This window comes from Pseudomonas sp. 28 E 9, assembly GCF_900004785.1.
GTDB lineage: Bacteria > Pseudomonadota > Gammaproteobacteria > Pseudomonadales > Pseudomonadaceae > Aquipseudomonas > Aquipseudomonas orientalis_A.
The window spans coordinates 184,038-227,376 of the sequence record NZ_CVTK01000043.1; the positions used below are offsets into that span (position 1 = coordinate 184,038).

The following is a 43,339-nucleotide window of genomic DNA, read 5'->3' on the forward strand; positions in this document are numbered from 1 at the left end:
GTCGGCACCGCCGAGGAAATGCGCCGTATGCAAATGCCCCAAATGATCTAGCCCCTCTGTACCGCTCACCAACGTCGCACCCAACGCGCCCTCTCGCTTGGCGAATTCGACCAACCACTCTCCCAGTGGAAGGTGCTGGTAGTTGGTACTCTGTTCAGTGAAAAACGTCAGTTGAAAGCCTTTCATAGAAAATCCTCTTAGGTTGCAAGAGCGACCGATGCTTCGGTCGACCATGCATCTTCATTTACGAGCTGTTTCTTCAAGCTGAATTACGACGCGTCACTAAGTGGTAACTCGCATAACAGGAGGACTGCTCGCACCTTGCGTAATTCGTCAGCGTGATCGCGCAGGAAGGCGCGCAGCTTGTCCTCTGTATCCAGCAGTTCCAGGCACTGGGGGTGACGCATATCACCCAGCTCCGGGTGATGATGCGAGATGCGATGCCCCGGCAAATAACCTGCCGAAATCGTCTTGAGCATGACCTGCTCGATTTTTGCTTTCTGAGCAACTTTAAGGAGGTGCTGGGCTAGCGCAGGTGCGCTCAGGTGGTGCCAGAAGCTGGTAACCCGAGCGCGACTAGCGCCAGGGAAATAGAGTTGCAAAGCTGTCAGGCGATCTTGACGATCCTCGGTCATTTCTCTTCCCCCTCCAGAGCCACTTTCCGCTCGTTTTCAGATTTAGTTTGTGCGTGGAACTGCTTGATATCGGAGAGCCGGATTTCCTCCGGCAGCGGACGGTGATGCTTGCTGTGACCAACGCGCTGTGCGTGATAGATCCCGGTGTGCCCGGATACGAGGTAACTGGCGATACAAGCAATGGCCGCGAGGGGGGCGATTTCAGGCCCGAACAGTTCCATTGCCATGACAATGGTTGCCAGCGGCGTATTAGCTGCACCAGCGAAGACGGCGACAAAACCGATACCAGCCAGCATGCCGAAGGGAAGATGTAACAGGGGCGCTAGCGCGTTCCCCAAGGTGGCGCCAATGTAAAACAGCGGTGTAACTTCGCCGCCTTTGAAACCAGTGCCCAGTGATACGACGGTGAACACCATCTTTCCAAACCAATCCCAAGGAGCCATTGGCATTTGAAAGGATTGGACGATGCTTGGAATGCCTAAACCGATGTACTTATCGACCTCGATGTAATGATTGCCAGTGAGTGTCCACACAGCGATTGCGATCAGCAGGCCGCCGACGAAGGGCCTTAATGGTGAATAGGTGATAAGCCGCTTAACGAAGGCCCCGAGCTTGTGGGTCGCTGTAGCGAATAGCAGACCGGTGAGGCCAAAGACAATCCCTGCTGCCACCACAGCCATGACGCTCCAAAGCTGCACGGGAACTACTTCGCCGATGACGTAATGCGTGTGAACCACTCCCCAGGCTTGCCCCACTTGGTCAGCAACTATGGCCGCAACCACACAAGGGAAGAGCGCGTCGTAACGCATGCGTCCAATAGCCAAAACCTCAAGCCCGAACAAAGCACCGGCAAGAGGGGTGCCGAAAACGGAGGCAAAGCCTGCACTGATACCGGCCATGAGAATCACCCGACGATCTTCTCGGCGTAGCCTGAAGACATGCGTCAGTTGATCGGCAAGAGCGCCGCCCATCTGCACTGCCGTACCCTCACGTCCAACAGATGCACCGAAGAGGTGGGAAACCACGGTTCCGATCAGCACCATCGGCACCATGCGCAAAGGAATAATTTTTTTAGGATCGTGGATCTCATCAATGATCAGGTTGTTTCCGGCATCAACCGGTTTACCCATCAGATGGTAGGCGAGCCCCACGACGAAGCCAGCAACAGGAAGTAGCCAGATCGCCCAGCGATGAGTTTCCCGCCATTGCGTGGCGTGATCCAAAGAGAAGAGGAATAGCGCAGAGGCAGAACCCGCCAACAGAGCCACGAGACCTGCAAGCGCAAGCCATTTTGCTATGTAGGGCAGTAAGTCGAGTTGTTCAGGTCGTCGAAGTTTAGACATTTGGCCAGCCACAAAAAGTAAGTGGGCCTGACCAAAAGTGGGATTCTGAGCGCGAACGCCTACAGACCTGTTTTGATCAGGTTTCTGTAGGCATCATCAGCTGCTACGGGCGCAGCGGTTGGTTAATGGAGGAATGCCATCTCCAATGGATCGATCTTAGCGAGCTGCGATGAAAATGTAAAATCTTGTTACGGATGCCGCAGGCTTGGTCAGGGAAGATGCTCTGTCGGCGGGCATTTCCGTGAATAGCATCAAGCTAGCTCACCCCAAATCTTTAGCGGGTTTTGGTTGGTGTGACTCAATCTCGCCCTGACCGACAAAGCCCATCTCAATGGGAGACTTTATGTAGAACAGGCTAATCTGCTCTGCCTCTAATCTCTGAAAAAGACTGTCGCACTCGTCCTCCGTGATGGCGAGCTGAATTTCCACCGGCTCATCAGCCATCTCAAAAAAATACGCGGAATGTAATTTACCTGTTTGGCCGAAGCCTTCAATGCCTGTTGAAAGAGTGGCCCCCCGAAGCCCCAGATCTTTCGCCAGGTCTACAACCCAATCCCCCAACATTTTTCCTTTATAACGGCGATTTTGTTGAGTAAAGAAAACGACCAGGAAGCCTTTCATGATTAGCACCTCAGCTTGAGCTCAAATATTGATATGTCAGCAGTCCGAGTGCAGTCATAACCAGCGATCCCGTGACATGGATGCCGATGGCTCCCAACGCCCAGACAATTCGACCTTCTTGAATTAGCGTCAGCGTTTCTGCGGAAAACGTAGAGAAGGTTGTAAGACCGCCGCAAAAGCCAGTCATGATCAGGAGGCGCCACTCTTGGCTGACCGAAGGAGTCGAAGCAAAGAATGCTAGCGCGAGACCGATGATGTACCCCCCAACAAGATTGGCTATGACTGTTCCCGGAGGAATTGTCGGGAACAGAGCATTCAGTCGCATACCTAATCCCCAGCGTATCCAGGCGCCGAGGGAAGCTCCTACGGCTATCGCAAACAGTGATTTCAACATCGCTTCAATCCCTACCAATAAATTGCGATAGAACTGAGAAACCGCGAAGGCTTGGTATGCAGAAAGATATGAGATGGGGAATCATGTCCTATCCTCGATTGGGACAGGGAGCGCACCTACGCACCCTGTCTAGGGTTCACGTAGGCATCATCAGCACGAAGGCGGTTACAGGAGGAATGCCATCTCCTGATCTGATCCTATAGCATCCTGACCGAAGACATCAACAAACTCATTCACACGTCACGACAACCTCTGCAGCCGCTTAAGTCCAAAGTACATGGCTTAGAAACCATTCAAGTTATATACAACCCAAGGCGACAAGCCACGGGGAGCGCTTGGCCGACCGCGACAACGAGCGGGCTCAAATCTCCACCCAGATCCAGAGGCGAATAGATCAGCAAGCTGTAGTCAGGGAACAGCTAGGGGCCAAGATGACTGCGGTTTAATTACAGAATCTAGGGTGCTCAGCAGCCTACCGCCGTGGTTTGCTCTATCGCTTCTTCAACGTGCTGGAGATTCATACTGATGGCCAAGCCGCGACGCTGGAGGCCGGTCATCTCTATCACCGCGAAATGAGGCATTCGGAGCTATCGATCAACCATCGCAAGCTGATTGGAGCAACGTTGCGGGCCTAAGACCTTGAGTACAACCACGCCGTTACCCGGCGAGAAGTGGGTTGTGGTCGTAGTCATGCAGGATCGTGACTGGAATCCCTCGGCTGTAGAAAAAGGAACAGTATTCACTGGTGGTTACGGTGGCCGACCGCGACAACGAGCGGGCTCAACTCTACACTCAAATCCAGACGCGAATAGATCAGCAGGCTGTGGTCAGGGAGCAGCAAAGGGCTAATATGACTGCTGTTCGATTACAAAACTGAGGGTGATCGACATTCGCTGTGATTCCTCTCCAGTAAGTATCCCCAAGCCTGCGGGATAATGCGATCTTCGACGGATTCGTGCGGCGAGTTCCCCGGCTCGCTGGATGTCATCTATGATGGGTAAGGCGAATGGCCACTCCCGCAGCTCTCCTTTAGAGCCAGGTGAGGCGCTACTAATGGATTTCGCCTCACTCATAGATGACGATCAGAGGATACCGGTCGGTGAAAATCAGAAAGATCGTGATCAAGAACTTTCGAGGGGTGAAAGCGCTTGATTGGAACGTGCCAACAGCCGACATTTTTTGCCTTATAGGCAAGGGCGACTCCTCAAAGTCCACCATCCTAGAAGCCATCCGTTACACGTTCCATCCCCAGTGGAATCTTGCTCTCAGCGACTCAGATTTTTACCAATGCAAGATCGCTGATCCCATTGTAATTGAGATCACAATTGGGCATTTGGCAGATGACTTCTGTGCACTCAATAAGTACGGACTTCACCTGAGGGGCTGGGATGCTGCAGCTCAGAAGCTTCATGACGAGCCAGATGATCATTTTGAAAGCGTAGTGACCGCCCGGCTTACCGTCGAAAAGGACCTGGAGCCGAAGTGGACAGTCGTGTGTGATCGCAATCCTGACGGAGTGCAGTTCAAGCAGGCAGACAGAAACAAGGTCGGCGTGGGCCTCATCGGAGTATTTAGTGAACGAGAGCTTTCCTGGGCAAACGGAACTGCTCTTGCCAAGCTGACCGCGGCGCAGAGCTTGAGCGAGCTATTGGCCAATGCATCGAGGACCGCGAGAGGTTCACTCGACGTCGACCGCGCTGTCACCCTGACAAACTTCGACAATGCAGCAACCAAATCACAAGAGATTGCGAAGCTCTTGGGTATCCCTGTACTTGATGCCTATAAGGCCCATCTCGACTTGGCGTCCATCAACCTGAAAGTTGGCGGTCTTTCCCTGCATGACGGCGAAATCCCGTTACGCCAGTTAGGTCTGGGATCTCGCCGAATGCTTCAGTGTGGAATCCAGAAAGCAGGTCTGGAGGAAGGCCATATCACCTTGTTCGATGAGTTGGAGTTCGGCCTCGAGCCCCATCGCATTACGCGTCTCGTCAAGCACATTAGGGAGGACAAACGTGGGCAGTATTTCCTAACCACTCATTCGCCCATGGTGCTTCGCGAACTCACGGTGCAGGACCTTCATATCGTCCACAGCAAGGGCGGGGTCGTGACGATCGTCTCTGCTGCCGAGAAGGGCCTCGAAGAGCATGAGGTTCAGGGGAAGATTCGTTCTAGCGCTGAAGCATTCTTGGCCAAAAAGGTCGTCGTATGTGAAGGCGCTACCGAGGTAGGTTTCATAAGGGGCTTTGACGATCACCAACTCGAGAATGGGCAAGATCCATTGTCGTATCACGGTGTGGCGTTGCTGGACGCCAAGGGAGCCAGCAAAGTGAAGGGCATGGCCATTGCTTTCAAAAAACTTGGCTATGACGTGTCGGTGCTAGCTGATGGCGATGCCGAGAAGCAGTTCTCAGCCGCTGATGCTGCTGGGCTTGTGGCGTTAGGAATTCCCACCTACGTCTGGAGCGACAAACTTTCGCTTGAGGAACGGGCTTTTGCAGATCTACCCTGGGCTTCCGTACTTGCCAGTTTGACGCTTGCCGGAGTCGAACTTTTCTACTCGGTATACGATCAAGTGCGATCGCAGTATCAGGACGTGCTCGACCCTGACATCAGCGAGTGGCGGGATAGCCCCAAGCTGCGGACTGCAATTGGTGCTGCAGCAAAGAGTGCGGGGTGGTTCAAGGACACTACTAGAGGCGATCAGTGGTTCAAGTCGGTGAGTGCTGCTTTCAACGATCCCATGTTCGGCAAAACAAATCTCGCCGTAGAGTTGGGAAGGCTTTGGGAGTGGGCCAAGCGTGTCTGAAGACCTCGCAATCAAGCTCAACGACTGTACCTCCAAGGGCTATGTAATCGCGCCAGCGGGGTTTGGAAAGACTCATCTCATCGCAATGGCGGTGCGAGCGTCCAGCGGCCGGCAGCTTATCCTGACGCACACCTTTGCCGGCGTGAACTCGATAAAAATGAAGATGGCAAACTTGGGCGTTCGCGGTTCCCAGTACCAAGTCGATACGATCGCGAGTTGGGCACTTCGCCTCTGTTTGGCATATCCGAAGGCATCAGGGTGGAAAATTGAAAACCCGACCAGTAAACAGTGGTGTAAGTTGTACGAGTGCTGCACCCGTTTGCTGGGCAAAAGGTTCATCCGTGAGGCGGTGTCGTCAAGCTACATAGGTCTCTACGTCGACGAGTATCAAGACTGCTCAGACCTGCAACACGATCTGGTGTGTAGCCTGGCGGAGTTCCTCCCGAGCCGGATTTTGGGTGACCCCCTGCAAGCCATATTCGATTTTGACGACGGCAAGCCCGTTGATTGGGAAGCCAGCATCTATCCCGAATTTTATTGCTTGGGACAGTTGGAGGTCCCTTGGCGGTGGATCAACGCGAAGAGTCCAGCCCTTGGCGAGTGGCTAAAAGAGACAAGGCGAAAGATTGAGCTCGGCCAAAAGATTGACCTTCTTGCCAAACTGCCACCAAGCGTAATCAGTGCCCACACCCAGCCCGAGTATCTAGTCGCTGAACAGTACTCAGCGCTGTGTGGGCTGTTGAACCATAATGAGAGCGTCATCGCCCTGCACGGTGGCGATCAGCAGTCCAAGAACAAAACGCATCTCTTGGCAAAATCCATGGCCGGACGCTTTTCGTCAATCGAGGAAATCGAAGGGAAAGATCTGCACTTATTCTTTAAAAAGCTAGGGGCTGTAAAGAGCGCTCAGGATGGCTTTCTGCTCGCTGTGACGTTTGCGATGAAATGCTTTACAGGCGTACCTGGCACGTTAACGGCAGGCACTAGACGAGGCGAGGTGACCAAGCTTCGCCAAACTACCAAATATCCGCTGGTACTCCAGGCGGCAAATGACTATCTGACTGTTCCGTCCAGCAGCAATCTCAAGGCTTTTTTTCATGCATTAAAGAGTAACCCTGAAACTTCAGCCTATCGCCGTGATTTGCTCTATCGTTTCTTCAGCGTCATCAAGATCCATATTGATGGCCAAGTTGCGACGCTAGTGGAGGCTGGTGTCCTGTATCAGCGTGAAATGAGGCACTCCGGTCGGCCGATCAACCACCGCAAGTTGATTGGAACGACGTTGTTAGTCAAGGGACTTGAGTATGACCACGCCGTCATTCTCCATGCCGACTCGCTTGATGCGAAGGATTTATATGTAGCGATGACCCGTGGGGCGAAATCTCTGACGATCATTGGGACATGCAGACATCTACCAGTATTTTGAATACGCCTACGCCTACGCCTACGCCATTGCATGCGCAATCTAAGGTTTTAATAACTGCATAATTTATCTGAAAGGGACATCGATGAAAGGTATACCTGTAGGAAGTAACGAAATAGAAAAAGATTTCGCAGAGTTCACGAAAGCTAACTCAATTGAAGGGTTGCATGTTTTTTTTCGAAGGATATGTCTTTACTTAGGCCTTGATGAAAGGCACCCACTAGTTTCAGTTTTTGACACCGCTAACGGCGAAGCTATAAAAAAAATGGTAGCCTCTTGTTTGCTACGAGTTGTTAGTCAACATTCTAAGATTCTTTGGGAAGATACTGCATTACGGCTAAAAGTCTCGACCTTGTGGGATGATGTTTATTCTAAAGATATTTATAAGATATTGAAGCTTACAGGAAAAATCGCTAATCATGATCTTTTTCGGAAAATGGAAGAGGTTGAATCAACTCAATTAAGACAGTTCGAAGATTTAGCTGGATCAATGATTAGCGTGGAAACTGCTTCGGAGGTCCGTCGTAGATACCAAAAGCTTTTGAGTAGTCCTCTAACGAAAATATTTTCCGAGAGTCAAATTTACGATAGATCCTTAGTGTCGCCTGAGCGTGTGGCTGAAGTATTCAATGCTTTAGATGGTTACATTGAATCTGATAGGGTAAATTCATCAAAATCTTTCTCAAGGCTTGAGGACGTAATTACAAAATATGACGAGGATATTCGTAGGCACGGGGCGAATATATACGTTGAAACATTTGTTAGTAAAATAATACATGAAGTGCTTTCTGTGACTGCGCTGCACTTTGAGCTTAGTGGATCACAACAGTCTGCCGAATTGGTAATAGCCGGAACGGACAGGAAATATCCTCTTCACACGACAGGTGAGGTGTTTTCTTATAGAATGAATTTGGTCAATGTTGGGCCAGGCATTGCATACAACGTTCAAATAAATATTTTGGAGGTGGACAGCAGTATTGAAGTTGAATCTCAAGAGCTGTCTTTGGGGGCTTTGGATGTAGGGATACATGAGTTTATTGTAAACATGAGGTCGAATTGTGACGCCTATAGAACACCAAGCATTTTGGGTTTAATGTCTTGGACAGACTATTCTGGTGTAAGAACTGAGATCGATTTTGAACTCCTCATCATCCCTCAGAATGGAACTTTAGATTGGCAGAAAATAAAGTACCTACAGCCGTACAGTTTGGAATCTGTCGACAGCGAAGACGAGCTGATTGGCCGTAAAGATATGCTGGAGAATATCTACTCTAAACTTTCTTTGAGAAAGGGCGAGTCCTCAATAATTTACGGTCAGAAACGGGTAGGTAAGACTTCTTTGGCTAAGACGATACAGAATAGATTTAAGGCTAAAGCCAATCACATCGCGATCTTTATTGAAACTGGAAGTCTCGATAAGATTTCACCGGGTCGATTTATAAAATCATTAGGCGATAAGGTCATTCGCTCGTTAGCTCGGCATGTTTCAATTGATCCAGAAAGCTACAAAGTAGACTCATCTTTATCTCCACTAGTTTCTTGTATAGAAGATATTGTTCACGCACATCCTGATCTTAAAATCGTCTTAATAATAGACGAATTCGATGAAATTCCGTCTCAGCTTTATCCTTATACTATTGAGGGTGATTCTTTTTTTCATAATTTGAGAAGCTTCAGCGGTGAAAGTGGTGAAGGACGAGTCTCCCTAATACTAGTAGGTGGTGAGAATATGGGAGTTATCATGCAGAGTACGGATAAATTGAACAAGTTTGATGCGTCCAATGTCGGTTACTTTAATAAGTCAGAATACTGGGAAGACTTTAAAGAGCTTCTGGTAACGCCGGTGCGTGACGTTATGGAGTATAGCGATGAGGCAATTTTGAAACTTTATGAAGCAACCGAAGGTAACCCATTTTATACAAAGTTTGTCGCGAAAGTTCTATATAAGAAAATGTGTGATAGACGGTGTTCATTTATTTCTGCGGATGAGATTGAAGATGCCGTCAGGGATAGCGTACAAACAATGGAGGCGATTAATTTAAATCATTTTTGGAGTGATGGCATCAGAGTAGAGGATCCTGAGCGACGAGATCTTATAGAGACGGAACGTAGAAGATTTTTGATATCTTTTGCTGACAAACTCCGTGAGCATGGCACTGTAGATAAAAAAATGATGTTTGGGGGGGCAGACTTTGGCGTGCAAAAGGAAATACTTGATAGTTTCGTTAGCCGAAATATTCTCGTCGAAGAAGAAGGTAGTTTGAGAATTAAGCCAAAGCTATTTGAACGATGGTTAGTAGAGAAAGGCGTTCATACATTAAGGGCTGCATTTGCTGATGAAGAAGCGCTGAGTGCCTTTGAGGCGAGAGAGAGCGCTGCATATATACCAGACTCCAGCTTGATTTCATTAGCAGATAGTTGGGAACTCTATAGAGGGCGCAGAGTGGGCTCAAGCGAAATTAGAGCGTGGCTAGCTCAATTCGAGAGTAATGCAGAGCGTTGTCTAGCATTCAAGATTCTAGAAAATATAAATTTTTATGGAGAGGCTAGAGTCAGAGAGAAATTAAAAATAATACATGATGTGGTCAGGCGAGAAGTTGTTTACTCTGTTAAGAGCGGAGAGCGTTCCAGGCGCGATATTATTGTTAGTGCTTTCGGTCCACCTTCTAAAAGCGGTTCATCCTATCTGAGAATGTATGTTTCCGAAAATGGAATTATTTCAAATGGTGTAAAGAGCTCTGCTGATATACCGAAGGCTTTGAGCGGCGACGAGCAAACTAAAGCAGTCGTCTTTATCGATGATATAATTGGTTCTGGCACTACTATGATTGACTGCCTCCGGGAGTTTAGCGAGGCGGCGGGAGAGATGATTTCGCAAAGAGATATCCTAGTAGTGGTCGGGGTTATATGCGGACTTCGAAGTGGTGTAGAAAAAGTCTTACAAGTTATAGACTCTGGTGAGTTTCCATTTCGTGTAGAGCTCAAGGTTTGTGATGTCCTTGACGAAGGGGACAGAGCATTTTCACAGGTGTCACAGCTATTTGATGAGGGGGATAAGCATAAGGCACAAGTAATGGCACGCAAATATGGGTCAAAGCTCCAGTCCCGTCATCCATTGGGTTACGCCGACTCACAGTTACTAGTTGTATTTAAAGATAATTGCCCGAACAATACATTGCCTATTATCTGGTGTACCGGAGAAAATCCTAAATGGGTACCAATCTTTAAACGAATCTAGAAGCTGAGCTCGAGCGACCCCCTGAGATTACTGTTGTGTAATTGGGGCTTTAGTGCTTAGAGGTAGCATATAAAACTCTGTATGCGATACCGACGGTTTATGAGGGCTTGCCCCTGACCAGCCTCACCGCAAGGCTCAGTAGGTTGGCCGATTCCGTTGGCTGCGGTGACGGAGGAGATAAGTTGCATGGTGAGCCACTGAGTTCAGAAGGCTCGCAGTCTTCGAGCTTGATGTAAACTCAGTGTATTTGCGCTCGGCGCGCCTGCTGTTTTATGACCGAAAAAAGCATTTAAAATCAGTAAGTTGCGCGTTTTCGACAGACTTTATTTAGTAGGTTGAACAGCAGAACCTCTAAAACTAGGTGTCGCGACAGACTTTATTTCTGATTAGTACGCCGGCTGGCCCCTGAAATTGCTGGGCTCGATCCGACAGACTTTATTCCGTAGGATCAGGGGCTGTTTCGACAGCCCCTTTTTACGTTCCGATCAAAGGAAGCTGACGGATGCAAAATCCTACTGTCTACGCACGTCTGCACAATCGTCGGTTTGTGGTCGCCAACAACGCTCAAGGGCTGTCCGGCACCGGCACCGTGTTTCACTACCTGGTCGAAGGTGACGCGATTTCGAGCACTTATCAGGGGGGCCGGATTCGCCTGGGCACTCAAGTCGGACGGGTGACCGGTCCAGATACCATCGAGCTGCTGTATCAGTGCCTGACCCTGGAAGGGGAACTGCTTGCTGGCTGGTCACGTGGGACGGTAGGCGTGGATCACGCTGGGCGCACGACGTTGAGTTTTGTTTGGGGCTGGCTATCGGGTGCGACAGGAGGCGGAGAGTCTAGCTATGTCGAAATCACTGCTTAAAGAGCCCGTAGTTCAGGGCTAGGCTGCACCGCATTTACTGTAGGAGCGAGCTTGCTCGCGAAAAACCTGAGAACGCCACCTGGCAACAATCTTTGCGCGTTACGCCCTCGCCAGCAAGCGCGCTCCTACGACGCTATGCGCCCACGTCTGCTGAAGCAATGCAGTTCAACGACCGGTCTACCATCACCTTGGCCATTTCAACCAGATAACCGGCTGCCTGCCGGGAATCGAGTAACTGCTCAGCGCAGTGAAGCAGATCGGAGGCGTAGGCCAAGGCATCCTCGAAGCTGAGTTCAGGATGGGTGATGAAAAAAGGATGCGCTGGATCGGGAAGTAACTATTTGCTCCAACTTTAGAAAAAAGAACTGGTAGCATTGCGGCCTCTATTTACAGCGGCTCGAATTTAATTGCCACGGGCCCAAGCTATCAGCATATGACCAAGGGCGGTTTAGGACCACGGACAAATGCCAGCCGTAAGCTTCTTGTCGCGAAGCTCGGCCGCACTTTGACGGGGATGCATACCCTGGGGCGCTGCAAATCAGAATCATGCCAAACTCGACACCTTAGCGTGGCGATTTATGTGTTGGTTTAACAGCAGACCTATGCCGCTTAAGACGATGAAACTCAGTGCCAGGGTAATTTGCAAGTTGTTGGTGCTGAGGTTGACTAGGGCACTGATCAATCCGCCTGAGATAAAAATTAGAGTATTGCCTGCCGAGGCCGAGGCACCAGCGTTATCCGGGAATAGCTCCATAGCTTTGGACGTGGCTGCAGGCCGCGTTATGGTAGTGCCTGCTGTACAGATAATCATTGGGACCAGCATGGTGAAGACGGACAGGCCAAATTGGCTCCGTAATAGAAGCATCACTAACCCCGCAACGAAAATCAGTAATAGTCCTATAACAATTTGTGTACCCGCCTCCAGATGCTTATTCATTACGCCTGCAAGGACACCGCCAGTCACATAGGCTGCTCCGTACAATAACAGCGTCTGAGAAAACTCATAGCTACTTAGTTGCAACTGCTCCATGAATATTAGGGGCGATATGACGATGAATGAGAAATGGCAAGCAAAAACAATTGCAGCGATTAGCCAGTAGGCCACGAAACTGAAGTTACTGCAGATTCGCCGGTAGGCTCTCAAGATACTGATACGCGGCCCCGTGTTATTGATAGGCAGGTTTTCCAGCGATACCAGAGCCTTCACGAATACCAAAGCGGCAATCACTGCGAAGACATAGAAACTACCTTGCCAATCCATCAGCTCCTGCAACAAGCTTCCGGCCAGGGGGGAGACCGAAATGAAGATTCCACTGGCCGTTACCATGAGAATTCGTAAACGATCCCGCTCTTTGCCGATAAATAGATCCTGAACCAATGCCTGGGACAGTACGAAACAGCCACACCCTACTGCCTGGATCACACGGAATAGCAAAAAATACTCATAGTTCGTGGCCCATACGCAACCCAAGGCGCCAGCCATGGATACTGCCATGCCAGCCAGTAACAACGTTTTACGGCCGAGTATGTCCGACAAAGGGCCAATCAGTAGCTGAGATAACGAGATACCGATGGCAAAGAAGCTGATCGACAAGGCGATCTCGGACGTTGTGGTGCTGAAGTGCTGCGATAACGAAGGAAACGAAGGCAGAAGCACGTCCACCGGAAACACGCCCAGCATGACCATCGCCATCAGTAGTACGGTGGCACCGACTTTCCTGGCCTTGACAACGGAATGATCCTTTATTTCAAGCATCAATGAGTCCTGATTGGCTGAATAATTCCCGATGAGCTTGCAACTCAAAGAAACCGGCGCGCGTCATCGCTTGAAGCGTGCCCATGGCAATAGAGCGTGCTCGCTGTGTGCGTACATCCAGTGCCTGTAGTGCTTGGACTATCCTGGTGGCTTCGAACAAAGGGATGCCGACGCTCGTTAGGCTAGCGCTCAACCAAGGCTCGTCCACTTCAGCAAAGATAAAAATAATTTTAATCAATAGGCTCGCGGAGTGTTCTTGCTGGACAAGGGATAACTTCGGCCATAGGTAATGGAACACTTCGGAAAAATAGCGACTATGTCGGGCTTCATCTTCCAGATGCTCTCGAAACATCTGATATACCGTGGAGATTAGCGTGTCACCGGTTATGCTCAATAACTCCTTGGCGATGATAGTTTCAGAGACAAAGCCGAAAAAAAACCAAGCCAGTGGACGATGTTCGTCCAAAGTCGCGTCCATCAACTCGAGTAGCAGAGTGATACGTTTAGGTGGATCCTCCCAGGTTGGCATGTCATAAAAATGCGCCACCTGTTCCGCGATCTTAAAGGAGAAAAGGGCGTGATAACCCTCGTCAGTGTAAAGCTGCAAGGCTGTAAGTTTCATCGCTTGAGGCAAATTAATTCCCAGCTCTTCATGAATGAGGGTCTCAACCGAGCGGTTAACGATCTTATGCTCCAGGAGCGTCGTATATCGGAGAAAATAGACTAGATGATTCGCAGCCAATCGATGCTGGATATGCTCACCCGACTTCTGGATAGTGTTGTCGTTGAAGTATGGAATAAAGGCTGGAGGAAACCATTTCCTGGTCTGTAATTGCAGAAGAATCTCCGCATCAGCTGGAAGCAAGAAGGTACTATTCTTACTGCGTACGGCCGAACGGTTGTCCCAATCACCCAGTGTATATTGGCGGATCTCGTTAGATGCAAAGACGAATGTATTTGTAACTGACATTATTACCCTCGCTCTCGACTCTCTATCAAGGCCCTGAGTTCCTTGCATTGCACCTGCCCATCGCCATAACCGCCGCCTACGAAGAACAGCGGTTGTTCTGCAGACTCTTCCAAGCCTAATAACAGCTCTACTCGCTCATCACTCAACGCGCCAGTCAACCAGGTAGCCAACCCTAGCGCAGTTGCAACGAGCTGAAAGGTTTGAGAGATATGTCCGGCTTCGACGTAAGCCATGCGGTAGGCACGCGAGTGCTCGTATTTCCACCATAATTTGTCAAAACGTGACGTTATGAACAGTCCCATAGGAAGTTCGTTGATAAAGTGTTGTCCGGCGAGCAGTAATCCCAAAGGCTCGTTGGGAAGCGGGTGAACTTGCCTTAAAGCATGAAGGTCTGGGTGGTAGTAATAGATACCGGGCTCCAGCCCCAATATCCTGGCAGCATAGACGTAGCCTTCGCATGCATTCAGCCCGCCACCGGAAGGGCTGCTGCGTCTCGCCCTGAGTGTTTCAGGAATTGTGTCGTCGGCTCCGGCTTCGCGCTCTTTGAGGTAACCTAAGGACAGGTAGAGCAGTGAGCTTAAGTCGTCCAGAGTAACGGCCTGGTCTGAAAACGAACGCGACGTTTTTCGGTCGAGCAGAGTGGTTGTAAGGGGGCTAGTTTGCTTTTCCGAATTGGGTGCCGGTAGCGAGATCAACCCCTCATGGGAGTGCTTGGCAAAACGGTCTATCGGTGCAGGGGTATCAAGGACTTGTTCACAGTGATCTAAGTATAGAGAAGCCCACTCGTGAATGTCGTTCGGTAGTTGTTCGATGGGCAGATTTTTAGTCCCAATATGAAAAATTTTCGAAAGATCGTCCCACCCCCATTCATTCTGCGGGGATATATCTGTGAGTAACAGTCCGGCGGCGAGAAATGCCGCATCCATTTCGCTTGTACTATCGAATCTAGAAGGATCTTCAACAAGCTGTATAAAACGAGTGGAATAAGCTAAGTCAAGTTCAAACTGAGTGTGATTTTTGTAATCCCAAATGACGATGAACGGTGTGCGAGCCAGCATGAAAACATTCGGATTTATTAGCATTTTTTAACTCTGCGCCAGGTTAATGATGAGACTGGGTAGCCGGCACTCCCCAGCTCATCAACTACTCAGCTCAGCAATCAGCGGGATTTGGCCGCTGCGAGGCAAGCCAAGTTAGCGATTTTTTTCGATTCCAGAGAAATAGATTTCATAGGTATTACTCCTAATTTTGAGTGAGTGTCACTTTTCTAAGTGACGTTGAAAGGCTAGCCCAAAAGAAAATTAAGTAAAATTAAAAAACCAAGATCAAATGTAAGACATCGTTTCTGGCATGTAGGAGATTACCGATTATCTATATTTTGCCGTGGCCGATGAGCACATCAACCTGCTCTGCCATGGCGCAAAAGTGAAGGGTCAGAAACGGAGAATCCCACCATATGCAATCCTCGGTGAGGTAGGCCTCACGTTAACTGCGCTGCTCACGCTGGCCGTAACGCTACAGCTGTGAAAGAAATCCCATGAGCGGTTCATCCATGTTCTTGTCGATGCAACCTAAGGCGTGTGAGTTTTTCGCGAGCAAGAGCTAGGCGCCCCCCTCGCTCCTACAAAAAGCCTTAACTGAACTGGCATTAGGGCAAGCCCCTCCCACAGTTTGATCTTCATTGGTTTTGAGACAGGGGGTGGCTCAGGTCCACCAGTAGCGCACGAGGTGGAAGAAAATCGGCGCTGCAAAGCATACCGAGTCCAGCCTATCCAGCATGCCGCCGTGCCCTTCGATCATGTGTCCCCAGTCTTTAACCCCGCGATCGCGCTTGATCGCCGACATCACAATCCCGCCGGCAAAGCCCAGCAGGTTGATCAGCAGCGCGATCAGGAACGACTGCCAGGGATTGAACGGCGTGGTCCACCACAGCGCTGCACCGATCAGCGATGACAGCAGGATGCCGCCGACAAAACCTTCCACGGTTTTCGACGGCGAGAGGTTGGGCGCGATCTTGTGTTTGCCGAACAGCTTGCCGCACACGTACTGCAGCACGTCGGACAGTTGCACCACGATCACCAGGTAGGCAATCAGCAGCAGGTTGCGGCCTTCATAGCCGGGGATGTCCAGCGTCAGCAGCGCCGGGACGAACGACACGCAGAACACCGCGATCATCAGGCCCCATTGCACCTTCGATGCGCGCTCAAGGAAGTGGGTACTGTCGCCGCCCAGGGAGGCGAGGATCGGCAGCAGCAGGAATACGTAGACCGGGATGAAGATCGAGAACAGTCCGTACCAATCGGCGTAGATCAGCACGTACTGCAGCGGCAGGGCCAGGTAGAACGCCGCTACCAGGGCCGGGTAGTCGCTGCGCCGGGTCGGCGTGAGGGTAAGGAATTCGCGCAGGGCGTAGAACGACACCGCGTAGAACAGCAGGATCACCGCGCCGGTGCCGAGCCAGAAGGCAATACCGATCACGACCACCATCACCCACCAGGCGTTGATGCGCGCGTTGAGGTTGTCGATCACCGCATTGGGATTGCCACGGGTGCGCAGCTTGAGGATCAGGCCGATCAGCGAGGCGGTGACCAGGATCGCGCCGATCCCGCCGAATAACATCAGGGTTTGGCTATCCATCTCAGGAGTGCTCCGGGGCGAGGGCGAGCAGGGCGTCGCGGGTGCGGGCAAGGAACGCGGTTTTGTCTTCGCCTTCTTCCAATTGCAGGGGAGCGCCGAAGCTGGTTGTGCATAACAGCGGTAATGGCAGGACACGCCCCTTGGGCATCACGCGGTTGAGGTTGGCTATCCACACCGGGATCAACTCAGCCTGTGGGTAACTGTTTGCCAAGTGATACAAGCCGCTTTTGAACGGCAGCAGGCCGTCTTCCAGATTGCGCGTACCTTCAGGAAAGATGATCAGCGAGTCGCCGCCTTCCAGCGCAGCGAGCATTGGTTGCAGCGGGTTATCCACAGGGTCCTTGCGCTCGCGATCAATCAGTACGCCGTTGAACACGCGGTTGATGATGTAGCGGCGCAGCGCGCTTTTATTCCAGTAGTCGCTGCCGGCCACAGGGCGGGTGAATTTGCGCAGGTTCTGCGGCAGCGACGCCCATACCAGCACGAAGTCGCCGTGGCTGCTGTGATTGGCGAAATAAATGCGTTGCACCGGCACCGGCGCGCAACCCAGCCACAGGCTGCGAGCGCCCGTGACGGTGCGGGCCATGGAGGTAATCAGTGTGGCGACCACGGGTTCGAACATGGGAACTCCTTATCCGGCGAAAGGTAGCCAAGGGCTGGCAAGTATCACGCCCAGGGTCAGCAGCACTTGCGCGCCAAGCAGCCAGGCCTGTTTGCGCAGCAATTTGAGTGCACCACGACGGCGTTCGGTCCAGGGCCTGCCGGCGCGCTCGGCCGATTGCAGGCCAAGGGTTTGCAGGGCTTGGTCAAGGTCGGCGGTGCGCTGAGTGTCGCGGGCCAGCAGGGCGAACAAATCGGCGTCGAACGCGACGCGCAGCGCCCAGTATTTCTGTAGAAGCCCCAGGATGATCATCCACAAGGCCAGCAGCAGGCAGATCGTCGAAACGCTCGCCATCAGCAACTGGGCCAGACCGAACAGCACACCGACCACTGTCAGGCCTGTGGATAACTGGTCCAGCGAACGGCCACGCCGCAGCAGGCTGGCAACTACGTGCAGTTCCATGTCAGCGGGCATGGGGCAAACCCTCCAAAGCCAAGCGATGTGCAGGATGCAGAACCACACGGGTGCGTGCTGTACGAATAATAGCCAGCGCCTGATCGATCGTCGCCGCGCGCCCGCTGTGCAACAGCCAGGCAGCGATGGCCGTTGCGCTGCGCGAGTAGCCCAGGGCGCAGCACACCAGCAGCGGCCCGTCCGAGCGCAAGCGTTCGATGGCCTGGGCGGCTTGCAGGCATTCGGCGGAGGTTGGCGCAATCAGGTCCAGAACGGGGATGCATTGGTAGCGCCGGCCTTGTGGATCAATCGGCAGTTCGGCGCAGAGATCGACGATGGCCTTGAATGGCTGTTGCTCGCCGGCCGCTGGAATCCGGCCCAGCCAGACGTTATCCACAATCGGTTCAGGCTGTGGATGGCCACGTGTCCACAGCCGCGAATTGATCCAGGCAGCCCCCAGGTAAGGGGCATACAGCCAACGCGCGGCTGGGGTCAGCTGGCCATTGCTGCGTTTCTGAAAGCCCTCGGCACCCAGCAGCCAGTAGTTGGTCGCGACCAAACCCAGCGATACTGCCGGCCACAGCAGCCATAGCCCCCAACCGCCGAAGGCCAGCGCGAGCAGCATCAGCGCCAGCGCGCCAAGGGCGTAGCGCGCACCCAGCCAACCGCGTTTAGGGTCGCGTGTCAGTCGGGCATTGCGCAGAGGGTTGGGATGTTCCAGCGGCCATAGCCACACGCACAACCAGCCGGCGAGGGCGCCTGTGGGTAAGTCGATAAAGTGATGTTGATAAGTGGTCAGTACGGAAATACCGATCAGTGCAAACCAGCCGTGCACCGCCCAGCGCCAGAAACCCTGGGTATGCCGCTGGTACACCACCCACAGGATCACCAGCAGCGCGATATGCAGTGAGGGCGCCTGGTTGAAGGGTTTGTCGAAGCCCGCCAGCACCGCAAACAACCAGCCGAACACGCCATCCAGTTCCGGTCGTTCGAAGGTGAAGCGCAGCGGCCAGATCAGGAAGCAACTGACGGCAATCACCTGGGCCGTCAGCAGGCGCAGGGCATGTTGCCTGAGTTCGTGGCGGGTGCTCGGCAGCAACAGGGAGAAACCGTAGAGCAGGTCGATGGACCAATAAGGCACGATGGTCCAGGCCCAGAACGGCATGTGGGTTTCCCAGCCGAACACCAGCGTGCCCACATCGCTGCGCTGGGTGGTGACCCAGGTGGCGAGGCCGTAGGTGCTGAAAAACAGCGGTGCCAACAGCAGCAGCCAGAGAAGCGCTGGTTTGAACAAGCCGGGTTCGCGCATGCTCAGATCTTCTGCGCCAGGGACACGGTGAAAATGCCCCATTCATCCACACGCTGAGTGATCTTGCGAAAGCCCGCAGCCTCCACCAGTTGGTCCATTTCCGCCTGGCTGCGCCGACGCATCACCCAGGCCTGGCCCTGGCGGTGACTGGTCAAGGCGCGGGCGATCAGTTCCAGCTGCGGGTGCCACGGTTGGCCGGTATAGACCAGATAACCGCCGGGCTCCACCGCTTCGGCGAGGCCCGCCAACGAACCGCCGACCATCGCGTTATCGGCAAACAACTCATATAACCCGGACACCACCGCCAACGTCGGCTTGGGCGCCAGCGCCGCCAGGCTCGCCCGGTCAAACGCATCGCCTTTGATGAACTGGGCAATGTCTCCCAGGCCTTTTTCACGGATCAGCGCACTGCCGTCGCGCACGTTGATGTCGCTGTAGTCGCGCAGCAGGATCGATTCCGGCAGCGGCGCTACACCCTGCAACGCTTCCAGGATGTAACGCCCGTGGCCGGCGGCGATATCGACGATACGCACGTCGCGCTCGTCCGCACGCAACCGGGCCATGGCCAGGCGCAGCAGCTCTTCGACATTCAGCTTGCGTTGACGAATACCGCGCCAGCCGATGGAGTTCAGGTAGTTGGTGTCGATCATCCGCCCCAGCGCGCCTTTGCCGGTGGGCGTGTTGCGGTACACGTAATCCAGGGTGCTGCCGGAATCGAAGCCGGTGTCGAAACCCAGTTTCACCCCGTCCGACAGGTTCTTGCCCAGGCCCATGCTGGCGCGCGTCATGCGCCAGTACAGATCGCGCAGGGAATTGCGCGGCAGCGGTGCGGCGAGGGCTTCGGATTCGGCGCAGGTGGCGCCCAGTTTGTCGGCGTCCAGCAGGCTGGCGCGGTCCAGCGGTTGCGTGAAGTTTTGCAGGATAAAGCGCCTGGCGCTGTTGACGGCCGTGGCGCGGTCACGTTCACCGAGGGTGTCGTGGAAGAAACCGGGCAGCACATGCAGCTCTTTTTTCAGGCTGCCCAGACGCTCGAAAAACTGCTGCTGGGGTTTGCGGTGCACCACGAAGTCGGAGCCGGAGATCAGCAATTGGGTCGGCACCTGAATGGCCTGGGCGTCGGCTACAACCCGGTCGGCCGCTTCGTACAGGCCCAGCAGCACGTTCACCGAAATGGCCTTGGTGATCAGTGGATCGCTGTCGTAGGACGCCACACGCTGCGGGTCATGGCTGAGGAACTTGGCCTTGACGTAGCTGTTGACGAAAAAGTTGCCGCGAAACTTGCGCATCAGTGCCAGGCCCGGGCGGGCGAAAGGCACGTACAGCTTGACCTTGAAGGCAGGGGAGGCGAGTACCAGGGCGCGGATCCTGGGTGCGTAGTCATGCACCCAGGTGGCCGCGATCACCGCGCCGACGCTTTGGGCGACAACGGCAAGGTTTTCCTCGTCGATACCGTAGGTGGCGCCTATGTGGTCGCAGAAGGTTTGTACGTCGCGGGCGCTGGTGGCAAAGCTGGGGCAGTCACCGCGCTCGCCGGGGGATTGGCCGTGGCCACGGGCGTCCCAGGCGAAGAAGTCAAAGTCGGGCAGGCCCAGTTCGTCCACCAGGTGCGCGATTCGACCTGAGTGCTCATGACCGCGATGGAACAACACAATGGCCTTGCGCGGCCCGGCGTCTGCCGCAGCCGGCCAGTGCCGGTAAAAAAGCTCGACGCCGTCATGGGTGCTGAAGATGTGCTGTTGCTGTTCGCGCATCGCAAAAATCCTTATGCAATCGGTGAGGTGGCTGATTGTTCCTTGAGGCCCTGACGCACCCGGTTGACCAGGGTGTAGGCGAGTAGGGCGGCGACCAGCCACATCACCGTGTCGACCCACCCGGCGCCGAGCCAGCCCAGCGCCACGCCGGTGGCCAGCACGCCGAGTACGAACGCCCGGTCACTCTTGCCCATCGGCCCGTCATAGCGGCGCGATGCGCCCACCATCGGCCCCAGCACGCCGGCGTATTCGCTGAATACCGCGAGCAACGTCACCAGCAGCACGGGCGCCAGGCCCACGCCGGGGAGCAGCGCAAACGGCAGGATCAACGCGCTGTCGGCGATCACATCGCACAGTTCATTGAGGTAGGCGCCCAGGCGTGATTGCTGGCCGAATTCCCGCGCGAGCATGCCGTCGATGGCGTTCAGGGCCATGCGCACGATCATCCACAGCGGGATCAGCGCAAACAGCCACAGATGCTGGGCGAAGCTGGCGATCAGCAGGCCCACCAGCACGGAAATGACGCCGGCCAGTACGGTGATCTGGTTGGCGGTGGTGCCGTTGTCATACAGGCGTTGCACGAGGGGGCGCAGCAGGTTTTGAAAGCGCGGTTTGAGCTGATAAATGGAGATCATGGGGGGTGATGCTTCCTTGTCCGTGGACCCGCGAAAAACTGTTCTGGAGTGTGCCGATTAATTCTGGCACGCACCAGCTATGTCTCGTGTTTATGGGGGGTTAGTCACGGTCTGGAGAACGCGCAGGTTCAAATGTGGGAGGGGGCTTGCCCCCGATGGCGGTGTGTCAGCTACCACATGCATTAACAGACCCATGGTCATCGGGGGCAAGCCCCCTCCCACAAGGATTGGCGGCGTGGCTAAAAGCGAACAAAAATTTCACGCCCTGTGTTATATTGTAACGAATTATGTACAAGCGGGCGTTGAGTGGATGCAAGTGGATCTAGAAGCTGACGGCGCTTCGGTTGAAGGCCTGCCGCGCTTTCAGCAAGGGGTGTTCCATGCCCGTCGATTGAGGCAAGCCGGCATCAGCCTGACGGCCGTGGCCGTCACCGGTTGGGTATTGGCGCTGTTTGTCGCGCTGTTTGCACCGGTATCGATCTGGCCGGTGGTGCTGATCAATTGCTCATCGGCGCTGTTGGTGCTGGTCGCCGGGCTGCAGTCGGCGTGGTGGGTCGCCGATTGGCGGGCCCAGGCGCTGGAAGAGCCGGCGGTTGATGCGCCGGTTACAGAAACCGGCCGCTATGCTCGCCTGGTTGAGCGCGTCAGCGATCAGATTGGCGCGCCGGTGTTGTGGTTGTGCGGTTGGTCATTGTTGGCGCTGATCAGCATCATCGAATTCTGGAACCTGACGCTACCCGCCGCAGCCGTCGGTCAGTCCGCCAGCATCGGCGCGGCGCTGGGGTTGGCGCTGGCGTTCGGTTTGCTGGTGTTCGAGCGGCGCCTGGCCCAGCAAACACCTGCGCAGTGGCCTGAAGCCTCAGCCCTGGCGCAACTATGCCGCGTGGCGATCGGGTGCCTGTTGGTCAGCTCGATTTGCTTGCTGTTCGCCGGTGCCGAGTCGGTGTGGCCGTTGCGCCTGGCAGTGCTGATCGGCCTGCTGCCCGCGCTGGTGGCGCTGGAGTTTCTGCTGCGCGGCGTGCTGTCGCTGTTCAGCCCGCGCCAGCCGCGCCTCGAACCGCGCCTGATCGCGCAGAGCTTTGTCGCAGGCCTGCTGCGCTGGCCACCGCAACCCTTGCTGGCGTTGCAGCATGAACTGCATAACCGCTTCGGCATCGACCTGCGCCAGATTTGGGCGTTTACCTACATGCGCCGCGCGTTCCTGCCGGTGCTGCTGGTGGTGCTCGCGGTAGGCTGGGCGCTGACGGGCGTGCATGAAGTGCCTTTGCAGGGCCGTGGAATCTATGAGCGTTTCGGCAAACCGGTAGAGGTGTTCGGCCCGGGCCTGCACGCCGGGTTGCCCTGGCCGCTGGGCCGCGTGTTGAACGTAGAGAACGGCGTGGTGCATGAGCTGGCGACCAGCGTCAGCGAAACGGCCGCACCCGAGTTGGCCAGCGCCGAAGGTCCGGCGCCGCTGATCGCCAACCGCCTGTGGGACGCCAGCCATGTGAATGACAAATCCCAGGTCATCGCCAGCAGCAGCGGCGACAAGCAGAGCTTCCAGATCGTCAATATGGACGTGCGGTTCGTCTATCGCATCGGCCTGACGGACCAGGCGGCGCTGGCCGCCACCTACCACAGCGCCGATGTCCCGACCCTGATTCGCAGCACCGCCAGCCGGATCCTGGTGCATGAGTTCGCCTCGCGCACCCTCGACGAATTGCTCGGCGAACAACGCACCAGCCTGGCCGACGAGATCGGTCGCAGCGTGCAAGCGGACCTGAACGCACTCGACAGTGGTGTGGAAATTCTCGCCACCGTCGTTGAAGCGATCCACCCACCGGCCGGCGCCGCCAACGCCTACCATGGCGTGCAAGCCGCGCAGATCGGCGCGCAGGCATTGATCGCGCGCGAGCGCGGCGCGGCCAGCGAGCAGGCCAACCAGGCGTTGCTGCAGGCCAGCACGGCCCGCGACCGAGCCCAGGCCACCGCCCGCGAAGTGAATGCCGGTGCCCAGGCGGCGAACCTGCGCTTTGTTGCCGAACAAAAGGCCTATGCCACGGCGGGCCGAGCCTTCGTGCTGGAGCAGTACCTGGGCCAGCTCAGCCAGGGCCTGGCCCACGCCAAACTGCTTATTCTGGATCATCGCCTGGGCGCCGACAGCGCGCCGACGATCGATCTGCGTTCTTTTACCTTGCCGGCCGATCCCTCGGTGCCGCGTAAAGCCGTTCAATAAGGAGTCTGTCTGTTGAGCGCTCATTCCCACGATCACGGTCATCATCACGGCCATCACCACCATCACCATCACGGCGATGAACAGGCGGCCGGACCTTTTCCCTGGCGACGCATGGCCTGGGCGGCAGTGCTTGTGCTGTTCGCCATCGCCGCGGCGAGCCTGGTGCAGGTGCGTTCCGGCGAGGCCTCGGTGATTACCCGGTTCGGCAACCCGGTGCGGGTGCTGCTGGAACCGGGCCTGGGCTGGCGCTGGCCGGCGCCGTTTGAAGCGGCGATTCCGGTGGACCTGCGCCTGCGTACCACCTCCAGCGGGTTGCAGGATGTGGGCACTCGCGATGGCTTGCGCATCATCGTGCAAGCCTACGTGGCGTGGCAGGTGCAGGGCGATACCGACAATGTGCAGCGCTTCATGCGTGCGGTGCAGAACCAGCCGGACGAAGCGGCGCGGCAGATCCGTACCTTCGTCGGCTCGGCGCTGGAGACCACGGCAGCCAGTTTTGACCTGTCCAGCCTGATCAACACCGACGCCAGCCAGGTACGCATTGCCGAGTTCGAAGCCCAACTGCGCCGGCAGATCGATCAACAATTGCTCGCCACCTATGGCGTCCGCGTGGCCCAGGTCGGCATCGAGCGGCTGACCTTGCCGTCAGTGACCCTCACCGCCACGGTCGACCGCATGCGCGCCGAACGTGAAACCATCGCCACCGAACGCACTGCCGTGGGCAAGCGCGAGGCGGCGCAGATCCGCTCGGCGGCCGAGCGTGATGCGCGGATCGTGCAAGCCGAGGCCACGGTCAAGGCCGCTGATATCGAAGCGCAATCGCGGGTCGAGGCGGCGCAGATCTACGGACGTGCCTACGCGGGCAACCCGCAGCTGTACAACCTGCTGCGCTCGCTGGATACCCTGGGTACGGTGGTGACGCCAAGTACCAGGATCATTCTGCGTACCGATGCCGCGCCGTTCCGCGCGTTGGTGGATGGACCGAAGGATGTTCAGCCATGAGTGAGCGTGACAGCCCGCACAGCCCCTGGATCCAGGCCGGGCGCCTGACGTTCCTGGCGCTGTACGCAGTCACCGTATTGGCGGCGTTGGCCTGGGCGTTTTCCAATGTGCGCCAGATCGACCCGCAGAACCGCGCCATGGTGCTGCACTTCGGTACCCTCGACCGTATTCAGAACGCCGGGCTGCTGCTGGCATGGCCGCAACCGTTCGAGCAGGTGGTGTTGCTGCCGGCGGCGGACCGGGTGATCGAGCGTCGGGTGGAGAACCTGTTGCGTTCGGATGCGGCGGTGCAGGCGGACCGCGTGGCCAGTTTCGCCACACCCTTGAGCGATACGCTGGCCGGCTCCGGCTATCTGCTGACCGGTGATGCCGGGATCGTGCAACTGGATGTGCGAGCCTTCTACAAGGTCACCGAACCCTATGCCTTTGTATTGCAGGGCGAGCATGTGCTGCCCGCGCTGGACCGCCTGGTGACGCGCAGCGCGGTTGCCCTGGCGGCGGCGCGGGACCTGGACACTATCTTAGTGGCGCGCCCTGAATTGATCGGCACTGACAACGGCGCCGCCGAGCGCCGCGAACGGCTGCGCGGTGATTTGGTGCAAGGCATCAATCAGCGTCTGGCGCAGTTGACCGCCAGCGGCTTGGGGCTGGGTATCGAAGTGACCCGGGTCGATGTGCAATCGAGCCTGCCGGGCCCGGCGGTGAACGCGTTCAACGCGGTACTCACGGCCAGCCAGCAAGCCGACAAAGCGGTGGCCAACGCGCACACCGATGCGCAAAAGCTCACCCAGACCGCCAACCAGGAGGCTGATCGCCAGGTGCAGGTCGCCCATGCCCAGGCCAGTGAACGTCTGGCCAATGCCCAGGCGCAGACCGCCACCGTCGCCGGTTTGGCGCAAGTGAAAGACCCGGGCTTGTTGCTGCGCCTGTACCGTGAACGCTTGCCGAAGATTCTCGGCCAGGCCGGCTCGGTGACCACGGTCGATCCCAAAGACGACGCCCGTTTGATCCTCCAGGGAGCCGAGCAATGAGCGCATCCATGCTGACCACTGCCGAACAGCGCAGCGCCGCCCGGCAATTGACCCTGGCCATGCTGGCCCTGGGTTTATTGCTGCTGGGCCTGGTATGGCGCTGGCTGGCGGCGGACCAGAGCGGGGTCAGCCAGCTGTTGCTCGGTGTTGCCTCGCTGCTGGTGGCCGTGCCGGTCATGCGTTCGGCCTGGTACAGCCTGCGCTACCCGAGCCTGCATGGCATCACCGACCAATTGATCGCGCTGGCGATGATGGGCGCGTGGGCCACGGGCGATCTGCTGACCGCTGCCTTGCTGCCGATCATCATGATTTTCGGGCATGTACTCGAAGAGCGCAGCGTGATCGGTTCCCAGGAAGCGATCCATGCGCTGGGCAAGCTCACCCGCAGCCATGCACGCCGGGTGCAGGCTGACGGCAGCATCGTGGAAGTGGACAACGCCACGCTGAACAGCGGTGATGTGGTTGAAGTGCGCGCCGGCGACCGCGTGCCGGCCGATGGCGTGGTGCTGTCGGGCCAGGCCAGCCTGGACACCGCACCGATCACCGGTGAATCGGTGCCCTTGGAGGCCAGTGTGGGCGTACAGGTGTTCGGCGGGGCGATCAATCTGGACGGCCTGCTGCGCCTTGAAGTGACGCGCACGGGCAATGAGTCGACCCTGGGCAAGGTCATTGCGCTGATGCAGAACGCCGAGCGGGCCAAGCCGCCGATCACGCGGTTGCTGGAGCGCTATGCCGGTAGCTACATGGTGTTGGTACTGTTGCTGGCGGCGGTCACTTGGTTTGTCACCCACGACGCCCAGGCGATGCTGGCCGTGCTGGTGGCGGCGTGTCCGTGTGCATTGGTGTTGTCAGCGCCGGCGACCGCGATTGCCGGGATCGCGGTCGCCGCACGCCATGGCATCCTGATTCGCAGCTCGGCGTTTCTGGAAGAGCTGGCGGACCTCACTTCGCTGGTCGTCGACAAGACCGGCACCCTGACCTTTGGCACTTTACGCCTGCAGTCCATCCAAACCGCTTCGACCGATCGCCAGGCGTTGCTCAACCTGGCGGCCAGCCTCGGTTCGGCCAGCAGCCATCCGGTCAGCCGTGCGCTGGCGGGGTTGGCGACGCAGGAGCAACTGTTGGCGCTGAGCGATATTCGCGAGCGCCAGGGGCTCGGCGTGGTTGCGCACACGGAACAGGGCGAAGCGGCGCTGGGCCGCCCCGAACTGTTCGAGCAACTGAATATCGTCACCACCTCGGTGCCTGAGCACGACGGCCCGATTGCCGGGCTGGCGCTGAACGGGCAATTCCTGGCCTGGCTGCTGCTGGCCGACAGCGTCAAACCGGAGGCGCGTCAGGCCTTGCAGGAACTGCGCGAGCTGGGACTGGGTCGCCAACTGCTGCTCACCGGTGACCGCCAGAGCGTGGCCGACAGCCTCGCCGTGAGTGTGGGCATCAGTGAGGTCCAGGCCCAGGCGTTACCGGAAGACAAACTCAACCGGGTGCTGGGAGAGATCGTCAGCGGTTTCCGGCCGATGGTGGTGGGGGATGGGATCAACGATTCCCTTGCACTGAAAGCCGGTGTGGTCGGCGTGGCGATGGGCGCGGGCGGTGCCGATATTGCGCTGGCCTCGGCCGACGTGGTGCTGATCGGCAGCGACCTGCGCCGCCTCGGTACCTGTGTGCGTTTGAGCCGCCAATGCCGACGCACCTTGCAGGTCAACGTGATCATCGGCCTGGGCTGGACGCTGGCCATCGTGGTGTTCGCCGCCTTCGGCTGGCTGGGCGCCGCCGGGGCCATGATTGCCGCCGTGCTGCATAACCTCAGCACCTTGCTGGTACTCGGTAACGCCGGGCGCTTGCTGCGCTTTCAGGAGCCGTTGCTGAAGCTCGACGAATAATTTTTACAAATCTTTGTACAGGGCTGTAACGCGCAAAGGGCGCCTCACTCTAGTGGTGTGTCGAGACTGGGCAATCCGTCCAGACCGACACCATCACCTGAGGACTACACAATGAATATCAAACACGCCGTTTCCGGTGCTGCCCTGGCGATCGCTGCCGCTTCCCTGTTTGCCGGCGTCGCCACCCAGGTACAGGCCGCCGATGCTCCGGTTCATTGCTACGGCGTCACTTCCTGCAAAGGCATGAACGACTGCAAAACCGCTGAAAACGCCTGCAAAGGCCAGGCGGTCTGCAAGGGCCACGGCTTCAAGGCCATGACCCAGGCCGAATGCGACAAGGCCGGTGGCAAAGTCGGCGAGTAACCGACACGCGAGTGCGACCGCAGCGGACACCGCGCCGCTGCGGACACTTCCAGGAGCGCATGATGGTCAGTTCATTCCCCTCCCTGGGTTACGGCCTGGGTTTACGCAACGAATACTATGAACAGATCCTGGCCCAATCCCCTGCGGTGGATTGGTTCGAAGTGATCTCCGAGAACTACCTGGTGCAGGGCGGCAAAGCCTTGTACTACCTGGACGCGATAGCCGAGCGCTATCCCCTGGTGATGCACGGTGTGTCCCTGTCGATCGGTGGCCCCCATGCCATCGATACCGAATACCTCAAGCACATCCGGCAGCTTGCCGCGCGCATCCAGCCGGCGTGGATTTCCGATCACCTGTGCTGGAGCCGCGGCAGCGCCCACCAGTTGCATGACCTGCTGCCCCTGCCTTACACCGAGGAAAGCCTGTACCACGTGGCCAGTCGCGTGCGTCAGGTGCAAGACGTGCTGCAACGCCCGTTGGTGCTGGAAAACGTCTCCAGCTACGTACGCTCCAAGGCAGATGAATTCACCGAGTGGCAATTTCTCAATGCGTTGACGCACCTGACCGGATGCCAACTGCTGCTCGACGTGAACAATGTGTACGTCAGCTCGCGCAACCACGGGTTCGATGCCTGGGAATTCATTCGCAACCTGCCGCCCGAGAGCATTCGCCAACTGCACCTGGCGGGGCATGTGGATTACGGCGACTACGTGGTCGATACCCATGATCACCCGGTGTGCGACCCGGTGTGGGCGCTCTATCAGCGCACCCTGGAACATCTGGGGCCGGTGTCGACGCTGCTGGAACGCGACGATCATTTTCCGCCCTTCGAGGCGTTGCTGGCTGAATTGAGCAAGGCCCGGGAACTGGGGGCCACCGCTTTGGCCAGGGGTGGGCTATGCGCCTGATCGATTGGCAACTGGCCTTCGAGGCGCATCTGTTGTCTGAAACGTCCACCGCCGCCAGTGGCTTTTCTGCCACCCTGCTCGGCGGCCCGACGCTGGATGTAGACACGGGCCTGGCGATTTATCACAACGCTTACCTGTCGCGCTTACAGGAAGTGTTACGTCATGACTTCGCCGCCATCCGCTACTGGCTGGGTGATGAAGAGTTTGCCGCATTGAGCCAGGCGTATGTTCGGCGCTACCCGTCGGACCATTACAGCCTGCGTTGGCTGGGTGAGCGCTTTGCAGTGTTTATTCTTGAGCATCTGGTGGCCGAACAAAGTAATCCCCTTGCCGAACTGGCGCAGTTGGAATGGGCGTTCACCCTGGCCTTCGATGCGCCTGCGGGCGAGCCGCTGACCCTCGACCATATGGCGCAACTGACGCCCGAGGACTGGCCGCACTTGCGCGTATCGCTGGCACCTTCAGTGCAACACGTGCTGTGCCGTTTCAATACAGTGGCGATCTGGCGGGCCAACAAAAATGAATCGGACTTTCCCGGCAGCCAGGCGCTGGACGTGGCACAGGTGTGCCTGGTGTGGCGTCACCGCAACCTGTGTCAGTACCGCAGCCTGGAGCCGGATGAGGCCCGTGCCCTGGCAGGCATGACGACCACCGGCTGGAACTTTTCAGAACTGTGCACCGAGTTGGCAGTCACTTATGGAGAGGGTGCGCCACTGCAAGCGGCCACGTGGTTGAAACAGTGGATCCAGGACGGGTTGCTCGAACGTCGGGCTTCATAGCAGGCAGTTATTTAATCGATAGCTTCCTACTTTATTTGGGATGGTCTACCCTCACTCCAGACGTCTGAAACAAGGGGGGGACTACTCATGCTCGCGCAACTTCCACCGGCCTTACAGAATCTTCAGCTACCGCTGCGTCTGCGACTCTGGGACGGCCATGAATTCAACCTGGGCCCTGAGCCCAGTGTGACCATTGTGGTGAAGGACCCTACGGTCGTCACACAGTTGACCCATCCCACGCTCGATTCACTGGGCGAAGCCTTCGTCGAGGGCAAGCTGGACCTGGAAGGCTCCATTGCCGAGGTGATCAGGGTATGTGACGAATTGAGTCACGCCTTGATCGACGACGACGACGGACCTCGCCCGGTGCGCTCGATCCACGACAAGGCAACCGACGCGGCGGCCATCTCCTACCACTACGACCTGTCCAACGAGTTCTACCAGCTATGGCTGGACCAGGACATGGCGTATTCCTGCGGTTATTTCGAAACCGGCAGCGAGTCCATTGACCAGGCCCAGCAAGACAAATTTCGCCACCTGTGCCGCAAATTGCGCTTGCAGCCGGGTGAATACCTGCTCGATGTGGGGTGTGGCTGGGGCGGGCTGGCGCGGTTTGCGGCGCGGGAATTCGGCGTCAAGGTGTTCGGGATTACCTTGAGCAAGGAACAACTGGCCCTGGCCAGAGAGCGGGTCAGGGCCGAAGGCCTTGAAGAGCAGGTCGACCTGCAGTTGCTCGACTATCGCGACCTGCCTCAGGATGGCCGTTTCGACAAGGTGGTGAGCGTGGGCATGTTTGAACATGTCGGCCACGCGAACCTGGCGCAATACTGCCGGATTCTGCACGGCGCCGTGCGCGAAGGTGGCCTGGTGATGAACCATGGCATTACCGCCAAGCATACCGACGGTCGTCCCGTAGGCCGTGGCGCCGGGGAGTTCATCGAGCGCTATGTCTTCCCCAATGGCGAGTTGCCGCACCTGGCGATGATGACGGCCGAAATCAGCGAAGTCGGGTTGGAAGTGGTGGATGTCGAAAGTCTGCGCCTGCACTACGCCCGCACGCTGGACCACTGGAGCGAGCGCCTGGAGGACAACCTCGAAGCGGCGGCGAAGAGGGTGCCGGAGCACGCCTTGCGTATCTGGCGCCTGTACCTGGCCGGTTGCGCCTATGCGTTTGCGCGGGGCTGGATCAACCTGCATCAGATCCTGGCGGTGAAACCCCATGCCGATGGCAGCCATGAACTGCCGTGGACGCGGGAAGATATCTACCGCTGAATGTGGGAGGGGGGCTTTTTGTAGGAGCGAGCTTGCTCGCGAAAAACTCACAGGCACCGCGTTCATTCAGGAAGCACGCGTTATCGTTGACGTTTTTCGCGAGCAAGCTCGCTCCTACAGAGGACCGGCCACCTGTGTGTTTAAAGAATCGGTGAGATCAAGCGTGCCACCCGCATGCCCAGCTGTTGCAGGCGCCGGGTTTCGCGGCTTTCTTCCTGGCTGACTTCATGGGCCTGGGCGAAGTCGTCCAGCAGCATCTGTTCCACCTCTTTGGCGAAGGCTTCGTCGACCGTCAGCAACATCACTTCGAAATTCAGCCGGAACGAACGGTTGTCCATGTTCGCACTGCCGATGGCGCTGATTTCGCTGTCCACCAGTACCACTTTTTGATGCAGGAACCCGGGGGTGTAGCGAAACACCCGCACGCCGGCGCGTACCGCTTCGATGGCATAGAGGCTGGAGGCGGCGTACACGATGCGGTGGTCGGGACGCGAGGGCAGCAGCACGCGCACATCCACGCCGCGCAGGACGGCCAGGCGCAGGGCGGCGAACACCGCTTCGTCGGGGATGAAATACGGGCTGGTGATCCACACGCGCTGGGTCGCGGCATGAATGGCCTCGACGAAAAACAGCGAGCAGGTTTCGTACGGGTCCGCCGGCCCGCTGGCGAGCAGTTGGCAGAGCACGCCGTCTTCCGGATAAGCGTCCGGCAGGATCAGCGGCGGCAATGCCCGCGCGGCCCAGAACCAGTCCTCGGCAAACGACTCCTGCAAGCATGCCACCACCGGGCCGGTGACCTGCACGTGGGTATCGCGCCACGGTGACAACGGCGGCTTTTTGCCGAGGTATTCATCGCCCACATTGTGCCCGCCGACAAACCCGGTGACGCCGTCCACCACCACGATTTTGCGATGGTTGCGAAAGTTGACCTGGAAGCGGTTCAGCCAGCCACTGCGGGTGGCGAAGGCCTTGACCTTCACCCCGGCGTCGCGCAGCGATTGTACGTAGCGATGGGGCAGGGCGTGGCTGCCGATACGGTCGTAGAGTACGTAGATGTCCACGCCTTCTGCCGCTTTTGCCGTGAGTAGCCGGTGCAGTTGGCGGCCGAGGTCATCGTCGTGAATGATAAAAAACTGGAACAGTACGGCGGTTTTCGCGTTGCCGATGGCCTCGAAGATGGCGCTGAAGGTGGCGTCGCCATTGACCAGCAACTGCACCTGGTTATTGGCCAGGCAGGGCATGCGACCCAATTTGGGCATGGCGCGCAAGGACGCGTAGGCACTGGAGTTGCGTGCGGCCAGCGCTTCCTCGACCCACGGGCGCCAGTTCAGCTCGGCGATTGCCCGGTGCATTTCCTGGTTGGCCTGGCGACGCGCCTGGATGTAGGCATCGAAGGTGCTGCGCCCGAAAATCAGGTAGGGAATCAGCGTGAGATAGGGCATGAACATCAACGACAACGCCCAGGCAATCGAGCCTTGGGCGGTCCTGACGGTCAGTACCGCATGGACTGCGGCGAGGCTCCCGAAAAAATGCAGCGTGGCAATGAAGTAGGCGAGCAGGTGCGGGCCAAAAAAATCCATGAACGACATCACTCCGGGCAGTCCAGTGCGTAACAGACCATGTTCCACAGTGAATGTCGCTATTTTATTTGCCGTGCAACACTGGCGCCTTTGCGGCGTCTAACGCCCACCATTGCCCAGGAGTTACCCGATGAATGCTCGTCTGCTGTGTTTGTCCATGGTTGTTGGTTTGTCGCTGCCGGTGGCGGCGCAGGCGCAGATGTTGGCGCCGGGCTTGTGGGAATTGACCACCAGCAATATGAAAGTCGATAACCAGGACCTGCCGGACCTGTCGCTGATCCTCGGTCAGCTCAAGCAACAGATGACCCCCGAACAGCGCGCCATGCTGGAAAAACAAGGCATTACCATGGCCGGTAAAGGCGTGCAGGTGTGCCTGACGCCGGCTCAGGTCGCCTCCGATTCCATCCCCCTGACCGACCCGCAATCGGGCTGCAAACAGCAAGTGACCGACAAGACCGGCAACCAGTGGAAATTCCGCTTCAGTTGCCCGAAAGCCCAGGGTGTTGGGGTGGCGACGTTCCAGAGCCAGAAAGAATTCACCACCACCGTCAACGGCACGTTCAATGCCACCGGCATCCAGCAAAAGGGCAGCCTGGACACTCACGCCCAGTGGCTGGGTAACGATTGCGGCACCGTCAAACCTCGCGCCTGATCCAGCCGGGCATTGCCAATCAACCCCCGGCTCCTGCTTCAGAACTCGTTTTGCAGGGCCTTGTAACCGCGCACCAGGTCGACATTGGTGCGCGCCACGTCTTCGGAAAACTCCGAGGCGCTGACACTCACCGGCGGGAATTGCGACAGGTCGGTAGTGGGCCCGATGCGGGTGGTGGAGGGGACATAGAAGGCTGCGGGCAGGTCGCGCCCGTCCACCACCGAGTTGTGCCGCACCACGCAGCCGTCGCCCACGGCGCAGTTGAACAGCACGCTGTTGAAGCCAATGAACACGCGGTCGCCGACGGTGCAGGGGCCATGCACGATGGAGCGGTGCGCAATCGAGGTGAACTCGCCGATGGTCACGGCGGCGCCGGACTTGGAGTGGATCACCACGCCGTCCTGGATATTGGAATTGGCACCGATGGTAATGGGGTCCATGGCGCCGCTGGCGTCGACTTCGTCGGCGCGGATCACGGCGTAGGGGCCCACAAACACGTTTTCGCCGATGATGACCTTGCCGCAGATGATCGCGGTTTTGTCGACATAGGCCGATTCGGCTATTACCGGCAGATCGCCGGAAGGGTTCTTGCGAATCATGGTTTGCCCAGCGCGGCGCACAAGGTGTTGAGGTTGTACTCGAACAGCCCGGTAAAGGTGCTGGCCGGGCCTTCTGCGGCCAGGGCATCGGAGTACAGCGTGCCGCCGATCCGGGCGCCGCTTTCGTCGGCAATTTGCTTGAGCAGGCGTGAGTCCTTGATGTTTTCCATGAACACGGCTTTGACTTTGTCCTTGCGGATCTGGGTGATCAACGCGGCCACTTCGGCGGCCGACGGTTCGCGCTCGGTGGACAGGCCTTGGGGCGCGAGGAACTGGATACCGTAGGCCTGGCCCAGGTAACCGAAGGCGTCATGGGAGGTGACGATACGGCGGTTACCCGCAGGCAGCGCGCCGAACCTGGCCTTGGCTTCGGCCAGCAGGCGGTAGATGTCTTTCAGGTAGGCCTGGCTGTTGCGCATATAGTCCGCCTTGTTGGCAGGGTCGGCGGCCACCAGCGCCTTGGTGATGTTGTTGACGTAGATCTCGGCATTGGCCAGGTTGTGCCAGGCGTGCGGGTCGGGGATGGTCTCGCCGTCCTCGTCCATGGTGTGGGAGATCACGCCCTTGCTGGCGGTGACCACCGTGGCCCGGGTTTCGGTGCTGGTCACCAGGCGGTCCAACCAGGGCTCGAAGCCCAGGCCGTTCTTGATGATGAGCCTGGCCTTGAGCAGCGCCTTGGCGTCGTCCGGCGTGGGCTCGTAGGTGTGGGCGTCGGCGTCCGGGCCGACCATGTTGCTGATCTGGATGTGATCGCCACCAATCTGATGGGTGATGTCACCGAGGATACTGAAGCTGGTGACCACCTGGAGTTTGTCGGCGGCCTGGGCCATCGACAGCGGCAGCAGCAGGCTGAACAGCACGAGTAGAGCGCGCATCGGAAAACACCTCATTGGGATGACAGCAAGGGCGGGCGGCGCAGCAAGCCGTGCACCGGACCGAAGACCACGGACAGCAAATACCCGGCGCCCGCCACCAGCACGATGGCCGGGCCGCTGGGCAGTGAGTAATAGAACGACAACAGCAGACCCAGCCATACCGACAGGCATCCCAGCACTGCCGATACTGCGATCAATACCGGCAGGCGCCGGCTCCAGAAGCGTGAAGCGATGGCCGGCAGCATCATCAAACCCACCACCATCAAGGCGCCAATGGCCTGGAACCCGATCACCAGGTTCAGCACTACCAGGGTCAGGAACAGTCCGTGGGCGAGCGGGCCCAGGCGGCTGACGGTTTGCAGGAACAGCGGGTCGAGGGTATCGAGCAACAGCGGTTTGTAGATCAGCGCCATGGCAATCAGGCTGAAGCCGGTCACCCACAGCATGCCGGTAAGGGTGGTTTCATCCACGGCCAGCGCGGAGCCGAACAGCAGGTGCAGCAGGTCCAGGCGCTTGCCGGCGATGCCAAGAATCAACACGCCGGCGGCGAGGGAGATGGGGTAGATGGCGGCGAGGCTGGCGTCTTCGCGCAGGCCGGTGCGGCGGGTGATCCACGCGGATAACCCCGCCATGCCCAGCCCGGCGCCGAGGCCGCCGAGGGTCAGCGCGGGCAGGCTCAGCCCGGCGAACCAGAAGCCCAGGGCGGCGCCGGGCAGAATGCCGTGGGCCACCGCATCACCGATCAGGCTCATGCGCCGCAGGATCAAAAACACCCCCAGCGGCGCGGTGCTGCAGGCCAGCACCAGCCCGCCAATCAGCGCGCGGCGCATGAACACGAAGTCGACAAAGGGCATCCACAAGTGGGCGGCAACCTGCATCAGGCCACCTGCAATTGCGGTTGTGGACGAATCAACTCTTTACTCGGACCCAGCGCGCAGCCTGTGCTTTTGATGTGCAGCACGTCCGGTGTGTGGTGGCGCACCGACGCCAGGTCATGACAGACCACCATCAGCGTGCGGCCTTCTTCATGCCAGGCATGGATGTGTTTCCAGCACAGCGCCTGGCCTTCCTCATCAAGGGCGGCGTGGGGTTCGTCGAGCAGCAACATCGGCGAGTCGGTCAGACTCATGCGGGCGAGCAAGGCGCGTTGCAGTTGCCCGCCGGACAGGGCCATTAACGGGCGTTGCTCCAGACCGCTCAGGCACCAGTCTTCCAGCGCGGCGTGCAGGCGTTCGTTGCGTTGCGGTGCCGTGAGCCGAGTGCCCCACAATCCGGCGGCGACCAGTTCCTGCAGGCTGATGGGGAACTGCCGGTCCAGGTATTGCTGCTGGGGCAGGAAGGCCAGGCCGCCGCGCCGTGGAACATCGACGCTGACCTTTCCTGCCAGCGGCTTCTGCAAGCCGGCGATGACCTTGAGCAGGCTGCTTTTGCCACAGCCATTGGGGCCGATGACGCCGGTGAGGCTGCCTTTTTCCAGGGTGAAATCCACGGCGGGGGTGAGCGGTTGGCCCGGAGCGCCCCAGCGCAACGCATTGCAGGTGATCATGTGGAAGGTCTCGCCCAGCGGCTTTCAGCCACGGCATCGTGCGCGTGCAGGCTTTCGGCGTGGACCACTTTGAGGTGAAAGGCCTTGACCGCATCCGAGTGCTTCAAGGCGAGGTTAAGGCGGCGGGCGGCGTCCTCGCAGAACATCAGGTTCTGCCCATTGGCCAGGGCGAAGGCTTGCTCATCGGCACGTTTCACCGCGGTTTGCACGGCGGTGCCGAGGGCGGCTTCGGCGCTGTTGATCAGGTCGACAATTGGCAATTGCTCGCCTTGCAGGTGCACATGCAACTGCGCGCTGCTGCGTTGGCTGTGGGGGGTGGCGACAATGCCGTTGGCGCTGCCGAGCCAGGTCAACACGTCTGCATGCTGCAATGGCGTGTTGGCGAAATCGTCGAGAAATTGCTGTTGAATCAATTGCCTGGCAAGGGCGGCGGAGCATGGGCAGGTTGATGAGTAGGTCACGTCAATTTTTAGTTCCACGTGGAACATCCGGTTTTCCAGACGCGCCTCAATGCTGACCGGGTAGCGTTTCCAACCGTCCAAAGGGCTGACCAGAGCCGGGCGTTTCAACAGCAAGTTGGTGTGGATACGCAGGTAGGCGTTATTAGATAAATCTTCATGTGTGTCGAGAAAGCGCTGCAGTACATTACGCAGAAGTGCAGGCGTCAGCGGCTGCTGATCGAACATTTCCAGTGCCAGGTACAGGCGTGACATATGAATGCCACGGGCCGATCCATCGTCCAGGCTCACACCGGCATCGGCGGTGGCGAGCAGGCGTTGGCCATCAAACAGGACAGGCAAGGCCACGCCGCACATGCCCACCCAGTCGAGTGGCAAGGCTTGGCGTGAAGCCTGCGCGGCGATATCCGGCAGAGTCAGCGCATTCATAAGAAGGTCCATCGTTGGTAATAATTAGACATGTTATAGTATAACAATGACATTCACGATGAATTTTCTGCTCCAGCCTTTCTTCAGTCACGTCGAGCAGGGACGCTCCCTTATTCGCGGTATCGGTCATGCACAGACGTCAGCTCCTCAACCTGCTGTTGCTCAGCCCCCTGTTCGCCTTGCCGCCGGGGGCTTACGCCACGCAGATCCGCAATGCGCGTCTGTGGCGTTCGGCCGATAAGCTGCGGCTGGTCTTCGACCTCAGCGGCCCGGTGCAATACAAGACGTTTTCACTGACCGCCCCGGAACGCTTGATCATCGACCTGAGCGGCGCAGGGCTCAGTGGCGATTTCTCCCAGTTGGCGCTCAAGGACAGCGGAATTACCTCGATCCGTTCCGGGCATTTCGGCCAGAACGACACCCGCATCGTGCTGGACCTGGCCGCGCCGATGCAGCTCAACAGTTTCCTGTTGCCGCCCCAGGAGGGCCAGGGCCACCGCCTGGTGCTCGACCTGACCCGCGCCACACAGGCGCCTCGTCAAATCGCCGCCGAACCTGCGCCCTTGATCGCGCCGGTGGATAAAACCCATCCCCGGCGCGACATCATTGTGGTGGTCGACCCGGGTCATGGCGGCAAGGACCCCGGCGCCATCGGCTCCAAGGGTCAGCGGGAAAAAGATGTGGTGCTGTCGATCGCTCAATTGCTGGCCAAACGCTTGAAACGCGAAAAGGGTTTTGACGTGAAGCTGGTGCGCAACGATGACTTCTTCGTGCCTTTGCGCAAGCGCGTGGACATCGCCCGTCAGCACAAAGCCGATATGTTCATCTCCGTGCATGCCGACGCCGCACCAAGGCTTACTGCTTCGGGGGCCTCGGTGTACGCGTTGTCCGAAGGCGGCGCCACCTCGGCGACCGCCCGCTTCATGGCACAGCGCGAAAACGGCGCGGACCTGCTGGGCGCCACGACGTTACTCAACCTCAAGGACAAGGACCCGATGCTCGCGGGAGTAATCCTCGACATGTCGATGAACGCCACCATCGCCTCCAGCCTGCAACTGGGCAGCTCGGTGCTGGGTAGCCTGCAAAACATCACCAGCCTGCATCAGAAGCGGGTGGAGCAGGCCGGATTTGCGGTGCTCAAATCACCGGACGTGCCGTCGATCCTGGTCGAGACCGGCTTCATCTCCAACACCCAGGACGCCCAGCGGCTGGTGACGGCGCGCCATCAACAGGCGGTTGCCGATGGCCTGTTCGACGGTCTGAAAAAATACTTCGAGAAAAACCCACCGATGAACAGCTATATGGCGTGGGCGCAGGAGCAGAAGAAAGGCCAGGTCTAGCAACCGGTGATGCGGCTGCAGGTGAATGTGGCGCCGGCTCCGCCGGAACTGGAGAAGCGGTTGAGCGTGGTCCAGCCCACGCGCCGCGTGTAGCCGACCCACGCCTCACCGTCCGATGCCAACCCGGTAAAGAACGTCAGCTGCCCGTAGCGGCTGTTGGTTTGTGCCCAGTAGCGTTTGCCGATCACTTCGAAACCGCGCAAATACGTGGTGCTGCCGACGGTCGCCACGCTGTAGGCATTGCCCAGCGGGTCAACGCAGGCCAGCAGGTTGGCGCTGCGCGTGCAGTGGGCCGACAGGCTTGGGGATTGAGCACAGGCAGGTCCCGCCGCTGCCAATAGCAGGATGTACCGCAGGCGTTTCATCGGGTTTCTCTGGGGTTGGGAGGTGATCAAGCTTCGCGCCCTTCGTCACGCAGAGCAAGGAGGGTTGGCTTGTTTGTATTGTTATAATATAACATAAAACAAAGCCCGGCTTGACCGGGCAGCCTGATGAGAGCGACCTGATGCCCAATCGTCTACCCGTTACCGTGTTGTCCGGCTTTCTCGGCGCCGGTAAAAGCACCCTGCTCAACCACGTACTGCGCAACCGCGAACACCTGCGCGTGGCGGTGATCGTCAACGACATGAGCGAAATCAACATCGACGGCAGCGAGGTCCAGCGCGACGTCACCCTCAATCGCGCCGAAGAAAAGCTGGTGGAGATGAGCAACGGCTGCATCTGCTGCACCTTGCGCGAAGACTTGCTCGAAGAAGTCGGCAAGCTCGCCAGGGAAGGTCGGTTCGATTACCTGCTGATCGAATCCACCGGCATTTCCGAACCGATGCCTGTTGCCGAAACCTTCACCTTTCGCGATGAAAACGGGCAAAGCCTGGCGGATATCGCGCGCCTGGACACCATGGTCACCGTGGTCGACGGCATGAATTTCCTGCTCGACTATCAAGCCGCAGAAAGCCTGGCCTCACGCGGGGAAACCCTGGGGGAAGAGGATGAGCGCTCGATCACCGACCTGTTGATCGAACAGATCGAGTTCGCCGACGTGATACTGATCAGCAAGATCGACTTGATCGGCAGTCACGAGCGCCAAGAGCTGATGGCGATCCTCGAACGGCTCAATGCCCAGGCACACATCATTCCGATGGTGATGGGGCAGGTGCCCCTGCACACCATCCTCAACACCGGGCGCTTTGATTTCGAGCGGGCCGCCCAGGCCCCGGGCTGGTTGCAGGAATTGCGCGGCGAGCACGTGCCGGAAACCGAAGAGTACGGCATCGCTTCCAGCGCTTATCGCGCGCGCCGCCCCTTCCATCCGCAGCGGTTTTTCGACTTCATCGACCGCCCCTGGGTGAATGGCAAGCTGTTGCGTTCCAAGGGTTTTTTCTGGCTGGCCAGCAAACACCAGGACGCCGGCAGTTGGTCCCAGGCCGGTGGTTTGATGCGCCATGGCTTTGCCGGGCGCTGGTGGCGCTTCGTGCCGAAAAGCCAGTGGCCGCAAGACGAAGAAAGTGTCGCGGCAATCATGGGCAACTGGCAGCCGAGCACTGGCGATTGCCGTCAGGAACTGGTGTTCATCGGGCAGAACATTGATTTCGCGCAGATGCGCGCCGAACTCGAGCAGTGCCTGCTCACTGACGAAGAAATGGCCCTGGGCGTCGAAGGCTGGCGTCAGTGGGTCGATCCCTTTGGCCCCTGGTATGAGGAGGCAGCCGCCTGATGCTGGCCCCGGTTATTCCCCTGCGCCCCGTGATCCGCCAGACCTGCGGCGAAACCCCGCTGGCGCTCTCCGATATCCTCGAAGACGGCGTGAACCTGGCGCTGTGGCAGCGCCAATTGCCGCTGCATATCGCCGAGTTCGGTGCGTTGCTGGTGTCGCTCGATGAGCCGCTGGCCGAAGCATTGGTCATCGAGTTGAGCGACGAAGACACCGCGCCGAACTTGCAGGGCCTGGCGTCCGGTTGCCGTGATCTTGAAGGCTATGACGGCTTTATCGCCGATGTCTCCTGGCTGGTCAGCGCATTCGCCTGCCTGCTTGGCGCCAGGCGCATCGGCGTGCGTTTGCGCTTGCTGGACAAGGCGATGTGTCCGCGTTTCCATGTCGACCATGTGCCTGTGCGGCTGATCACTACCTACGCGGGCATTGGCAGCCAGTGGCTGCGCGAAGGCGTCATGGACCGCTGCCGCTTGAGCCAACCTGACGCAGAACCCGCCGAGCGCATCGAGCAGATTCACTGCGGTGAAGTGGCGCTGCTCAAGGGGACAAAATGGCACGGCAACGAAAATCATGGCCTGATTCACCGCTCGCCCGCCCTGAAGGCGAATGAGCGTCGCTTGATTCTCACGCTGGATTGGCTCGCATAAACGCGTAGGATCAAGCGCTCTACACGGTCTGAATGATGCCACCCATGTTGCAGAACATTCCCACCCACGTGATTGCCGGGCCCTTGGGCGCCGGCAAGACCAGCCTGATCAAACACCTGCTTGCCCAGCGTCCGGCCAACGAGCGCTGGGCGGTGTTGATCAACGAGTTCGGGCAGATCGGCCTGGACGCAGCCCTGCTCACGCAAGAAGAGGATGGCATTGCCCTGGGCGAGGTGGCGGGCGGCTGCCTGTGTTGCGTGAATGGTGCGCCGTTCCAGGTAGGCCTGGGTCGGTTATTGCGCAAGGCCAGGCCGGATCGGCTGTTTATCGAGCCTTCGGGCCTGGGCCATCCGGCGCAGTTACTCAAACAACTGGGCCAGGCGCCATGGCAGGACGTGCTGTCGGTTCAGCCCTGCGTGCTGGTGCTGGACGCCCAAGCCCTGGCAGCGGGCAAACCCTTGCCGCCGGCGCAGCAGGAGGCGCTGGCCAGTGCCGGCCTGCTGGTGTTGAACAAGGATGAGACGCTGGATGCGCGGCAGCGTCAGGCCATAGCGCAGCAATTACCCGGCAACGCGGTTTATTGGACGCGTCAGGCACGGTTGCCCATCGAGCAACTGCCTGGTTTGAAGGCACAGGCGGGCGGGGTTGTGGATAACTTTGTGGTGCCCAAAGGCTTGGCGCACATGGAGGCGGTCTGGAGCGACGCCGCGCTGCCGATCTGCCTGAGTCAGGCCCAGGAGGACGGCTGGAGCATTGGCTGGCGCTGGCACCCGAGCCAGCAATTTGATCCGCAGTGCTTGAAGCAGTGGCTGACAGGTCTGGAATGGCGTCGTGCCAAACTGGTTATCCACAGCCGTGAGGCCTGGGTATCCGCCAATGCTGTGGATAACAGCCCATTGGCCTGGCAGCCCAGCGAATGGCGCCGCGATTCGCGTATCGAACTGATCTTCAGCGCACCCCAGGACGTGGCGGCATTGCAGGCCGCCCTGGTGGCCTGTCGTTACTGACGGTTCTTGGTGGCGTGGTCCTGGCGCCACTGGCTCAGTTCGATGACGTCGGCGCTGGGCAGCGGCTCCTTGGCTTCGAACGGGTAGGGCGCCAGTTCGATCTGCGCGCTGTGGGCGCCAAATTGGGTGATGGTCCCGCTGTGGCGAGCCTCGCCCGTCACGGTGAACTCGAAATTGTAGACGCGTGCCAGACGGCGCCGACCCTTGGCATCCTTCACCAGACCGATGCGTTTCAACGCCACCGCGCCGTCGAGCAGTTCGATGTCGAGCTTGGCGCAGTGCTGCTTGACCCGCTCCAGCGCGCGTTCGCGCAAGCCATGGTTGTGCCAGACCCAGGCGGCGCCGGTCGCCAGCAGCATCAACACGAACATGTTTCCCAGGGTCAGCATTCCATGAACTCCAACAAAGTGAGCGCAGCTTAACTGTGTCGCCGGTCTGTCGTACAGGCTGCGTTTAGTCGCATACTGCGCGGCCAGAATTTCAACGGCTTTATGGAAATCTCCTGCATGAAACGTACACCCCATCTGCTTGCGATCCAGTCTCATGTGGTCTTTGGCCACGCCGGAAACAGCGCCGCCGTGTTCCCCATGCAGCGGGTCGGGGTGAATGTATGGCCGCTCAACACGGTGCAGTTCTCCAATCACACACAGTATGGCCACTGGGCGGGCGAAGTGCTGGCGCCGCAGCAAATTCCGGCACTGGTGGAAGGTATCGCGGCGATCGGCGAGCTGGGTAACTGCGATGCGGTGCTGTCCGGCTACCTCGGCAGCGCGGCTCAGGGACGCGCCATTCTAAGTGGCGTGGCGCGGATCAAAGCGCTCAATCCCAAAGCGATGTACCTATGCGACCCGGTGATGGGCCATCCGGAAAAGGGCTGCAGCGTGCCCCAGGAAGTCAGTGATTTCCTGCTCAACGAGGCTGCGGCCATGGCGGATTTCCTGTGCCCCAACCAGCTGGAACTGGACAGTTTTGCCGGGCGCAAGCCGCAATCGCTGTTCGATTGCCTGGCGATGGCCAAAGCCTTGCTGGCGCGCGGGCCGAAGGCGGTGCTGGTCAAGCATCTGGATTACCCGGGCAAGCTGCCGGACGGCTTCGAGATGTTGCTGGTGACGGCCGAGGGCAGTTGGCACTTGCGCAGGCCGCTGCTGGCCTTCCCGCGCCAGCCGGTGGGTGTGGGTGACTTGACGTCGGGGCTGTTTCTGGCGCGGGTGCTGTTGGGTGATAGCCTGGTGGGGGCGTTCGAGTTCACGGCGGCGGCGGTGCATGAGGTGCTGCTGGAGACCCAGGCCTGCGCCAGTTATGAACTGGAACTGGTGCGGGCGCAGGATCGAATCGCCCATCCCCGGGTACGCTTTGAGGCGATGCCGATCAGCCTGTAGATACATAGAACCCAATGTGGGGGGGCAAGCCCCAGCAGCCTATGACTATCTTGCTGATGCTCCACAAATCCAAATGTGGGAGGGGGCTTGCCCCCGATGGCGGCCTCTGGGCCGACCAGGATGCTGGATTGGACGGAGTACATATCCGTTTCTGCGGTAACGGCTGCTAATGGTTCCGCTTTTACAGCGGCTCACTTTTGAAAAGCGCAAAAGTAAGCAAAACGCTCTT

Annotated in this window: 41 protein-coding genes and 2 riboswitches (1 of these 43 running past the window's edge); of the genes, 18 read left to right on the forward strand and 23 right to left on the reverse strand. The window is 58.1% G+C overall.

Annotation, left to right across the window (positions count from 1 at the left end; genetic code table 11):
• The 5 genes from BFQ00_RS12115 to crcB form a co-directional block, all read right to left on the reverse strand.
• Window positions 1-186, reverse strand: the 5' portion of a protein-coding gene (locus BFQ00_RS12115) for a DUF190 domain-containing protein (RefSeq protein WP_053481452.1). Its footprint begins 138 nt before the window's first position; only the first 186 of its 324 coding nucleotides appear in the window; it begins with the start codon at window positions 184-186; the stop codon falls past the left edge of the window.
• Between the two features lie 83 nt (window positions 187-269).
• Window positions 270-635 (reverse strand): hypothetical protein, encoded by a 366-nt coding sequence (locus tag BFQ00_RS12120; RefSeq protein ID WP_053481451.1) that lies wholly within the window; start codon window positions 633-635, stop codon window positions 270-272.
• Window positions 632-1,978 (reverse strand): voltage-gated chloride channel family protein, encoded by a 1,347-nt coding sequence (locus BFQ00_RS12125; protein WP_053481450.1) that lies wholly within the window; start codon window positions 1,976-1,978, stop codon window positions 632-634. The genes BFQ00_RS12120 and BFQ00_RS12125 overlap by 4 nt, the downstream gene beginning before the upstream one ends.
• Window positions 1,979-2,058: 80 nt before the next feature.
• Window positions 2,059-2,131: riboswitch (Fluoride riboswitch) on the reverse strand.
• Window positions 2,132-2,239: 108 nt separating this feature from the next.
• Window positions 2,240-2,599: a DUF190 domain-containing protein gene (locus BFQ00_RS12130; RefSeq protein WP_057006707.1), complete on the reverse strand. Its 360-nt coding sequence runs from the start codon at window positions 2,597-2,599 to the stop codon at window positions 2,240-2,242.
• A gap of 10 nt (window positions 2,600-2,609) precedes the next feature.
• Window positions 2,610-2,993, reverse strand: coding sequence for a fluoride efflux transporter CrcB (gene crcB, locus BFQ00_RS12135; protein WP_057006259.1), 384 nt, complete (start codon window positions 2,991-2,993; stop codon window positions 2,610-2,612).
• A 134-nt stretch (window positions 2,994-3,127) separates the two neighbouring features.
• A riboswitch (Fluoride riboswitch) is annotated at window positions 3,128-3,189 on the reverse strand.
• A 903-nt stretch (window positions 3,190-4,092) separates the two neighbouring features.
• On the opposite strand from crcB, the gene BFQ00_RS12140 reads away from it, so the two are divergent.
• The 4 genes from BFQ00_RS12140 (at window position 4,093) to BFQ00_RS12155 (ending at window position 11,322) form a co-directional block, all read left to right on the forward strand.
• Window positions 4,093-5,799: an ATP-dependent nuclease gene (locus BFQ00_RS12140; protein ID WP_057006708.1), complete on the forward strand. Its 1,707-nt coding sequence runs from the start codon at window positions 4,093-4,095 to the stop codon at window positions 5,797-5,799.
• Window positions 5,792-7,225, forward strand: coding sequence for a UvrD-helicase domain-containing protein (locus tag BFQ00_RS12145; RefSeq protein ID WP_053481446.1), 1,434 nt, complete (start codon window positions 5,792-5,794; stop codon window positions 7,223-7,225). Before BFQ00_RS12140 ends, BFQ00_RS12145 begins: the two co-directional genes overlap by 8 nt.
• An 82-nt stretch (window positions 7,226-7,307) precedes the next feature.
• Window positions 7,308-10,460 carry a phosphoribosyltransferase-like protein gene (locus BFQ00_RS12150; RefSeq protein WP_083227364.1) on the forward strand — a complete coding sequence of 1,051 codons (3,153 nt, stop codon included), beginning with the start codon at window positions 7,308-7,310 and terminating at the stop codon, window positions 10,458-10,460.
• A 502-nt stretch (window positions 10,461-10,962) separates the two neighbouring features.
• The gene (locus tag BFQ00_RS12155) at window positions 10,963-11,322 is read left to right on the forward strand and encodes a hypothetical protein (RefSeq protein ID WP_065897802.1); all 360 of its coding nucleotides are present in this window, start codon (window positions 10,963-10,965) and stop codon (window positions 11,320-11,322) included.
• Between the two features lie 133 nt (window positions 11,323-11,455).
• Here the strand turns inward: BFQ00_RS12155 and BFQ00_RS28115 are convergent, their stop codons facing one another.
• The 10 genes from BFQ00_RS28115 to BFQ00_RS12200 all read right to left on the reverse strand — a co-directional run bounded on the left by BFQ00_RS28115 (window position 11,456) and on the right by BFQ00_RS12200 (window position 21,434).
• Window positions 11,456-11,629 (reverse strand): DUF3077 domain-containing protein, encoded by a 174-nt coding sequence (locus BFQ00_RS28115; protein ID WP_082632094.1) that lies wholly within the window; start codon window positions 11,627-11,629, stop codon window positions 11,456-11,458.
• A gap of 237 nt (window positions 11,630-11,866) precedes the next feature.
• Window positions 11,867-13,078 (reverse strand): multidrug effflux MFS transporter, encoded by a 1,212-nt coding sequence (locus BFQ00_RS12160; protein WP_065933646.1) that lies wholly within the window; start codon window positions 13,076-13,078, stop codon window positions 11,867-11,869.
• Complete coding sequence (locus BFQ00_RS12165; protein WP_065933647.1) at window positions 13,071-14,048, reverse strand: diiron oxygenase; 978 nt, start codon at window positions 14,046-14,048, stop codon at window positions 13,071-13,073. The genes BFQ00_RS12160 and BFQ00_RS12165 overlap by 8 nt, the downstream gene beginning before the upstream one ends.
• 2 nt (window positions 14,049-14,050) lie before the next feature.
• Window positions 14,051-15,130: a SagB/ThcOx family dehydrogenase gene (locus BFQ00_RS12170; protein ID WP_057726031.1), complete on the reverse strand. Its 1,080-nt coding sequence runs from the start codon at window positions 15,128-15,130 to the stop codon at window positions 14,051-14,053.
• 622 nt (window positions 15,131-15,752) lie between these two features.
• Window positions 15,753-16,685: a phosphatidate cytidylyltransferase gene (locus tag BFQ00_RS12175; RefSeq protein ID WP_065933648.1), complete on the reverse strand. Its 933-nt coding sequence runs from the start codon at window positions 16,683-16,685 to the stop codon at window positions 15,753-15,755.
• A gap of 1 nt (window position 16,686) precedes the next feature.
• Window positions 16,687-17,307 carry a lysophospholipid acyltransferase family protein gene (locus BFQ00_RS12180; RefSeq protein WP_065886684.1) on the reverse strand — a complete coding sequence of 207 codons (621 nt, stop codon included), beginning with the start codon at window positions 17,305-17,307 and terminating at the stop codon, window positions 16,687-16,689.
• Window positions 17,308-17,316: 9 nt separating this feature from the next.
• Window positions 17,317-17,760, reverse strand: coding sequence for a hypothetical protein (locus BFQ00_RS12185; protein ID WP_065933649.1), 444 nt, complete (start codon window positions 17,758-17,760; stop codon window positions 17,317-17,319).
• Complete coding sequence (locus BFQ00_RS12190; RefSeq protein ID WP_065933650.1) at window positions 17,750-19,048, reverse strand: phosphatase PAP2/dual specificity phosphatase family protein; 1,299 nt, start codon at window positions 19,046-19,048, stop codon at window positions 17,750-17,752. Before BFQ00_RS12190 ends, BFQ00_RS12185 begins: the two co-directional genes overlap by 11 nt.
• A 2-nt stretch (window positions 19,049-19,050) precedes the next feature.
• On the reverse strand, window positions 19,051-20,799 hold the full coding sequence (locus BFQ00_RS12195) for a bifunctional alpha/beta hydrolase/class I SAM-dependent methyltransferase (protein WP_065933651.1): 1,749 nt from the start codon (window positions 20,797-20,799) through the stop codon (window positions 19,051-19,053).
• Window positions 20,800-20,810: 11 nt separating this feature from the next.
• Window positions 20,811-21,434, reverse strand: coding sequence for a CDP-alcohol phosphatidyltransferase family protein (locus BFQ00_RS12200; protein ID WP_065933652.1), 624 nt, complete (start codon window positions 21,432-21,434; stop codon window positions 20,811-20,813).
• A 310-nt stretch (window positions 21,435-21,744) separates the two neighbouring features.
• Between BFQ00_RS12200 and hflK the strand changes: the two genes are divergently transcribed.
• The 8 genes from hflK to cfaB all read left to right on the forward strand — a co-directional run bounded on the left by hflK (window position 21,745) and on the right by cfaB (window position 30,887).
• On the forward strand, window positions 21,745-23,649 hold the full coding sequence (gene hflK, locus BFQ00_RS12205; protein ID WP_065933712.1) for a protease modulator HflK: 1,905 nt from the start codon (window positions 21,745-21,747) through the stop codon (window positions 23,647-23,649).
• Between the two features lie 12 nt (window positions 23,650-23,661).
• Window positions 23,662-24,651, forward strand: a complete 990-nt coding sequence (hflC, locus tag BFQ00_RS12210; protein WP_065933653.1) for a protease modulator HflC — start codon at window positions 23,662-23,664, stop codon at window positions 24,649-24,651.
• Window positions 24,648-25,682: an SPFH domain-containing protein gene (locus tag BFQ00_RS12215; protein ID WP_065933654.1), complete on the forward strand. Its 1,035-nt coding sequence runs from the start codon at window positions 24,648-24,650 to the stop codon at window positions 25,680-25,682. The genes hflC and BFQ00_RS12215 overlap by 4 nt, the downstream gene beginning before the upstream one ends.
• On the forward strand, window positions 25,679-27,565 hold the full coding sequence (locus tag BFQ00_RS12220) for a cation-translocating P-type ATPase (protein ID WP_065933655.1): 1,887 nt from the start codon (window positions 25,679-25,681) through the stop codon (window positions 27,563-27,565). Before BFQ00_RS12215 ends, BFQ00_RS12220 begins: the two co-directional genes overlap by 4 nt.
• 111 nt (window positions 27,566-27,676) lie before the next feature.
• Complete coding sequence (locus BFQ00_RS12225) at window positions 27,677-27,928, forward strand: BufA2 family periplasmic bufferin-type metallophore (protein WP_065886676.1); 252 nt, start codon at window positions 27,677-27,679, stop codon at window positions 27,926-27,928.
• A gap of 62 nt (window positions 27,929-27,990) precedes the next feature.
• Window positions 27,991-28,836 (forward strand): MNIO family bufferin maturase, encoded by an 846-nt coding sequence (locus BFQ00_RS12230; protein ID WP_065933656.1) that lies wholly within the window; start codon window positions 27,991-27,993, stop codon window positions 28,834-28,836.
• Complete coding sequence (locus BFQ00_RS12235; RefSeq protein ID WP_065933657.1) at window positions 28,827-29,615, forward strand: HvfC/BufC N-terminal domain-containing protein; 789 nt, start codon at window positions 28,827-28,829, stop codon at window positions 29,613-29,615. Before BFQ00_RS12230 ends, BFQ00_RS12235 begins: the two co-directional genes overlap by 10 nt.
• Before the next feature lie 87 nt (window positions 29,616-29,702).
• Complete coding sequence (gene cfaB, locus BFQ00_RS12240; RefSeq protein WP_065933658.1) at window positions 29,703-30,887, forward strand: C17 cyclopropane fatty acid synthase CfaB; 1,185 nt, start codon at window positions 29,703-29,705, stop codon at window positions 30,885-30,887.
• Window positions 30,888-31,027: 140 nt separating this feature from the next.
• Here cfaB and cls read toward each other — a convergent pair whose 3' ends face one another.
• On the reverse strand, window positions 31,028-32,467 hold the full coding sequence (gene cls, locus BFQ00_RS12245; protein ID WP_065894378.1) for a cardiolipin synthase: 1,440 nt from the start codon (window positions 32,465-32,467) through the stop codon (window positions 31,028-31,030).
• 130 nt (window positions 32,468-32,597) lie between these two features.
• On the opposite strand from cls, the gene BFQ00_RS12250 reads away from it, so the two are divergent.
• Window positions 32,598-33,119, forward strand: coding sequence for a DUF3617 domain-containing protein (locus BFQ00_RS12250; protein WP_065933659.1), 522 nt, complete (start codon window positions 32,598-32,600; stop codon window positions 33,117-33,119).
• A 38-nt stretch (window positions 33,120-33,157) separates the two neighbouring features.
• Here the strand turns inward: BFQ00_RS12250 and BFQ00_RS12255 are convergent, their stop codons facing one another.
• Genes BFQ00_RS12255 through folE2 form a run of 5 tightly spaced genes read right to left on the reverse strand, consistent with a single transcriptional unit; the run spans window position 33,158 to window position 37,026 of the window.
• Complete coding sequence (locus BFQ00_RS12255; RefSeq protein ID WP_065886671.1) at window positions 33,158-33,718, reverse strand: gamma carbonic anhydrase family protein; 561 nt, start codon at window positions 33,716-33,718, stop codon at window positions 33,158-33,160.
• Window positions 33,715-34,593, reverse strand: a complete 879-nt coding sequence (locus tag BFQ00_RS12260) for a metal ABC transporter substrate-binding protein (RefSeq protein ID WP_065933660.1) — start codon at window positions 34,591-34,593, stop codon at window positions 33,715-33,717. The genes BFQ00_RS12255 and BFQ00_RS12260 overlap by 4 nt, the downstream gene beginning before the upstream one ends.
• A gap of 11 nt (window positions 34,594-34,604) precedes the next feature.
• Window positions 34,605-35,471 carry a metal ABC transporter permease gene (locus BFQ00_RS12265; RefSeq protein WP_065933661.1) on the reverse strand — a complete coding sequence of 289 codons (867 nt, stop codon included), beginning with the start codon at window positions 35,469-35,471 and terminating at the stop codon, window positions 34,605-34,607.
• Window positions 35,471-36,139 carry a metal ABC transporter ATP-binding protein gene (locus BFQ00_RS12270; RefSeq protein WP_065933662.1) on the reverse strand — a complete coding sequence of 223 codons (669 nt, stop codon included), beginning with the start codon at window positions 36,137-36,139 and terminating at the stop codon, window positions 35,471-35,473. Before BFQ00_RS12270 ends, BFQ00_RS12265 begins: the two co-directional genes overlap by 1 nt.
• The gene (folE2, locus tag BFQ00_RS12275) at window positions 36,136-37,026 is read right to left on the reverse strand and encodes a GTP cyclohydrolase FolE2 (protein ID WP_065933663.1); all 891 of its coding nucleotides are present in this window, start codon (window positions 37,024-37,026) and stop codon (window positions 36,136-36,138) included. Before folE2 ends, BFQ00_RS12270 begins: the two co-directional genes overlap by 4 nt.
• A gap of 128 nt (window positions 37,027-37,154) precedes the next feature.
• On the opposite strand from folE2, the gene BFQ00_RS12280 reads away from it, so the two are divergent.
• Window positions 37,155-38,366 (forward strand): N-acetylmuramoyl-L-alanine amidase, encoded by a 1,212-nt coding sequence (locus tag BFQ00_RS12280; RefSeq protein ID WP_065933664.1) that lies wholly within the window; start codon window positions 37,155-37,157, stop codon window positions 38,364-38,366.
• Here BFQ00_RS12280 and BFQ00_RS12285 read toward each other — a convergent pair.
• Window positions 38,363-38,731, reverse strand: coding sequence for a glutamine synthetase (locus BFQ00_RS12285; protein ID WP_065933665.1), 369 nt, complete (start codon window positions 38,729-38,731; stop codon window positions 38,363-38,365). The genes BFQ00_RS12280 and BFQ00_RS12285 overlap by 4 nt on opposite strands.
• A 140-nt stretch (window positions 38,732-38,871) precedes the next feature.
• On the opposite strand from BFQ00_RS12285, the gene zigA reads away from it, so the two are divergent.
• The 3 genes from zigA to BFQ00_RS12300 are packed head-to-tail and all read left to right on the forward strand — an operon-like array spanning window position 38,872 to window position 41,731.
• Entirely contained in the window at window positions 38,872-40,080 is a 1,209-nt protein-coding gene (gene zigA, locus BFQ00_RS12290) for a zinc metallochaperone GTPase ZigA (protein WP_065933666.1), read from the forward strand.
• Entirely contained in the window at window positions 40,080-40,724 is a 645-nt protein-coding gene (locus BFQ00_RS12295) for a DUF1826 domain-containing protein (RefSeq protein ID WP_065933667.1), read from the forward strand. Before zigA ends, BFQ00_RS12295 begins: the two co-directional genes overlap by 1 nt.
• A 44-nt stretch (window positions 40,725-40,768) precedes the next feature.
• Entirely contained in the window at window positions 40,769-41,731 is a 963-nt protein-coding gene (locus tag BFQ00_RS12300; RefSeq protein WP_065933668.1) for a CobW family GTP-binding protein, read from the forward strand.
• Here the strand turns inward: BFQ00_RS12300 and BFQ00_RS12305 are convergent.
• A complete protein-coding gene (locus BFQ00_RS12305; RefSeq protein WP_065933669.1) occupies window positions 41,725-42,120 on the reverse strand; it encodes a DUF3301 domain-containing protein in 396 nt (131 codons plus the stop codon). The two genes, BFQ00_RS12300 and BFQ00_RS12305, sit on opposite strands and share 7 nt — an antisense overlap.
• Before the next feature lie 117 nt (window positions 42,121-42,237).
• On the opposite strand from BFQ00_RS12305, the gene pdxY reads away from it, so the two are divergent.
• On the forward strand, window positions 42,238-43,110 hold the full coding sequence (gene pdxY / locus BFQ00_RS12310) for a pyridoxal kinase PdxY (protein ID WP_065933670.1): 873 nt from the start codon (window positions 42,238-42,240) through the stop codon (window positions 43,108-43,110).
• Window positions 43,111-43,339: the final 229 nt, after the last annotated feature.

Coding starts and splice junctions, on each gene's coding strand:
- BFQ00_RS12255 (WP_065886671.1), bottom strand. CDS start 33,718: ATGATTCGCAAGAACCCTTCCGGCGATCTGCCGGTAATAGCCGAATCG.
- BFQ00_RS12165 (WP_065933647.1), bottom strand. CDS start 14,048: ATGTCAGTTACAAATACATTCGTCTTTGCATCTAACGAGATCCGCCAA.
- BFQ00_RS12285 (WP_065933665.1), bottom strand. CDS start 38,731: ATGAAACGCCTGCGGTACATCCTGCTATTGGCAGCGGCGGGACCTGCC.
- BFQ00_RS12170 (WP_057726031.1), bottom strand. CDS start 15,130: ATGCTAATAAATCCGAATGTTTTCATGCTGGCTCGCACACCGTTCATC.
- BFQ00_RS12260 (WP_065933660.1), bottom strand. CDS start 34,593: ATGCGCGCTCTACTCGTGCTGTTCAGCCTGCTGCTGCCGCTGTCGATG.
- BFQ00_RS12305 (WP_065933669.1), bottom strand. CDS start 42,120: ATGCTGACCCTGGGAAACATGTTCGTGTTGATGCTGCTGGCGACCGGC.
- BFQ00_RS12215 (WP_065933654.1), top strand. CDS start 24,648: ATGAGTGAGCGTGACAGCCCGCACAGCCCCTGGATCCAGGCCGGGCGC.
- BFQ00_RS12200 (WP_065933652.1), bottom strand. CDS start 21,434: ATGATCTCCATTTATCAGCTCAAACCGCGCTTTCAAAACCTGCTGCGC.
- BFQ00_RS12180 (WP_065886684.1), bottom strand. CDS start 17,307: ATGTTCGAACCCGTGGTCGCCACACTGATTACCTCCATGGCCCGCACC.
- BFQ00_RS12150 (WP_083227364.1), top strand. CDS start 7,308: ATGAAAGGTATACCTGTAGGAAGTAACGAAATAGAAAAAGATTTCGCA.
- BFQ00_RS12270 (WP_065933662.1), bottom strand. CDS start 36,139: ATGATCACCTGCAATGCGTTGCGCTGGGGCGCTCCGGGCCAACCGCTC.
- folE2 (WP_065933663.1), bottom strand. CDS start 37,026: ATGAATGCGCTGACTCTGCCGGATATCGCCGCGCAGGCTTCACGCCAA.
- hflK (WP_065933712.1), top strand. CDS start 21,745: ATGCAAGTGGATCTAGAAGCTGACGGCGCTTCGGTTGAAGGCCTGCCG.
- BFQ00_RS12250 (WP_065933659.1), top strand. CDS start 32,598: ATGAATGCTCGTCTGCTGTGTTTGTCCATGGTTGTTGGTTTGTCGCTG.
- BFQ00_RS12230 (WP_065933656.1), top strand. CDS start 27,991: ATGGTCAGTTCATTCCCCTCCCTGGGTTACGGCCTGGGTTTACGCAAC.
- BFQ00_RS12125 (WP_053481450.1), bottom strand. CDS start 1,978: ATGTCTAAACTTCGACGACCTGAACAACTCGACTTACTGCCCTACATA.
- cfaB (WP_065933658.1), top strand. CDS start 29,703: ATGCTCGCGCAACTTCCACCGGCCTTACAGAATCTTCAGCTACCGCTG.
- BFQ00_RS12195 (WP_065933651.1), bottom strand. CDS start 20,799: ATGCGCGAACAGCAACAGCACATCTTCAGCACCCATGACGGCGTCGAG.
- BFQ00_RS12185 (WP_065933649.1), bottom strand. CDS start 17,760: ATGCCCGCTGACATGGAACTGCACGTAGTTGCCAGCCTGCTGCGGCGT.
- BFQ00_RS12280 (WP_065933664.1), top strand. CDS start 37,155: ATGCACAGACGTCAGCTCCTCAACCTGCTGTTGCTCAGCCCCCTGTTC.
- BFQ00_RS12235 (WP_065933657.1), top strand. CDS start 28,827: ATGCGCCTGATCGATTGGCAACTGGCCTTCGAGGCGCATCTGTTGTCT.
- zigA (WP_065933666.1), top strand. CDS start 38,872: ATGCCCAATCGTCTACCCGTTACCGTGTTGTCCGGCTTTCTCGGCGCC.
- BFQ00_RS12175 (WP_065933648.1), bottom strand. CDS start 16,685: ATGGATAGCCAAACCCTGATGTTATTCGGCGGGATCGGCGCGATCCTG.
- BFQ00_RS12220 (WP_065933655.1), top strand. CDS start 25,679: ATGAGCGCATCCATGCTGACCACTGCCGAACAGCGCAGCGCCGCCCGG.
- BFQ00_RS12130 (WP_057006707.1), bottom strand. CDS start 2,599: ATGAAAGGCTTCCTGGTCGTTTTCTTTACTCAACAAAATCGCCGTTAT.
- BFQ00_RS12190 (WP_065933650.1), bottom strand. CDS start 19,048: ATGCGCGAACCCGGCTTGTTCAAACCAGCGCTTCTCTGGCTGCTGCTG.
- pdxY (WP_065933670.1), top strand. CDS start 42,238: ATGAAACGTACACCCCATCTGCTTGCGATCCAGTCTCATGTGGTCTTT.
- BFQ00_RS12295 (WP_065933667.1), top strand. CDS start 40,080: ATGCTGGCCCCGGTTATTCCCCTGCGCCCCGTGATCCGCCAGACCTGC.
- crcB (WP_057006259.1), bottom strand. CDS start 2,993: ATGTTGAAATCACTGTTTGCGATAGCCGTAGGAGCTTCCCTCGGCGCC.
- BFQ00_RS12225 (WP_065886676.1), top strand. CDS start 27,677: ATGAATATCAAACACGCCGTTTCCGGTGCTGCCCTGGCGATCGCTGCC.
- cls (WP_065894378.1), bottom strand. CDS start 32,467: ATGGATTTTTTTGGCCCGCACCTGCTCGCCTACTTCATTGCCACGCTG.
- BFQ00_RS12300 (WP_065933668.1), top strand. CDS start 40,769: ATGTTGCAGAACATTCCCACCCACGTGATTGCCGGGCCCTTGGGCGCC.
- BFQ00_RS12160 (WP_065933646.1), bottom strand. CDS start 13,078: ATGCTTGAAATAAAGGATCATTCCGTTGTCAAGGCCAGGAAAGTCGGT.
- BFQ00_RS12120 (WP_053481451.1), bottom strand. CDS start 635: ATGACCGAGGATCGTCAAGATCGCCTGACAGCTTTGCAACTCTATTTC.
- BFQ00_RS12265 (WP_065933661.1), bottom strand. CDS start 35,471: ATGCAGGTTGCCGCCCACTTGTGGATGCCCTTTGTCGACTTCGTGTTC.
- BFQ00_RS12155 (WP_065897802.1), top strand. CDS start 10,963: ATGCAAAATCCTACTGTCTACGCACGTCTGCACAATCGTCGGTTTGTG.